This is a genomic window from Algoriphagus aquimarinus (assembly GCF_900112005.1).
GTDB classification, from domain to species: Bacteria; Bacteroidota; Bacteroidia; order Cytophagales; family Cyclobacteriaceae; genus Algoriphagus; species Algoriphagus aquimarinus.
The window spans coordinates 115,343-173,013 of sequence record NZ_FOKK01000010.1; the positions used below are offsets into that span (position 1 = coordinate 115,343).

A 57,671-nucleotide genomic window follows, 5' to 3' on the forward strand; every position below is an offset into this window, starting at 1 on the left:
ATCTCTGAACCTATCATGAAGCGATTCATTTCCCGTCATCGATTGGAAAAGAAAGACCCTAGCGCTGCGATGTCAGAAGCCGTCGAGCCAATTGTTTATTACCTTGATAGAGGAACTCCAGAACCTGTAGCTTCGGCTTTGATCGATGGAGGAAACTGGTGGAATCAGGCTTTTGAAGCGGCAGGATTTATTGATGCATTCAGAGTGGAACTAGCCCCAGAAGGCATGGATCTGATGGATGTACGGTACAATGTGATTCAGTGGGTTCACCGCTCTACACGAGGCTGGTCATACGGCGCAAGTGTCCGTGACCCACGAACTGGCGAGATTTTGAAAGGTCATGTTTCTCTCGGTTCTCTACGTGTGAGACAGGATTATTTGATTGCTCAGGGACTTTTACAGCCATTTGAGGACGGCGCTCCAGCTAATCCTGAAATGCTTGAAATGGCGGTTGCGCGCCTAAAACAGTTATCGGCACATGAAATCGGTCACACGATCGGACTGGCCCACAGCTATGCTACTTCAGCCAACAATCGCTCATCGGTTATGGATTATCCTTACCCGCTCATTACAGAGAATGCAAATGGAGAACTTGATCTCAGCAATGCCTATGATGATAAAATCGGAGATTGGGACAAATGGGCTATCAAATATGGCTATGCAGTCATTCCAACAGGTGAAAATGAAGCTTCTTTCCTCAAGAAAACCTTAGAAGATACTTACGAAACCGGCCACCAATTTATCACAGATTCAGATTCACGAAACCCAAGTGGCGCACATCCAACATCTCACCTGTGGGACAATGGTGCCTCAGCATCAGATGAATTGACACGAATGTTGAAGCTTCGTGGGAATAGAATGAAATCATTTAATTTAAATGCAATAGAAACAGGCCAGCCACAAGCCCTGCTTGAGGAAGTATTTGTACCGCTTTACTTGATGCATAGATATCAAATAGAAGCTACCTCTAAGGTACTTGGTGGAGTAGATTATAGATACAAAATAAAAGGAGACAATCAGCCAAATCATGGCTGGGTTCACAATGATCAGCAGGAAGCTGCATTACAGGCTCTCTTGCAAACCATTTCACCAGAGCAATTGCATGTACCAGAGCACATTTTAAGATTGATACCTCCTAGACCATTTGGCTATGGTAGAAATAGAGAAACTTTCGTTTCGAGGGTAAGTCCGATATTTGATCCTATTGCCCCAGCGGAAACCATCGTGGATCTTACCTTCGATTTCATGCTTGATGGAGCCAGAGTAAGCCGAGTTTATTTACAGCATTTACAGCAAAGCACGCTTTTCGGATTAAACGATATGCTTGCAAGTGTGGAAAAACAGGTATTCAAGAACATAAAATCGGAGGACATTACCTTGGAAATAGCCCTGATGACTCAGTCAAAATATGTAGATCATATGATTGCTTTGGCTAAAAATGCAGATGTTTCAAATACAATCAGAGCCATAGCTAGAGGGAGATTGAGAAATATTTTAGGATTTAAACTTAACTCAACCTTAAGCAATGATGCCGCAAATCAACACACTAGTTACCTTAGTGATAAGATAAAAACCTTCTTAACTCTGCCTGAAGAACTAATCATCCAAGAAACTCTCAAATCGCCCGACGGCTCACCTATCGGTATGGAAAGCATGAGCTGTGACTTTGATTTCTAACTCTGCTTAAAAACATCCAAAATGCACTTCAGCTAGAGAGCTTGAAGTGCATTTTTTATTTAAAGCCCTAGAAAACAAAATTAACCAACACAAAAGCAAGATATCATCTTTGGAGCCACTACGCTTTACAGCGTAAATGGGTAAATTAGCAACTGAATTGACCAATGCAGGTCATTTGATGGAACCTTCCTGTAAAGCACCTGTTTAATTAGCCAAACGATTTAAGATTTTATGAATAACCCATTATTGGCAGATTTTGCCACCCCTTTCGATACAGCGCCTTTTGATCAAATCATACCAAGCCATTACCTTCCAGCTATAAAATCGGCCATCACAGAGGCCAAAGCTGATATTGCTACGATTAAAGCGGAGTCACTTCCTACTTTTGAGAATACGATTGAAGCCTTGGACGGAGCTGGTAAAAGACTTGGTATCATTGCAGGGATATTTTTCAATCTTAATTCAGCAGAAACTAATGAAGAGATCCAGTCTCTAGCTCGGGAGATCTCCCCTCTTTTGACTGAGCATGGCAATGACATACTTCTGGACCAAGCTCTATTCCAAAGAGTTTCTCAGGTTTTTGAGCAAAAAGACCAACTTAAACTAACTGCTGAGCAAACAACTTTATTAGAAAAAACCTACAAGTCTTTCGTAAGAAACGGAGCAAAACTGGAAGGCGACAAAGCGGATCAGCTCAGAAAAATTGATCAGGAATTAGCTCAAGTCTCTTTGAAATTTGGTGAGAACGTATTGGCTGAGACTAACAAGTATGTGCATTTCGTAGATCAGGAATCTGATCTAGAAGGACTTCCTGAGGGCATCAAAGAAGCGGCTGCACAAATCGCTGAAGAAAAAGAACAACCTGGAAAGTGGGCCTTTACGCTAGACTATCCAAGCTATATTCCCGCGATGACCTATGCAAAAAACAGGGCATTACGTGAGACACTTTTCATGGCTAGCGGCACCAAATGTGCGAAAGGCGATGAACTTGATAATCAGGAAATCATCAAGCAAATTCTAAAACTACGTCATGACCGTGCAGTACTTTTAGGCTACAAAAGCCACGCAGATTTTGTATTGGAAGAGCGAATGGCAAAAAGCCCAGATCAGGTGATCTCCTTTTTGGATTCTCTACTCGAGAAAGCAAAGCCAAAAGGAATGGCTGAAATGAAAGAATTAGAAGCATTTGCCAACCAACTAGATGGAATAGAAGGTTTGAAAAAATGGGATTTTGCCTATTATTCAGAACTTTTGAAAAAGGAAAAATATGCGCTTGACGATGAGCTGTTGAGACCCTATTTCCAATTGGAAAAAGTGATTGACGGAGTATTCCAAACTGCCGAAAAGCTCTTTGGAATCACCTTTTCTCCAGCTTCAGACATTCCTGTTTATCATAAAGATGTGACAGCCTACGAAGTCAAAGACAAAAACGGAAAGTACCTCTCTGTCTTCTATGCTGATTTTTTCCCACGTCCAGGTAAAAGAAATGGTGCTTGGATGACGAGCTATAAAGGTCAAAGCATCAAGGAGGATAAGGATATCCGCCCGCATGTTTCTATTGTGTGCAATTTCACCAAACCTACTAAGTCAAAGCCTAGTCTTTTGACCTTCAATGAAGTCACTACACTTTTCCATGAGTTTGGTCATGCGCTTCATGGTATGATGGCGAAAGGCACCTATGAGTCTCTTTCAGGCACAAGTGTATTTTGGGACTTTGTAGAACTGCCTTCACAGATTTTTGAAAACTGGTGTTATGAAAAAGAATGCTTGGATTTATTTGCAAAGCACTTTGAAACTGGAGAGAAAATTCCTGAAGAGCTGATTGAAAAGATCAAAAAGGCTTCAAATTTTCAGCAGGGTTACCAAACAGTAAGGCAAATTAGCTTTAGCCTTTTGGACATGGCGTATCACAGTCAAGACCCAAGTGCAATTTCGAGCATTTTCGAATTTGAAGAAGAAATAATGAAGCCTACCGATCTACTTCCTAAAGTACCGGGAACCTTGATGAGCACTTCGTTTTCGCACATTTTCCAAGGAGGTTATTCCTCTGGATATTACAGCTACAAATGGGCGGAAGTCTTGGATGCAGATGCCTTCGAACTTTTTCAGGAAAAAGGAGTTTTCGATAAAGCTACTGCTGAATCATTTGTGAAAAACATACTCTCTGCCGGTGGAAGTGAGCATCCAGAGAAGTTGTACAAGCGATTCAGAGGTAGGGATCCTAAGCAAGATGCCTTATTGAAGCGAGCTGGATTGATTACAGAATAATTTGCTTTCTTTACTTAAATCTGTCTTGTAGAGATGCATTTACATCCTAACATAACTCCTGAATGGAAAATCAAGGTTTGAAACTACCTGCCTATTTACAGGCTCTCGCAGTAATGATTTTCATTATTGTGTTAGTGTTTTTTCTAATTGTAGGAAAGAGCCTCCTTGTACCTCTATTCATGGGTGGGTTTTTCGCAATTTTGCTTACACCTCTATCCATGTGGCTGGAGTCAAAAAAAGTCCCACGTATACTCTCCTGCATCATTTCACTTCTTGTAATGACAGCTCTTGTAGGTGGAATTCTGACTTTTGTAATTGGAAACGTGGCGAATTTCACACAGGATTTCGATGATGTTTCTGGTAGACTAACTGAATATGCGGAAAACGTAGATCAGTGGTCAATGGATACCTTTTCCTACAATACTGCATTAAGTGAGAAGGCCAATACTGATTACCTAAAAAACCTGCTGACAGAAAATAGCTCGAGTATTGGAGACTTCGCGCTGAAAACTGTTGGCTCACTGACGGGATTGGTATTGATTCCTGTATTCATGTTTTTCTTTCTCCTGTATAGAAATCACCTTACCAATGTGATTATCCATATCTACAAGGACAAGGATCCTGAGCTAGTAAAAATACGAATAGTTAGTCTACGAAAGGTGATTCTTAACTATATCGTAGGCGTGGTGAAGGTGATGGGTATCCTCGCCATTATGAATATTACTGCATTCTCTTTACTTGGAATAAAACACGCGGTGTTTTTCGGTACACTTGGAGCAATGTTAAATATCATTCCTTATGTAGGCCCGTTTTTCGGAGCTATGCTACCAATGATCTATTCATTTCTTACCAAGGACAGCTTATTTTACCCTGCAGGTGTCCTTGTCAGTTATCAAATCATCCAGATGATTGAAGGAAACTTCCTGACTCCCAAAATCGTCGGTGGAAATGTGAACCTGAATGCATTTATTACATTTCTGGGTTTAATAGTCGGAGGGACTATCTGGGGAGTAGCAGGAATGATTTTAATCATTCCTATGATGGCAATTCTACGGGAAATATTTGATCTAAGTGATGCGACCAAGCCGTTTGCCTTGTTACTTGGAGAAGAAAAAGAAGAGGAAAAAATAATTGCAAAGACAGAAGAATCTGAAGAAGTAAATGAAAATGAGAACGATTAAAACACTTTTAGCACTAGTTATCATTGGGACAGCATTTGCCTGCGATTCAGATGAAAATAAGAAAGGGAGATTCCTTCTAAAAGGGAATGAAAAGATGGAGGAAAATGATCCCAAAAGCGCGATGGTATTCTATAGTGAGGCTCTCGAAATGGACTCCACTTACGCGGATGCCTACTACAATAAAGCGCTCGCTCACCTACAGTTAAATCAACTCATGGAGAGCATTCAGGATCTCAGTTTAGCGATCAAATACAATCCAGAGTATTACGATGCTATTTTCCAAAGAGGCCTAAGTTACCTTGACAACGGTGAGTTTTACAATGCCAGAGAAGATGCTCAAAAGCTAGTTCAACTCGAAGAGCAAAATTGGAAAAGTCACTTTCTGACAGGCTTGGTTGAGGAGAAATTAAAGAATTTCCCTGAAGCAATAACGGCTTTCAAAAAGGCTTCTGAGATTAACCCGGAAAACTCTGACTTGCTAGTAAACCAAGCTACCATACACTACTATCAGAAGGATTATGAAGCTGCGAAAAATATTTTAACTGAAGCCATGACTGTCAATCCTTTGGAGCCAAATCTTCACAACCTGCGCTCTATGATCTATTTTGATGAGCAAAACTATGCAGAAGCTTTAGACGCAGTGGAGAAGGCCATTTCATTAGACAAGAGTCAAGCTTACTACTACAACAATAAGGGCTTGTATCTGCTTTTTCTAGATCAAAAAGAAGAAGGCCTAGACCTAATCAATCAGAGTATTCAGATGAATGCGAACAATCCTTTTGCGCTAAGAAATAAGGGGATTTACTATGTAATGCAGGGAGACAAGATTTCTGCGCTGCAATATTTGGTAGAATTGGATCAGAACTATCCAGATATGGACTTGGTCAAAGAATACTTAGAGAAAGCTCAAGCACTCTGATTTCTATGTAAAATCACTTCGCGAATAATTTTCTGTAATTCCGTGGCATCAATTGGTTTCGCCACAAAACCGTCAAAGTCGCATTCCTCGATTCTATCTTTGATTTCAAGTTTTGCGGCTGCGGTAAGCGCTATTACAGGGGATTCTGAGATTTTCTTGATTGCCTTTGTGGCATCAAAACCATCCATTTCAGGCATTTGAATATCCATGAGGATACAATCAAATGTAGATCGCTTGGCAGCATCAACAGCCTCTATCCCATTCCTAACTCGTTCGTAAGTAAAACCCCATTTATTAATAATCTTACCTAAAACCAGGGCGTTCACATCGTTATCCTCTGCCATTAGCAGGTGTAATGATGCGCTATCTTTGGAATAACTGATACTAGGGGAAGACTTCTCTACTTGTTGCTCCGATACCTCGAATTCCAGGGTAAAAAAGAATTTGCTTCCTACATTTACTACGGATTGAAGAGAAATTTCTCCACCCATAAGATTCAAAAGCTTTCTTGTGATAGAAAGCCCTAAACCAGTTCCACCATACTTTGTGTTAAAGGTTGGTCTTACTTGATCAAAATCACCAAAAATCTTCTCTTGATGTTCAGGTGCGATACCGATACCATTGTCGCTTACCTCAAAATATACTTTGGCTTTATCATTACTACTTTCGAGCAAATTGACAATCACTTTTACCTCACCCTCATTAGTAAACTTAAGCGCATTTGTTATCAGATTGTTGAGAACTTGAGATAGGCGGGTTTTGTCACCACAAACGGTAACATCCAGCCCCTCCGAAATATTTATTTCAAGTCTATTTTTACTATCTCTGGCATGGAATGATAAGCCCTTTATGATCTGGCTTACAAAAGAACTTAAATGGAAAGGAGCCTTTTCTATAATCAATTTACCAGCCTCAATCTTTTGAAAATCTAACAAGTCATTGATCATAATGATCAAATTATCCACTGCAAAATTGATCGTATCCAACTCAGACTTCTGCTGAAGCTGAGGATGATCATGCATCAGAGAATAGGTCGAACCAGAAATAGCATTCAGTGGTGTACGAAGCTCATGACTAATCATGGAAAGAAAATCAGACTTAATTTGATTTGCCTTTTCTGCAGCCTTCTTTGATTCGTTCAGTTTGGCTTCAAATACTTTTTGCTGACTTATATCGGTCAAATAACCATACCAAACCATGTCTCCATTGGCAAGCGCCTCAGGTCTTGCTGCCCCAAGAATCCAACGATATTCATCAGAATTAGGGTCTGATTTTACTCGGAATTGACATTGCCAAGGTTCTACTTTCTTCGCTGAAGCGATAGAACTCATGATCACTTGCGGTAAGTCCATCGGATGAACTCGAGAAATTGCCATCGAAATATCTGTGAAATTCTCAATCTCCTCAGGCTTCAATCCTAATACTTGAGCGATGCCTTTAGACAGAAATGAGAAGCTCATTTTCCCCTCATTGTCCAGAACGAGCTGATAAAGACCACCCGGAACCTGCTCCGCAAGATTCATCAGGAAATTACTACTGTCTTCCAGGTCCTTCTCCAGAGTGACTTTCTCTGAGATATTTTGGAATGAAAGCATTACATAACGTAAGCCATCTATCAAAAGCTGCTTTGCAGCAATTTCCAACGATAATTGATTCCCAGACGGATTAGTTAGGGTAGCTGAAAATTGCTCAGTATAGTCACCAGAAATCGCAGTATTGATCCAGTTTCTCCATTGCTGAGGCTCATCAAATAAAACCTCCAGTTCTGCGAGATGGGATAATGTTGAATCATGCTGGTAACCCAAGAGGTTAAATGCCTCAATATTTATATGGAATATTCCTCCATCTGGCTTCACTATCACTTGTGCAGTTGGAGATTCTACTACAAACTGCTCAAATTCCTTTTTGGTTGGAAGTCCTTGTGTTCTGACTTTAGTCCCTTTATAAAACAAAAAATGATTGGTTGAACTATCCTGAGGTAGTTCTATTAAAAAGTCAAACTCATCCCCTCCATAACTTAACTTCAACTCATCTTTGAAAATAAAGCTGCTGATGTCCAGCCCTAACCCAACTAGGCTTTTATCGACTAGCTTTTCGCCGATCTGCTCCTCGAAGGCTTTATTGGAATAGAAAATTGGATATGGAAAAGAATCATCTGCAAGGAACACCATCTCTGATGACTCGAAAATTAATTTCTTAAAAGTACTGTTGATTCCTCTCTCTTGCATCAAATTAGGGCTTGCATTGACTGGTCATTGATCTTGATAAAATCATAAATTCAAGGAAACAATCATATATAACACAAACATACACCAATTTGTATTTCGTAGCAATTATTGTGACTTATAAATACATTTATTTGATGAAAATTTTAAAATACACACAATAAGGAGGATCAAGGCATATCGATTTTTCTAAAAATATTACATTTTAATTCATTCCTCTGGACCTGGTATCTGTACCATGAAAGTATACCGAAGTCCTTAGCACCTAACTAGTGACTAGAGGAAAATATCCTCCATCTCTTCCTCTTTGCTCTCAGCCTAGTTTAAGTCCCCTAAAAGCCATTAGAATCTTGCGCTCTCCACGCTGTTTAAGCGAATAAGCAAAGAACCAAAAGCTATTTATAAAAAACCCAACTTTTAGCTATACAAGTAATGCGAAAATGACCAGCGTTTAGTACGACCCTCCTGCCCTTTTTGGTAGAAAAATGCATAAAAAAAACCGAGCATCACAGCCCGGTTTTACTTTATAGATCTTGAAATTAAAAGCTTATAAAAAACAACTCGATTATTTGCCAACGACCTTAATCAACATTCCCTTGTTCAATTGATCGTTCAAATGCATACCATTGAGAAGGGAGAGTTCTTCGAATCGCTCACTTGGCATACCAAAATGTTGAAATGCTGCTTGTAAACTCATCTGATTCGGAACAGTTTTGATTTTAATAATCTCGGGTTTACGATTAAGTTTTTCTGAATCACGTAATTCCTGAAAATCACGGATAGTACTTAAGAAAAGAGACTGATAGGAGTTAAACTTTGCGAGATCTGTAATCCCCATCAAGCTATATATATTCCCTTCAAACTGGATCAGAGATGACAGGACACGAATTGTACCTTGCTCCTGAACCTGATCGGCAACCATCACCAAAGCAGGAAGTCTATTTATAGTTTCTTTCTTAGACTCCACTATAGTCAACTTGTATTTTTCCAGAACTGCATTTGCTGCTTCTTCCAATGTTGCCCCTGGTGCCAAAGTGAGCATCATGATAGCATCTCCTGCCTTTGGTGCCATTTGAAACTGTTGAGGCGTATTTTGATGCCCCCAAGCTGAAGGAATAGGAAATTGGATCTTAAGCACCGGATGATAAAATGTGCTGTTCTCTACAAATCCTTGCTTTGGATCTTCACCTACTATCAAGCCGTCAATTTTTCTCAGATAACTATCTCGATTTACTTCGAATTCAGTCATTTTAGATTTTTGCTGCCAATCTAACGCTAAGTTTTCCACCGTAGCATTCCTTTCTTCGGGCGAAGGGTGAGTGGAGAGAAAAGGAGGGACTTCATCTCCTCCAGTATTTCCTTGCTGTCTTTCGAGCGTCTCGAAAAATCCAGCCATCTCAGTGGCATCATACCCGATTTGGGAAGAATATTCCACACCTAACTTATCAGATTGACGTTCTGCATCCCGTCCAAACTTCAATAATGCCAATTGCATTCCTTGGGACAACGGGTCTACAAACTGTCCCAATTCAGGAACTAAGATGATACCTGCCAAGAGTCCTATTTGACCGAATAGCTGATTCCTTTGCTGAATCACTGAGTGCCTAGCCGTAACGTGCCCAATCTCATGACCTAAGACTCCGGCAAACTCTGCTTCATTATTAAAGTGAGCCATAATACCCCGGGTAAAATACACAAAGCCACCTGGCACTGCAAAGGCGTTAATGACTGGTGAATCCACGATTTTGAACTCATAGGCTAATTTTGGCCGGTGTGATATTGCCGCCATTTCGTTTCCCTTAGCGGTGATAAACTCCTGAAGTTGTGCATCTTCATAGAGACCAAAAAAGGCGACGATTTCAGGATCTGACTGCTGCCCCATGGCAATTTCTTGAGCTTCAGACATCAAAACAATCTGCTTTTTTCCTGTGACAGGATTGATTGCACATGAGCTTATACTTAAGAGAATAACGACTGAACAAAGGCTAAGGTAATTATTGAAAGTTCTCATAGGATGATACGTTTGGCGGCTATATGTTAATGAGATATGGAAAATTTCATTCCAATTTATTTTGTAAAGGAAAATTGTCTTTAGATACGGGGAATTAATGCATGCTTTTTAAAAAATCAACTGTACAGTTAAGGTGAGAAGTTATATACTATTTTCTTTTAAGAGTCACTCAGGGAGATATTAAAAACAACACGTTCTAGCATTTACGAAACGTAATTGGAGTCACTCGCAGTGACAAAAGCAATCTTATTTCCTTTACATTTTTTTATCCCTTTTTGGCTAATCTCTCTGCGACTCTCCGCGTCAAACTATGTGCACACCGAAGTTAAAAAGTAAGCACAAAAAAAACCGAGCCTCTCAGCCCGGTTTTTACTTTTATATCTGTTTGGAATTAATCCACTAGAGCCACTGTAACAGCGTCCCCGTCTTTAGTCACTTTTGCAACTCCTTTTCCAGTCAAACCTTTCATCGCTACATCCCATTTCTTGCCGCTTAGTCCAGCTTTCCCTTTCAGGTCTGCCAAGGCAACAGGAGATTCAGCTTTTAGCAATTCGAAGATGCCTTTTTCTTCCTCAGTCATTTCCACCTGCTTTTTCTCAGGCCTCATCTGCGGGAAGAACAACACTTCTTGAATGGTGGTATTATTTGTAAGCAACATGGTCAGTCGGTCAATACCGATGCCCATACCTGATGTTGGCGGCATGCCGTATTCCAACGCGCGAAGAAAATCCTCATCCATCGCCATAGCTTCGTCATCTCCCCTAGCAGCCAGCTTCAACTGCTCTTCAAATCGCTCACGCTGATCAATCGGATCGTTCAACTCTGTGTATGCATTGGCGACTTCTTTACCATTCACAAACAATTCAAAACGCTCCACCAAACCCGGCTCAGTTCTGTGCTTTTTCGCCAACGGCGTCATCTCAATCGGATAATCCGTGATGTAAGTCGGCTGAATCAAGTTAGATTCTACCTTCTCACCGAATATTTCATCCACCAGTTTGCCTTTGCCCATGGTGGCGTCGGTAGCGATTCCCATCTCTGAGCAAACTTTACGAAGATCTTCCTCATCCATTTTGCTCACGTCGATGCCAGCATATTCCTTGATAGAATCGTACATGGTCAATCTTCTATAAGGCCCAGCAAATTCGATCTCATGCGCACCAACAGTGAGTTTGGTTTTGCCGTGAATCTTCTGAGTCACTTGCTCGATGAATTCCTCCACCATTCCCATCATCCAGATGTAGTCTTTGTAGGCTACGTAGATTTCCATGGAAGTGAATTCAGGATTATGTGTACGGTCCATGCCTTCATTTCTGAACATTTTCCCAAACTCATACACCCCATCAAATCCACCCACGATCAATCGCTTCAGGTATAACTCATTGGCAATCCTAAGGAAAAGTGGCATATCCAAGGTATTGTGATGCGTATCGAATGGACGCGCAGCAGCCCCACCGTGAACAGCTTGGAGGATTGGCGTCTCTACTTCCAGCCATCCGTGATCGTCAAAGTATCGACGCATCTCCGTAATGATTTTGGATCGTATAATAAAGGTCTTCTTTACTTCAGGATTAACGGTCAAATCCACGTAGCGCTGACGATAGCGCATTTCAGGGTCTGTAAACCCATCGTGTACATTGCCATCCTCATCTCTTTTCACCACTGGTAGCGGCTTCACTGATTTAGAGAGCACTTTCAACTCTGTCACATGCAAGGAAATCTCACCTGTCTGAGTAGTGAATATATAGCCTTTCAAGCCTAAGAAATCTCCGATTCCAAGAAGCTTTTTGAATACTGTATTATATAAAACCTTGTCTTCGCCTTCGCAAATATCATCGCGACGCACATAGAATTGCAGACGGCCAGTAGCATCCTGGATCTCTCCAAAAGAAGCAGACCCCATAATTCTACGACTCATCAGACGACCAGCGATCGAAATGCTCTTGTAGTCATTCTTTCGGTTTTCATAGTTTCTATGAATATCCTCAGATGTGACATTGATCGGGAATGCCTCAGCTGGATAAGGGTTAATCCCCAGCTTCATCAATTCTTCCCGGTCTTTCCTACGTTCAATTTCCTGTTCGCTTAAAAGTTGCATTGTATTGATTTGATATTTGTTATTTTTTTATTGTTGGATGTCAGGTGACTGATGTCCGGTGTATCCCGCAACTTCGCAACTTTACCATCTTTCAACTTATTACCTCACACTTTTCACTTTATCCTCCTAACATCGGTCACCCAACATCGGACATCAAGCATTTATTTATTCTTCCTTCTTGCAATTTCCTTCTTAATCATCGAAAACTCCCGACTGCTTTGCCCAGCTATACTGGAATTCTCAGAAGCTCTGCGCATCAAGTAAGGCATCACCTTTTCCACTGGGCCATAAGGCAAATATTTCAACACTTTATATCCAGCATCTGCCAGATTAAAAGAGATATTATCACTCATTCCATAGAGCTGCGCAAAGTAAACAAGTTCGGAATCCTTTGCTATACCTTGCTTCTCCATAAGATCCACAACAAGATAATTACTTTCTTCATTGTGCGAACCTGAGACTAAGTAAACTCCATTCTCTATGCAAAACTGCACACCGGAATTGTAATCGGTATCTGTGGCTGCTTTGTTTGGCTGAATAGGACTTGGATAGCCCATTTCTTCCGCACGATCAGCCTCTTTCTCCATATACGCACCACGAACCAATTTCGCTCCTAAGAGAAAGCCTCGTTCATGAGATAGCTTATGGGCAGCTTTCAGTCTACCTAGCATATCATGCCTATACATCTGATAGGTATTGTACACGATACAAGAATCCCGGTTGTATTTCTCCATGGCTTCGTAGGCCAAAGTGTCAATCACATCCTGAAACCATGATTCTTCCGCATCTACCAATATTTTAATACCCTTCTGAAAAGCCGCCTGACAAAGTTGATCAAAACGATTTTTCATTCGCTCAAAAGACAAACTTTCTTCCTTTGAAAGAACCTCTCCCGCCTGCACTTTTACCATAATATGGTAATCTCCAAGGCCCGTTACTTTGAAAACAGCGAAGGGCAAAGAAGCTTGTTTCTCTGCTTTCTCAATAGTTTTCAGGATTTCAGCACATGTCTGATCATAGCTGGCTTCATCCCCTTTTCCTTCTACAGAATAATCAAGGGTGGACTTCACACCATATTTTGCTAAGTCCTGAGCAGCTGAAGTACTTTCAGTAATAGTCTCTCCACCGCAGAAATGTCCAAACATGGTTTGTTTCATAATACCCTTAATAGGCAAATGAAGAGCAAAACCTATTTTGGTCATTGCAATCCCCAGATCGGAGACAAACTTGTTATTCAACATGGCAAAAACTCGGTACATTTTCCTAAGTTCTGCATCACTTTTTGAGGCAAAGGCAACCTTTAGATTCTCAAAAGAAATATTGGGTCTGGAGGGCATAGTCCTGAAATAAAGCTGCAAAGATATTAAAAAAACTCCTTTCGCTTTCCTTTTGTTCGGATAATTGACTCGAGCATTAGTAGCTTAAAAAAGAAATAAAGACAGAAGTCTATTGACTGAAGACCAGTGTCGTTTTGGATATCAAACACTCGCTTATTACTGAACAGGAAGTCAAAATCATATTTCCTGGGTAATTCTTTTCACCAGATTTTATACCATACAAGTCAATACTCAAAACAACATCCTTTCTCATTACCCGCCTCAGCCCTTTTTAAATTATTATTAAAAAAATATTTGAAGCCATTTTGAAACGTATTTAAATGAAAATCAAAATATAATTCTGAATGCAGCTAATTTTTTCTCCAGATTTACGAATTTTCAATGAATTGCCTGAATTGGTGATGATTAAATAATGTAATGGATGTAAAATTAATTTTGTTTTTAAAAATGACCACTTTACATTTGGCACATGATTAACACAGCAGCGACATATTTTAGCTTCTTTTACTTTTACTTTCGAAGACAAAATCGAATCGGAGTTGTGTATTGCCTAGCCAAAAACTAAAAAGAAAATATAACACATAAAGCCCGATTCGAAAGAGTCGGGCTTTTTTTATTTAAAGCTCAGTAATTATGAAAGAACACAAGCAAATTAAAGACTGGGGTCTAGGACTCACAGGACCAACCATCATCGCAGGACCTTGCTCTGCAGAGTCGCCAGAGCAGATCGAGCAGATCTGTATCGAGATGAAGGAAAACAACGTCATCCCTTCTATGTTCCGTGCCGGAATCTGGAAGCCAAGAACGAGACCAGGAAGCTTCGAAGGTATAGGAGAAGAAGGATTGAAGTGGATGGAGATTGTTCGTCATCACTTGAACATCCCTATCACGGTAGAAGTAGGAAATGCAGCTCACGCTGAAATTGCTCTTAGAAACAACGTGGACGTGGTTTGGGTAGGCGCAAGAACTACTGTAAACCCTTTCGCTGTGCAAGAAATTGCTGATGCATTGAAAGGTACTGACATCCCAGTAATGGTGAAAAACCCAATGAATCCAGATCTTGATCTTTGGATGGGAGCTTTGGAAAGATTCCACGCAGTTGGCTTGACTAAATTGGCAGCTATTCACAGAGGTTTCTCTGATGCTTACGATAAGAGATATAGAAACAAGCCAAACTGGTCAATGCCAATGCATTTGAAGCGCGTATGGACTGGAATGGAAGTAATCAATGACCCCTCTCACATCGTAGGTAAGAGAGACGGAATCCTTGAGATCTCTCAGAAAGCGATGAACTTCGGTCTTGATGGTCTAATGATCGAAACTCATCACGATCCTGACAATGCATGGTCTGATGCTAAGCAGCAGGTAACTCCAGCTCGTTTGAAAGAAATTCTTTCTGCAATAGACTTCAAGAAGCCAGTAGAATCTGAGCAGCCAAGTGAGCGTTTGAATGATTTGAGAAGAGCTGTAGATCACTTGGATGATCAATTACTTGATATTCTTCAGGAAAGATTCGCGGTGATCGACCAGATCGGTTCTCACAAAAGAGAGCATCACTTATCTGTATTTCAATCTGATCGTTGGAAAGATGTAATGGAAAGCCGTACTCAAAAGGGTGTTGCAAAGAATCTTAGCGAGAAATTCATGAAGGAGTTACTTTATTGTATCCATGAGGAGTCAGTAAAGCGTCAAGAGAAGCAGCTGAGAGAAGCTGATTCTGTAAAAAAGTAAATATATAATCACTGAGCTTATTCAAGTCTGAGGGGAAGGTTTCCTCTCCCCTTAGACTTTTTTATTCTAATTTTAGGCTCAGTAAATCCTACTCTTGTGAAGCCTATTATCTTTTCTGAAAATGCATCTGCAGATTTAACCGCTGTGCTCGGCGAGTTGAAATTCTCTAGTCTTTTTATTCTGACAGATGAAAACACAAAAACCCATTGCCTCCCGAGAATTGAAGAATTACTCCCTTCCAACAGCACTTTTCTTACCATAGAACCTGGCGAAAAGAATAAAACCATCGCTACCTGCATGCAAATTTGGGCTGCGATGACGGAAGCTCAGCTAGACAGAAAAGCGCTTTTCTTGAATATAGGAGGCGGAGTACTCGGAGATATGGGTGGTTTTTGTGCCAGCATTTACAAAAGAGGGATACGCTTTATTAATATGCCTACTACCCTGCTTTCACAAGTGGATGCAAGTGTAGGCGGGAAACTAGGCGTGGATTTCGAAGGTCTGAAAAACCACCTTGGCGTATTCAATGAACCAGAAACCGTTATAGTGGCTTCTGAGTTTTTGCAAACACTCCCACAGCAGGAAATACGATCAGGATATGCAGAGATCATCAAGCATGGGTTGATTAAGGACAAGACTTATTTTGAAAGCCTGGATTTTGACAATTGGCAGAACTCTTATTGGTCGCCACTTATTCATCATTCGGTAAGCATCAAAAAAGAAGTAGTCACCGAAGACCCGAAAGAAGCTGGATTGAGAAAAATTCTAAACTTCGGACATACCATTGGCCATGCATTTGAAACATACTTTTTGGATGGCTTAAGACATTTATTACATGGAGAAGCCATCGCAGTCGGAATGATTTGTGAAGCCTGGCTCTCACACCAGAAATTAACACTTTCGACAGCTGAACTTGAAACTATTCAAAGCGCACTTTTGAAAGTATATGGCAAAATAGAAATCTTAGATTCTGACCTTCCGGCAGTGCTGGATTTTTGCCTGCAAGACAAGAAAAACGAAGGCAAAGAACTGATGTTTTCCTTACTAAACGAGATCGGAGATTGCACGTACAATATCCCGATCACCCGCGAAGAAATTCGCAACTCCATTGCCTATTACCAAAACCTTACACATTCCTAATTTCCCAGACTTTGAAAACCGAAACCATGGAAGTTCTTCACCTGGCTCAGAAATCCGACTTTTCCTCCACACATATCCCTCTTCCTTCTTCCAAAAGTGAATCCAATCGAGTGTTGATTATCGATGCACTGACGGAAGGAAAAAATCAAATCAGCAATCTGGCCGAGGCTCGTGATACGCAGACGATGATCAGCTTGCTGAAAAAGAACCCGCCTCTTTATGATGTGTTGGACGCAGGCACGACTATGCGCTTTTTGACTGCTTACGCATCAATCACCAATCAAAACAAAGTAATGACTGGAACGGCACGTATGTGCGAGCGACCAATCGGGATTTTGGTGGATGCACTGAGAACTGTGGGCGCAGAAATCCATTACTTGGGCGTAGAGGGCTATCCTCCTATGGCTATTCATGGACTTTCTGAGCAGAAAAGCGATAAAGTGAAAATACGTGGAGACGTATCCAGTCAATACATTTCTGCCATGCTGATGATCGCTCCTTTGTTGCCAAAAGGTTTAGAAATAGAATTGGAAGGCAAAGTTGGATCAAGATCTTACATAGAAATGACTTTGGATACTATGTCTCAGTTTGGCATCAAATACACCTGGGAGGAAAACAAAATCAAAGTTGCAACCCAAGCTTATCAGCCAACAACTTTCGCTGTAGAAAGCGATTGGTCTGGTGCTGGATACTGGTTCAGCTTGCTGGCTTGTGCAGATTCTGGAGAGTTATTTTTGGCAGGATTAAAAGAAAACAGTCTTCAAGGTGATGCAAAAGTGGTGGATATCATGGCGCAACTTGGAGTAAAGAGCACGTTCCAGAATGGTGGTGTTTTATTGCAAAAGCAGGAAGTGACCGGACTGGAAACTTGGGACTTTACTCATTGCCCAGACTTAGCTCAAACTATCGCAGTAACCTGTGCTATTTTGGGACAGAATGCGACGTTCACAGGTTTAGAAAGCTTGAAAATCAAGGAAACGGATAGAATCTACGCCTTGCAGCAGGAATTGGCCAAGTTCAACGCTGACCTGAAAGAAATCGAACCTGAAGTGTATCAGGTGATCCCATCGGTGACTATGCCAGCGGATGTGAAGATTCACACCTATGATGATCACAGGATGGCGATGGCCTTTATGCCATTACTTACCAAAACCAGAGTGAGCATAGAAGATCCTTCCGTGGTGGATAAATCTTACCCAAGCTTCTGGAAGCATTGCCAATTGGCGGGTATTTCTGTTCTGAACCAAGCTTAGAAATGACACAGCTCAAAATTGCAATCCAAGGAGTTCCTGGATCATTTCACCATCAAGTAGCACTTCGCAACTTTGGAGAAGATATAGAAATCCTTGATTTTGACACCTTCCCTTCTGTTGCTAAATCTGTCGTAACTGGTGAGGCTGACTTCGGCATTATGGCAATCGAAAACTCCATTGCAGGAGCTATTTTCCCCAATTACGATCTGATAGATCGCTTTGAATTGAGCATTCGAGATGAGTATTATCTTCCTATAGGACATCAATTCATGGCTCTTCCCGGTCAAACTATTGAAGATATTACCGAGGTTCGCTCTCATCCAATGGCACTTTTGCAGTGCAAGGCTTTTTTTGCGCAGCACCCTCATATCAGACTCAAAGAGGATACGGATACAGCATCTGTAGCACGCGATATTGCCGCTGGAAATCTGAAAGGCGTGGCTGCAATTGCATCTAGCATCGCTGCCGGGATCTATGGAATGGAAATTATTGCTTCGGATATTCAAACGATAAAAAACAATTTTACTCGTTTTATTATTCTACAGAAAGAACCTTTGAAGCCATCTACGAGTGTAAATAAAGCTTCTACCAAAGTCACAATTCAAAATCAAAAAGGAGGCCTTGCAAAGCTCCTGACTTTGATCGCTGACAATGAAATAGACCTGAGCAAAATTCAGTCGATTCCTGTGATCGAAAAACCTTGGGAATATGCATTTTTCATAGACTTGGTTTTTGAAAATTACACAGTTTACAAGAACACAATCGAAGAAATCCAACTTAATTTTGGAGACGTTAAAATCATCGGTGAATATTTGAGTAGAAAATAATGAAACCGACATGATTATAAAAATCAGTAAGCAAGCATTGGAAATGATTTTTATAATCATCACAGGTTCCGTGTGGCCATTAAAAAACAATAGAATTATCACATGAAAGGTTTCGCAGATAGAATTTCGACCGTTGAGGAATATTACTTTTCAGCAAAACTCCGTGAAGTCAATCAACTGATTGCTGACGGGAAACCTATTATCAATCTAGGAATTGGTAGCCCAGATCTAGCTCCTGACAGGAAGGTCACAGAGGCACTGAAAAACACCGCCGACAATCAACAATCACATGGATACCAGACTTACATCGGTATCCCGGAATTGCGTGCGTCAATCGCTCATTATTATGCTGAGTCTTATGGCGTGCGATTAAATCCAGCTAAGGAAATTCTTCCTATGATGGGTTCAAAAGAGGCCATCATGCACTTGAGCATGACATTTTTGAATCCTGGCGATCAAGTACTGATCCCGGATCCTGGCTATCCAACTTATGCTTCGGTCACCAAATTAGTTGGTGCAGAAGCTATTTATTACTCTTTGGATCTAGCGAAAAAAGGCAGACCTAACTTGGAGGAATTGGAGAATTCTGATCTGAGTAAAGTGAAAATCATGTGGATCAATTATCCGCACATGCCTACTGGAGCTCCAGGAAGCAGAGAGATTTTGACAGAACTGGTGGCTTTTGCCAAAAAGCATGACATCGTGCTACTTCACGACAATCCATACAGCCATATTCTGACGAAAGAACCTATCAGTATTTTATCCATTCCTGGTGCAAATGAAGTGGCGATGGAGTTGAATTCACTCAGCAAAACCTTCAATATGCCCGGCTGGAGAGTTGGGATGCTGCTAGGGAGAGCGGACTGGATTTCGGAAGTATTGAAAGTCAAAAGCAATATGGATTCCGGGATGTTCCTAGGAATTCAAAAAGGCGCAATTGCCGCGTTGAACCTTGGTGAGTCTTGGTTTTCTGACTTGGAGCATGTCTATCAAAGTCGCAGAAAATTGGTTTGGAAACTTGCTGACAAATTAAATCTAAGCTATTCTACCACTGATTCCGGTCTTTTTGTTTGGTGCAAAGTGCCAGAAGGAAAAACTGCCGATCAGTTAGTAGATGAACTACTTTACGATAAAAACATATTCATCACACCTGGGAAAATCTTCGGATCGCAGGGAGAAGGATATGTCAGATTTTCACTTTGTATGCCCGAATTCAAGATTTTGGAGGCAATTAATCGAATTAAAATTTAAGCTAGTATGCAAAAGTTACACATTATCGGTTTAGGACTTCTTGGAGGTTCTTTTGCTTTGGCAGCCAAAAATAAATTTGAGAATCTGGTCATCACTGGCTATGATTCCAGCGAGAAAAACCTGCAGGATGCACTTAATCTTGGGATCATCCAGGAAGCTAAAGAAGCTCCAGATGCAGATACAGATATCGTGATTTTGGCTACTCCGGCAGATACGCTGAGCAGTTTGCTTCTGGCAACTCTTGATCAAATTGGAGAAAACACCTTGGTTTTTGATGTAGGTTCTACCAAAGCAAAACTATGTGAGCTTGTCGCTGATCATCCAAAGAGAAAACAATACCTAGCAGCTCACCCTATTGCAGGTACTGAGTATTCGGGACCAAATGCTGCCTTTGCCGGATTGCTGGACAGAAAAGTAACTATCATCTGTGAACTTGAAAAAACAGATTTACAACTCAAAGAAAAGGCTTACGAGCTTTTTGATGCGCTAAATCTGAAACTGAGATTTATGGATGCAGAAGAGCATGACCGTCACTTGGCGTTCGTTTCTCACCTATCTCACATCTCTTCCTTTATGCTGGGTAAAACTGTCTTGCAGAAAATGGAAGATGAGAAAAACATCTTCGACATGGCTGGTTCAGGCTTCTCCTCTACTGTGCGACTCGCTAAATCAAGTCCCGCAATGTGGGCTCCTATATTCACTGAAAATAAGGACAATATTTTGTCTGCCTTGGACGGTTATATTTCGAATCTGTCTGCTTTCCGTGAAAAAATTGCCGCAAGCGATGGACAAGCATTATCAGATGATATGACGGAAATCAATAAGATCAGAGATATTCTGGATTTGGAAAAATAAACTGATTTCGGATATCAGATATATGATTTCGGTTTTATAGGAGCGCCATTTGTAGAAATACAGGTGGCGTTTTTTTTCCATTCACCTGAGAAAAAACTTTATTTGATTTTTTTCGCTCATTGCAATTTAAAAATCCAATGCAGGTGAACCCTTGAATTCCAATAAATCGTTAATTTGAGAGAAATGTCAGAAAAAATGGATCTAAAAACTGTCAAGCTAGAGGTCATTCAAAAAATCATGAATGTCTCGACTGAGTCCTTGCTGGAAAAAATTGACAATTTACTCGAAGAAGAATTAATTGTTGGATATACTGCGAAAGGCTATCCTCTTACCAAGAAAGATTACAACCTCAGATTAGAAGAAGCGGAGCGCCAAATAGCTTCTGGAGAGTTTATTTCCCAAGAAGATTTAGAAAAAGAAACTGAGAATTGGTAATGCCAACTCTTAGAATCATTTGGTCTATCCAAGCCAAAAAATCTCTCAAAGAAATTTTTTGGCTATTATAAAGACAAATCTCCACAAGGCGCAAAGAATGTCAAAGAAGATCTCCTGAATGCACCAAAGAAGATCATTTTTGCAAGACAATATCAGAGAGACGACATTAATCCAAAATATTTTAGAATCATCGTTCGAGATTATAAAATCCTGTATCTGGAGGATGGTAATCGTATATTAATTATTGATATTTTTCCGACTAGACAATCACCAGAAATACTGGCATCGAAATAAAAAATAACCTCTGAAAAAGAAAACTGAGGCAAGTATTCATTCTCTTTTCAGTTTCCAGAATATCACCATTCAAAAACCCTTATTTTCATCCCATACAAACCTAAACCCAACACCTATGAAGTACTTTTTAAGTATTACACTCCTCCTTATTTCCCTAACAGGATTTTCTCAATCCAGTGATCACTGGACTACAGTAGAAACAACCAACGAACCTCTAGCTCGGCATGAAAACTCATTCGTGGAATGCGATGGAAAGTTCTATCTCCTTGGAGGACGGGGCGTCAAACCAATCGAAGAATACAATCCCAAAACCAATACCTGGAAAACTCTGGCGATGGCGCCAATGGAATTTTCTCATTTTCAAGCCATCTCTTTCAATCATGAAATCTACGTAATCGGAGCACTGACTGGAGGATATCCACACGAAACCCCCATTGCAAATTTCCTGATTTTCAATCCTAAGACCAATACCTGGAGAGAAGGTGCGGAAATCCCGGAAGATAGAAGAAGAGGTTCCGCTGGAGTATTCACACGTGGAAACAAAATCTACCTTGTTTGTGGGATTGTCGATGGACATTATGCGGACTTCGTCCCTTGGTTTGATGAATATGACACGAAAACTGGCAAATGGACAGTTCTCCCAGATGCGCCAAGACCTAGAGATCACTTCGGTGCCGTACTAGTCGAAGACAAAGCTTATGTGGCTGGAGGTAGAACTTCCCACGCTGAGATAGGAAAAGTAATGGATTTAGTGATTCCTGAAGTGGACTTCTTTGATTTCAAAACCAATACCTGGAGCACTGTAAAAGCAGGCTTACCAACTCCAAGAGGCGGAACATCTTCTATTGCAAAGGGGCCATTCTTAGTGGTAATAGATGGAGAAAGTACAGTTCAGGAAGATTCCCATGCCGAAGTGGAAGTCCTCGACACAAGAACTGGCAAATGGTCAACCTTGCCAAGTTTGAACCAAGGACGTCACGGAACTGGAGTTGTTTATTACAAAGGAAAAATCTATGTAGCAGCAGGAAGTGCTAAGCGCGGTGGTGGGCCGGAACTCAATGACATGGAAGTTTTAGAGTGGAAGTAAGAATTTAGGATTTTTGATATCGGATTGGTTATTTGAAAATTGATTATTGAAAATTGGCAATTGATCATTTTACCTTTGTTTCCTTAATTTCTCTTAACTGAAATCTGCTTCCTCAATTCTGGCGTTCATTTTGAATAGATACTAAGGAAACTAACTTTATACATATGAAAAACTACTTAACTATACTATTTGCCTTTTTGCTTGCAGCCCCAGTTTTTGCTCAAGACAACATGACAGTTCCTTTGATCGAAGTAGAAGGATTTAGCGAGCGAAAAATCGCTCCTGATGAGGCTACATTTCAAATCAATTTGGAAGAAAAAGCAATGAAAGTAACCGATGCAGTGAAAGTGCTGAACAAAAAAACTCAACTGCTTGCGGATGCATTGAAGAAAGCTAAAATCAAGGACTATAAATTGATCGCAGATAATTACTCTGTGGACGTCAATAGAATTTACCGAACTGGTGTTTCTAGGGATTCAGGTTATGTTGCTCGCCAATCACTACGAGTGGTTACCAGCAGTAAAAATGAGGACTTGCAGAAAATCGTAGAAGCAATTCAAGGTGCTGGAGATATGAGTTACAATCTGAATTTCCAGATTTCTGAAGCTACACAAAAGTCTCTTGAAGACGCATTGCTTACCGAAGCGCTGAAGAATGCCGAAAGTAGAGCACAACTAATTGCGCAAACTTTGGGTATCAGAACCATTAAAGTTCATAGAGTTTCCTTGGAATCTCAGCCAGTTACCTATGCTTACGCAAAAATGGAAATGATGCGAACAAGTGCAGATTCTGCCCCAGCGCCACCTTTGCTTAATCCTGATGAACAAAGTATTCAGAAGCGAGTTTATGTGAAATACACTTATTAAAACAAGGCCGCGAAAGCGGCCTTCTTCATGACTTTTTTAACTCAACCATTCATTTAACTCATCATACAATATTCTAATGAAAGATTTCGAAATCCGGAATAAACCCCGCGTTCATGCCACCATAGAAGCAAAGTGTCAGGAAATAGGTTTTACTATGCCTTCTGATCTTTACATAGGAACTCTTCTAAAAACCCTTGTTTCCAGTAAGCCATTTGGGAATTTCCTCGAACTTGGGACAGGAATTGGTCTTTCTCTATCCTGGATGGTGGATGGTTTGGATGATTGCGGACACATCATTTCTATCGACAATGACCCGAAGTTAACCTCCATAGTCAATCAGCTTTTTAGCTTGGATTCACGAGTTGAAATACTTTGCCAAGACGGGGCTGAGTGGATTAAGAACTATGAAGGAGACAAATTCGATTTGATTTTTGCCGATGCTTGGCCAGGAAAATACAGCGATTTGGATGAAACTCTTGCCTTGCTGAAAGTTGGCGGAATGTATGTCATCGATGATATGGATCCACAACCAAATTGGCCAGAAGGTCATGCTGAAAAAGCTGAGAAATTGGTAGAGGAATTAGAGAAAAGATCCGACTTCAATATGACAAAGATGAATTGGTCAACAGGTGTGATATTGATGACTAAAATTCAGTAGCAACTCCTCAAATTCAAATCTTTCCATTTTGTATTTAAAGGTTAAGCTCAGCGTATTTCAAGTTTTTGAAATATGCTGAGCTTTTTTACAACACCATTAAATAGATAAAAAAGGTGATTACCCCTATCGCTAGACCTATTATAAAAACCGTGTAGGCATGTGCCAGTAAGGTGTATTTTCTATTCAAAACCTTCCCTTGATAGTAAAGGGAAATAGCCATCTGTTCCTGCACTTGCTTCTTTGACGGTAAAATTTGGTCGAGCTGCTCCAAATAATCAGTTAAGGAATAATTCGAGCTAACGCCGAAGAACATCATACTCGACTTTTCCTCATCATTGTGCCCATTTTTTTTACCCAACACCTTCGGTCTTGCTGCCTGTACAGCCAGTATAGTTGATGTAAGGCAAGTAGTCAGCAATATTATAATTGGCACAAGAGTAATAGTCTTCTGATAATCCAATTGATGAGAAATAGAACCATATCCAATAATTGCAACTACTGATGAGATCACTAGCGCATTAATACTGATGACGATATTGGCTTTATTATCCGCAATTTGAAGCAGGTTACAATTATTCATAAAAGTCACCCGAAAAAATGTCTGTTGTGCCCGCTCGGTTTTATCTTTCTTAGGCTCTAAAAATTCCTCCATTTTAAAAACTTTTGTGAACACTTAATTTACACAATAATTCTTCAGGAAACCCTAAGTAACTGAGAGAGTTTCAATTAGCCATTCCTTACCAAAACCATAACAAAAAGGAAATCATAGAAACCTTATACCAAATGGAAAAAGTCGCTATACTTAAACCATAAAAAACCGTGTAATGAACGATTCGAGAAGAGAATTTTTAAAGAAAGCCGCCTTAGTAACAGGCGGAGCAAGTATCTGGAGCTCCATGCCAATGGCAGTGCAGCGTGCCATGGCTATTCCAGCAGCGCCAGGAACTACTTTTTATGATGCAGAACATGTAGTCATGCTAATGCAGGAAAACAGATCCTTTGATCACTGCTTTGGTACGATGAAAGGTGTTCGCGGATTTAATGACCCAAGAGCAATCTCTCTTCCTGATCTAAATCCAGTTTGGTTACAGCCTGACAAGGATGGAAATCGCTTTGCTCCATTCCGCTTTGATATCAAGGACACCAAAGCCACCTGGATGAGTGGCACTCCACATTCATGGGAGAACCAAGTGGATGCCCGAAACGAAGGCAAATACAACAATTGGATTGAGGCAAAAAGACCGGGAAAACAATATTATGACATCCCGCTAACCATGGGCTACTATAGCCGTGAAGATTTGCCTTTTTACTATGCGCTGGCCGATGCATTCACGGTTTGTGATCAGCACTTTTGCGCAGCGCTATGCGGCACTACGACCAATAGGAGTTATTTCTGGACGGGGAAAACTCATGGAGCTGACGGGGAAAAAGCCAAAGTTCGAAACGGGGAATTGACCTATGGGAAAGAAGGAAATTGGAAAACCTTCCCTGAGCGATTGGAGGACAATGATATTTCTTGGAGAGTTTACCAAAACGAATTGAGTATAACGACGGAACTGGATGGAGAAGACGAATCGCTTTTGGCAAACTTCACAGACAACAACCTTGAATGGTTTTCACAATTTGGAGCAGGTTTTCATCCAGCACATTACCTTTTTCTCCAAGGAAGAGAAAAAGCCCTCCCCGCTGAAATCGCAGACCTCAAGGTAACACTGGCAAGTAACCCAGCCAATTTGGAAGAGCTTCAAAAGGAATTGAAGGAAAAAGAAGAAGGCTTGGTTTATCTTGATTCCTATTTGAAAAAGTGGAATGCAGCCGAATTCGATAAGCTTTCCGATCGCTCTAAAAACCTACACAAAAAGGCATTTCAGACAAATACTGACGACCCTGACTATCATAAAACGGAAAAACTTTCTTACCAGGAGAATGGAGAAGATCGCGAGACGCTGATCCCAAAGGGCGATATTCTGCATCAATTCCGAAAGGATGTAAAAGAAGGAACGCTCCCTACAGTTTCATGGATGGTAGCTCCGCAAAAATTCTCGGATCACCCGAGCGCGCCTTGGTATGGTACATGGTATGCTTCGGAAATCATGAACATCCTCACCGAAGATCCTGAGGTTTGGAAGAAGACGATATTCATTATCAATTACGATGAAAATGATGGCTATTTCGACCACATCCCTCCTTTCGTGCCGCCTCATCCTACTAAGCCAAATGGAAAAATGTCTGATGGTCTTTCCAGTGCTGGCGAGTATGTCACTGTAGAAGAAGAGATCAAAGCCGGGTTTAAACGAGAAGATTCTAGAACCAGCCCCGTTGGCTTGGGATATAGAGTTCCACTTATCATCGCTTCCCCTTGGTCACGTGGTGGCTGGGTCAATTCTGAAGTATGTGACATCACCTCTACTATTCAGTTTCTAGAGAAGTTCCTTTCTAAAAAGAGCGGGAAAGACATCGAGGAATCCAACATCAGTTCTTGGAGACGTACAGTTAGTGGAGATTTGACTTCAGTTTTCAGACCATACAATGGTGAGAAAATAACCCATGCAGAACCTGTAAATCAGGAGGAATTTGTAAAGCAGATTTACAATGCAAAATTCAAGAATGTTCCGACTAACTTCAAAAAGCTAAGCGCAGAAGAGGCTCGAAAAGAAGCGCAGAATCAAGCTAATTCTGCTGTTTTCGCTGCTCAGGAACCTGGAACTAAGCCTTCAAATGGCTTGAAATATGACCTTCATGCTGATGGGCAACTCAGTAAAGACGGAAAGAATTTTGTAATCAAGTTCACTGCGGCTCAGGAGGTTTTCGGAAAAGATGCTTTGGGCTCAGGGTTCAATGTTTACGCTCCCGGCAGGTACAAAAATCAAGAGACAAATACATTCGAGGAAGTTAAAACATGGACTTTTGCAGTGAAGTCAGGCGATAGCATCTCTTATGAATGGCCTATTTCCGAATTCGAAAATGGACTTTATCATTTAAGAGTATATGGGCCCAATGGTTTCTACAGGGAATTCAAGGGTTCAACTCCTTCGCAGAAAGTAGAAATGAGTGCAAAACCTATTTTCAAAAACAACAAAGCTACCGAGGAACTTGAACTCATTATCAAAAACACTTCATCATCAAATCTAACTTTGCAGGCAAGCGATGATGTGTACCTGAAGCTCAATAAGGAAATAAAAATAGCTGCTGGTGCGGAAGAAAGCCTTAAAATAGACACGAAAAAGCATAAAGGCTGGTATGAGGTCACACTTGCAGATAAAGCTCAGGATCTGAAAATCACCTATGCCGGCAGGTTGGAAACAGGCAAAGACAGCATTTCAGATCCTCAGATGGGAAAGGTGGTTTAAGCTTGGAAGTGGGATTTGCTCTTAGCTACACTGACCTAATAGCATAAAGATTACCACAAATACCAAGATAGTCCCTAGGCATCCTCCGCCTAGTTTGTAGGCTCCATAGCCTGCGATTAGTCCTTTGAAAAGATTGTTCATGTCGGGGAAATTTATGATTTAAAATGATTGCTATGGCGACAATTCACAAGTTGTGCCATAGCAATTATTTTTTGGAATCTTATGGAATCCGAAATGATCACACGGTTTTAAACCTCTTTTCTATACCCGACGGAAGACCGAAGACGGGAGACGGAAGAGACCCAAATCATAGTGTTAAGCTTGTTTTTTTTATGCTTATATCTTCTTACTTGAAAAATGGTTTTTGGATAAAAACTGATTTTCAATTCGATGTACACTACCATCTCGAGAGAAATAATAGTTCCCTACTTTAACACTGAGTAAAAAATATCCCGTTTTGAGATTAAAATCACTTCCCCAATTGAGAAAATCTAAAATTTCATAGGATTCGGTAAACACTACTATTGAGGCAAACTTCCCTCTTCCGTCTTCCGTCTTCGGTCTTCGGTCTCCCTGCTTCGGTCTTCCTGCCCTTAGATCAAAACACCAGCAATCCGTGCTCTCTCAAAATCTCCCAGACTTCAGATTCCAGCATCTCTTCGAAATCACCGAATTGCGACTCGTAACTTTCACGAATAGGTTTCAGCGTATTGAGCTTTTGCTCATAACCCACTGTATTCAGAAGTTCGGCAACCCACTGCCCCAAGTCAAGCGGAAGCTCCATGGCGAAGTCTTCCTTTTTCCCTGAAAAAATCAACTCCGAAAGCTCATCTTCCTCGAAAATCTGCAACTCAGGCTGAGCGCCTATCCATAAAATCCTGTTTCGATCTTTGTATTCAGGAGTCGGCTCATTGTTTATCTCGTTTGCTATGTAATTCTTGGAAATGGTAGTCTTGGGCACCTTGGCCTCAAACCAGTCCTGAAGCGGCACATCAAAGCAGACTCCATGCATGTAATTGAAAAGTGATTTGCGTAAGCCCTCACCGAAAATCTCATGATCAGCTCCAGTAGGATCCTCATGTGGCAGGTCATTATTGGCAAAAGTGCCTGCAGTAGGCATGAGATTGATTGCTCCAAAGGACTTAGGATCCAGCCCAACCGGACTATGCGCAGTCATGGCAAAGCGATGCCAAAAACCGGATTGTATCACTCCAGCCTGAATCAGTTGTCTGACCATTTCCAGTGAATCGATGGTTTCCTGAGCCGTTTGGGTAGGAAAACCATACATCAGATACGCATGAACCATGATTCCCGCTTGGGTGAAATGGTTAGTCACCTGCGCAACTTGGGAAACCGTCACACCTTTCTTGATCATCTCTAACAAGCGATCTGAAGCAACCTCAAGTCCTCCTGAAACGGCAATACAGCCAGAGGCTCTGAAGAGTCGACAAAGATCAGCAGTGAAATTGCTTTCGAAACGGATATTCGTCCACCAGACCACAGAAAGCTCCCTGCGAAGAATCTCTATTGCCAGATCCCGCATCAAAGCAGGTGGCGCGGCTTCATCGACAAAGTGAAAACCATTCTCGCCAGTTTGAGCGATGATCTCCTCGATGCGATCGCACAAGATGGAAGCAGTGATCGGCTCGTATCTACCGATGTAATCCAGCGACACGTCACAAAAGGTACATTTACCCCAGTAGCAGCCATGCGCCAGCGTCATCTTATTCCAGCGCCCATCCGACCAAAGTCTATGCATGGGATTGGCCACTTCGATCACCGAGAGGTAATCCCGAATCATCAAATCAGAGTAATCCGGCGTGCCCACTTCCCGCTGGGCAACATCCTTGGCAGCATTGCTATTGCAATACGTCACTTGGCCATCAATTCTGGTAAAGGTTCGCTTCAACTCAGCTACGGGTATCTCCCCATCCAGATGATCGAGCAACAAGCGAATCGGTGCTTCTCCATCATCCAGCACGATAAAATCTATGTAATCAAAAACTCTCGGTTCTTTCAGCGAGCGCAATTCTGTATTTGGATAACCTCCGCCCATCCAAAGCACCAATTCAGGATGGTGTTTTTTGAGGTATTGCCCGCATTTGAAAGCGCCATATAAGTTGCCTGGAAAAGGCACTGAAAAGGCTACAGAAGTCGGTTGGTACTGCTGAATCTTTTGCTCCAGCAAGTCACAAAGCAAGGTATCGATCAGACCAAAATCCTGATCCAACGCCTCATGCATCTCGTCAAAAGAATTGGCTGACATGCCCAATCGCTCGGCATAGCGGCTAAAGCCAAAATGTGGATCAATCTGCTCTGAGATCAAATCGCCTATATCCTCTAGGTAAAGCGTGGCAAAATACCGGGCTTTATCACGAATACCTAGCGTACCAAAAGCCCATTCCAGATCATCCAATTGCTCGAAGCGACTTGCTTCAGGAAGGTAATCTCCCTCAGCAATTCGATAAGCCAGCGTAGGATTTCTATCCTGTAGAAAAGCAATCACAGGATCTATCGTCTGCAGGTAATTAGCCTTCAGGCGCACGATTCTCGCCACATTATCAGATAGCTCTGGCTCATTGGCTTCTATCTCCTGGAAGATTTTCTTCAGTCCTGCCTTAGAAAAAAGCTGCAAAATCACTTCAATTCCCAAATCCACCTGATTGGATGCAACACCAATCTGATTGAGGTATCCTTTCAGATAGGCCGTAGCGGGATATGGCGTGTTTAACTGAGTAAAAGGCGGGGTGATGAAGAGAACTTTTGAGGCCAAAACGATAAGTGGGTGATTTGTGGCTGCAAGTACGGAATAATAGGAGGAAATAGGAAGTGGGAAGTTGGAGGTTTGGAGGTGGGAAGTGGGAAGGTTCGAAAGTTGGAAAGTTGGAAAGTTGGAAGGTTTAAAAGTTACGGTAGACTCTTGTGGCTAATATCTTATGTCTAACGTCTAGAGTCTAGTGTCCAAAGAATTACATGAGTGAATTTAATTACTTCATGCAAATCAGTAAATTACAAGGCAACCCACAAAACCAAAACCATGAACGAACTTAAAAAAGAAGACATCAATCAGGAGGTTTTCGACCTCTATGATGCCTATGCGCACAATAAACTGGAGCGCAGACAATTCATCGAAAAACTATCCGCTTATGCCGTAGGTGGCGTAACCGTCGCTGCACTCATGAGTGCGATGATGCCAAATTACTTGGACACACGGACGATCAAGTCAGATGATCCACGTCTTGCTTCGGACTACATCATGTATGATTCTCCAAAAGGCGGAGGAAAAATCAAAGGCCTGCTTTCCACTCCAACAGGAACTTCTGGAAAAGTGCCTGGAGTAGTTGTAGTCCATGAAAATCGCGGACTGAATCCATATATCGAAGATGTGGGAAGAAGAACTGCTGTAGCTGGATTTATCTCCTTGGCGCCGGATGCACTCACTCCCCTTGGAGGATATCCAGGCAATGACGACGAAGGACGTGAAATGCAAAGCAAAAGAAATAGAGACGAAATGCTGGAAGATTTCATTGCTGCTTACGAGTATTTGAAAGCACATCCAGATTGCAATGGAAAGGTCGGCGTGGTAGGATTCTGCTTTGGTGGATGGATATCCAATATGATGGCCGTACGCATACCTACCTTGAATGCTTCAGTTCCCTTCTATGGAGGTCAGCCAACAGCGGAAGAAACCGCGAAAATCAAATCACCTCTTATGCTTCAATTTGGAGAACTTGATGAGCGAGTAAATGCCGGTTGGCCGGATTATGAAAAAGCACTAGACGCGAACAATGTTGAAAATCAAGCATTCTTCTATCCAGGAGCAAATCACGGTTTTCATAACAATACTACGCCTCGATACGATGAAGCGGCGGCAACTTTAGCTTGGGATAGGACGATTGGATTCTTTAAGGAGAAGTTGGGGTAAGGAACTCTATTTAGATATATAAAGGAGTGCTGAGAGGCACTCCTTTTTTTGATCTGTTAATAATCTTCTACTCATTAGTGAGAAGAAAATAGATATTTTGACTAGTTGAGAATCATATTAAGAAAGAAAAATGGGCAGGGAACAAATATCGTATTATAGATTGGCCGTTTTTCAATCTTTTGATATCTTTAACTAGTTTATAAATTGTATTTGATTTTTTGACAAGACATTTAATATGGTATTAGTGAGTAAAAATGTGATACTCTTGTTGTTACTCTTTAGCCAATTTAGCTTGCTATATGGGCAAGATTCGGCCTTTAAGGGCAAAATTATTGATAGTCAAACAACCCTTCCTGTTCCTTTTGCGAGTATTAAAATAAAAGCCAAGATGTTAGGAGTTGTTTCTAACGTAAATGGTGATTTTCAAATCCCGCGGGAATACAGCGAGGAGGCCGACTCTCTCATCATTTCATGCATAGGTTATACCACTAAAATTGTAGCATTTAGAGACCTTCAAGACACTGTCCTCAACTTAATAAAAATATACCCTTCCGTTAGCGCCTTGGATGAGGTAGTGGTAACCCCTAAAAAAAGGAAGGAATTGTCAGCTTCAAGAGTGTTGAATCTAGCCATCAATAACCTCAAGGTTAATTATCCACAAGAGCCATTTTCATATATTGGGTATTACAGGGACTACCAATTACTGGATACTAATTACCTCAATTTAAATGAAGCAATTGTTGAAGTATATGACCGAGGGTTTTCTAGCTATGATCTTAATGAGACATTAATTGAGCTTTATGAATTCAGGCAAAATACTGATTTCCCAATAGACACCGCCACCACTAAACCTTATGACAACAAGCCTGCAAAATATGGAAGAGGCGAGAATAAATATATTCCGAATGCAGTACTCTCGCCTATAGGCGGTAGCGAACTTAGTATTCTTAGGCTCCACGACGCAATTAGAAACAACGACCGCTTTTCCTTTTCTTTTGTGGATGTCTTTGTCGAGGATTTCGAAAATAACCATTTTCTTAAAATGGAAGAGGAAGTTTATCTTGACAAGACACCTCTATATTGTATCTCATTCAGATCGAGATTTGATGCTGGGGGGCCGCGTAATTTTTCTGAAGGAAAGCTATTTATTGAGAAAGACAACTTTGCTATTCACAAAATAGAATACTCCACTTTCAATAAAACCATGAAGGAGACCCAGTTAATGTATAATATCCAAACGGAATATTCCCGCGTAGGCCAATACATGTACCTGAACTACATCTCTTTTAATAATGGATTCAAAACCCAGAACGATACAGACTTTAAAGTGATTGAAATCACCTACAGCAAAGAAAAGAAAGCTTTCATACTGGATCTCAATAGTGTCCCAGAAAAAACCTCAGTTAGTGACACGAGCAATTACAACTTCATACTGGACGGCAAAAGACTTGGAATCCATCAAGTCCTTCTGACTGGAGAGAGGCAGGTTACATTGATGCTGCAGGAATCAGCAGCAGAAATAGTTGCGGAGTATTCTGACGAAATGAGCTCTAAATTAAACATGAATACACAGAACATCAGGGATGTAAAAAACAGAGAACTGGATAAAGAAAATAATACAACAGTGTTCCAATTCCGTGAACTGTTTGTTCAAAAAATATTTCCCTCGAAGCACGCTCCTATAGATGGCGAATTCATTGACAAAACAGTTCCGTTGACCAAAGAGGTAATAAGTAAAAAATTAACTGAAAAAGAAGATTATTGGATGAATTCTCCCTTAAGAAGAAAACAATAGTTTTTAAGCGCTTCTTAGTTTAAATTAATTGTATTAGCCTTATAGCCTTCGGATTAAATCCTTGTCCATCAGCTTTTCCAGCACTCTTTCAAGACCAACCATTTGACTAGGTGTAGTTTGTAACTACACCTTTTTATTTTTATAGAATTTGAAATTCTTCAACAGTTCAACCCCTTCAGGGTTGGCATTTATTGGTTTTACGACCCTTAATCCACGGGTTTCACCCCCGGTTATTGAAAGGTTTGACCACTTCGTGGTCATCGGATAATAATGTAAATGACTTTCATAAAAATGATCCTGAAAGAATCAAACTTCTCAATAGCCATGGATGAAACCCTCTGATCATTCCCAATTACCTTCGATCGAGCGTCAGTTGTGTTCTGAAGACAATTAATTAACTTCGGAAGAGGGCTTTGAGATTCTACGAATCCATACTAATAGCGTCCTCCGCGGTAAAACAACAACCTTAAAAAAATGAACTCATTACCATCGCTAGGAAGTCTCTTTGCTGTCTTATTACTCACTGCTTCATGCACCAATCCACCCAAAGATTGGTCGCAGGAAACTGAAATCACCAAGTGGCCTGATGGTAAGAATGGTGCAATTTCCATCACCTATGATGATGGGATCATTAACCAGTTCACCATCGCAAAGCCTATAATGGATAGCTTAAACCTTCCTGCTACCTTTTTCATCATCACAGGAAAAGTGGAAGGATCTGGAAAAGGAAAATTCATAGGTAGAGATTCCAAAACCATCATCGCTGAAACGGCAACCATCAAAACTGATTCTACTAATTTCTTCGAAAGAGCTTCCTTAATTGCTTTCACAGGAACCACCGAAGCAGAGGAATATCATGCGAATGTAGGGTCATTTTTTGAAGCTGGAAAAATCCCTGAAGCCTATCAACTGCTGGATGAAGGATATCAAAAAGTCAGAAACGCTAGCATGAAAAATACTAACGATGTTGTTTTTCACAACAACCCAGTGGACACTACTACTTGGGAGCAATATAAATCTTACGAAAATCAGGGCCACGAAATCTCCTCCCATACGGTCACTCACCCTAAGCTTGCTGTGCTGGATGAAGCAAACATGCGCTATGAATTGGAGCAAAGTAAAGCTGACTTGGCGAAGTTCATGGGAGATAAGGCCACATTTTCCGCAGAAGGTCCTTATGGAACAGAGAATGAACGCGTGATGGAATACGCATACAAAATCTACCCTGCCTTAAGAAACCGAATGCCGGAAGACTGGCTGGATGAAATCAATCGAGGCAGCAAAAAGCAACCTGGAACGACTGATAAGGAATATGTCCAATGGCAAAGAGGTGCAATCAGCAGTACAGGTATTGATCAGATGAAAGCTTGGACTGACACGGTGAATGCACATGACAACATTTGGCTGGTGCTGGTCATTCATGGCGTAGAGGATTACGGATGGGAACCGCTGAAGACAGAGGAGCTAAAACAATACTTTGGGGATGTAAAAGCAAACGAGGATGCTGTTTGGGTGGCCACATTTGGTGATGTGACCAAATACCTTCGGGAAAGAAAAGCTACTACGATCAATTCCGAACTAGAGGGAAATGAAATTAGAATCACCTTCAATTCAGAGTTAGATTCCAACATATATGACATTCCCCTGACCCTCAAAACCTATCTGCCAGATGGCTGGAAAGGCGCAAATTTGATCCAAAAGGAAGGAAATAGGCTGCTTGAAGTGATGGCAGATGCAGGAGGGAATTATGTTCAGTATTCTGTTTCTCCATCCGAATTTAGCTATAAGCTGGTCAAAGGGAATTAAATCGAGGGTAATATCTGGATGATTGTTGGAGACCAAATTCACCAGGCGTTCCGATGGAACGCTGATAACAAATCTCATTTTATATACCTACAGACGAAATGTCCCGATGGGACAAAACGGTCTTCGCCTTCTTTAATCTTTCAATCATAAGACAACTTACATTTCTGCGCTCTCTGCGAAAAACTCCGTGTACTCTGTGGTGAACACCCAACTCGGCTTAGTAATTGCTAACTTTAAGCTTCACACCTTACATTTTTATATATGCAAGAAAAGAAATTCAACATAGCCGTATTGATCGACGGAGACAATGCTCAGGCAAGATTACTTAAAGAAATCCTGGAGGAAGTTTCCAAATACGGAAAAGCAACCATCCGAAGAATTTATGGAGACTGGACCACTCCACATATGAACAGCTGGAAGGAAATGATCAACCTACATTCCTTCAGCCCAATCCAAAAATTCTCCTACACTACTGGAAAGAACTCCACCGACAGTTCCATGATCATCGACGCGATGGATATACTCCACAGCACTAGTGTAGATGGTTTTTGTATCGTTTCCTCAGATTCTGATTACACAGGTTTGGCAAAAAGAATCCGTGAAGAAGGTCTGTTCGTGATGGGAATTGGACGAAGAATTACGCCCAAAGCTTTTGTGCAGTCCTGTGAGATTTTCACTTATGCAGAAAACCTTTCTCCTCAAGCCAAAGAAGAAAACAGCAAACCTGAATCGAAGAAAACTGAGAAAAGTCAGGTGAGTACTACGCGTAAAAATGTGGTGGTAGAAGAAGAGGTCAAGAAGGAAAATCCAGTAAAAGAAACTCAGGAACTAGATTTAAAGATCATTGACAAAGCCTTTGAAATCTCATCAGACGAAGAGGAAGAAATTCACATCGCAAAAATCGGGGCTTCACTTCGAAAGATAGATCCAAGCTTTGACCCAAGATCTTACGGTTTTAGAAACCTGACAGAGCTTTTTAGAAGTTTGAAAAAGTACGAAGTAATGAAAAATGAAGTCAATGGCTTGAATTATCCGTTGGTGAAGTTGAAGTAGGAAATTCAGCTAGAAGACCGAAGACGGGAGACCGAAGCACCTTCAATTTTAGCGTTCACCATTTTCTATATTGCTTTTACTTATTATTCGCTCAAAAAACACTCAAACATATAGTATTTGGCTAAATGTTATGATGGAGGTTACTTCGGTCTTCTGTCTCCTGTCTTCCAGCTTGCTAATCAAAGAAAATGAGGTTACTGGCATCTATTAAGCTTATCATATAAAAAGCACATGGGACTTAAAATAATCATCACAGGTACAACAGGAATGGTGGGCGAAGGCGTGATGCAGCGCTGTCTGGACAATCCAGACGTAGAAAAAGTATTGTCGATCAGCAGAAAGCCGAACGGTCATTCCCATCCGAAGCTCGGAGAGATTATTCATTCAGATTTCACCGATCTTGCTGCTATAGAAAGTCAGCTGACAGGCTATGATGCCTGTTTTTTCTGTGCAGGAATTTCGTCCATGGGAATCAGCAAGGAGCAGTACGAGAAAATAACCTATGATTTGACGCTAAGTTTTGCTGCTACTTTGGCGAAGCTAAATCCCGAAATGACCTTCACCTACCTTTCCGGACAAGGAACGGATGGTACTGAAAAGGGCAGATCCCATTGGGCTAGAGTGAAGGGAAAAACGGAGAATGACCTTCGGAAACTTCCATTTAAAGCTGTATTCGCTTACCGACCAGGGATGATGAAGCCTATGGAAGGTGCTTTGCATGTGCTATCCTATTATAAATACGGTGCTTGGATGTATCCAATTGGCAGAATGATCTATCCGAATGCATTCAACACACTTGCCGAAGTCGGCGATTCGATGATGTACGTCAGCTCAAATGCGTATAAGAAGTTTATTTTGGAGGGTAAGGAAATTACGGAAACTGCAAATCTTTTGAGATAAAGAAATTTTCAGCGAACATAGCACTAACCTTATTTTTTACTTATCTGGAAGGAGGATGTCCGATGTGGTCTCCATACTTGCGTTAACTACTCACTCTTTCACTTTTATCCCTACCTAATCTAGCATAAATTGAAAAGCTAAACTTTATCATGCGGCTACATTGGGCACTGGCCATCGGGCACCCGACATCATTCTATTTCCTTCAGTTTAAATACCTCAAAGCTCATAAGATCTTCCTCATTAGCAGGATTATCAGGATGGCTAATGGAGATAAATAATCCATCCTTGCTCACAAATGAATTCCCTGGATAATAGGTGTTTTCAGGCATGAGGGTTTCACCCAGTACATTCAAGTCCTTATCCAAGATCATCACTGCAAAGCTTCGCGGAAATCTTCTCAGTTGATCGATTTCCTCTTCACTTTTCACTTCTACTTTAGGAAAAACAAATCGATAAAACACTCCTCGGTATTCATCATACAAAATGCGCTCGTAGCGATCTGAGGCATACACATATTTCATTGTATTAAAACGATCAGTCGCCTCATTAAAACTTGGAAAGCCTTGGTCTACATACTGGCTTTTATTAGCGACAGTCTTTAGCAAATTTCCATCTAAGTCAGTAACATATAAATTATGATCAGCCACAAGGGAGTACACCAAATGCTCACCATCAGAAGCCATGCTAAATTCCAGAAGCTTTGATCCAGAGGCATTATAGCCTGCAGGCCAAGTCATAGGAAGTAAATTCACTTCTGAATTCTCAAGATCAATAGTATAGCTGAATGACTTAGAAGCTAGGGTGTCATCTGGAATGGTTCTCAGATCTCCTTCAAACTTTGTGTTTACCAATAGCTTGTTTCCGCTTAGAATAGGCGTGTAATTGAAGTGCGCATTATGTACAAAAGCCGCCAAGTAACTCAGCGGAGGCTCATACTTATAATTTGCTTTGATTTTCCCAGTTGTATCGGTAAGCTGAAGATTGCGCATTGGGTACCCAAAAAGAAAAATACTGTCCATGCTTTGCACATGGATTCCCGAGATATATTCAACGCCCTCTGGTCCTTCCAGATCGAAAACCATCCTCTTTTCCATTTTTTTGGATTCAAGATCATACAGCTGAATTTCGTTATTCGTGTGATTCACATTAAAAAGCCAGCTCCCATTTTCATCCTGAAAAGGAACTAACCCAACACTTACATTAGAAGTCTGACTATCGATCTGCAGTGAAACCAGTTGTCCGTCAGAAACCAATTCTTGTGGAGTAGTGATGTTATCTGAATCTGATCCGCAGCTTTGCAAAAAACTCAGACCTCCAGAAAGCATGAATAAAATGACGTCGTTTTTTCTCATGCACTTAATTTAGAAGTTTCAGTTTATAATAGATCACAAAATCATCTTCAGTCTGAAAAAAATCCGTATGCTTCAAGGCTAGAATCTCATCGTCTTCCGTAATGATCGTGGTAAAAATCAAGCCTTTTGGAACTGGGATGTCTTTCTGAAGCAACTTAAATTCCCCATCAAAAACCGCAACATAATAGTTTTTAAGCTTTTCCAATTCCAAGCGCCCATCCGGCTCATCGCGATCAATCTCACGAGTCAACTCTTCTGAAATCCCCTTCGTGTAGATTACGATCGTTTTATCGGTTGATTTATAGATTTCTCGGATTGTACCTGGGAAATTATTCTTGGTGATCTCGGCATATTCTTGCTCTTGTTCGAAAGCAACTCCTATGGCTTTGACCCCATCGCTTACTTCGAGACTCACTTCTCTTTGGAAATTGACCTCTCCCGCATCTTCCTTGTAAACCCAGAATTTCATCTCGTTTCTGAAATACAAAAGCCATTCTTTTCCAGATTGAATGACCGTTGGAAACATCCAATAATAGAAGTTTCCATCACTATACATTGAGTTTGGAGGGAAGGGCATCGTCTCCCTCGTTGCATTTGAGACTGTATCGATTACTTCTAAAATTGATTTGGAATAGACCCCTTCAAAAAGTGATTTATAGCCAGCGTCCCAATCCATTTCTCCTTGTTCGGGGCGGATAAATGCCATCTCCTTTCCCAAAGAAAAGATAGGATCACCCTTCAATCCATTCAAATAGTAATACTCATAGGGCAGCTTATATTCCCAGATTCTATTTCCTTCAAAATCATATCTAAAAAACCCTTGGTTCGCCACATTCAGCTCAACCTTGCCATTTCTCAATGCGATGGGATTGACCCAGCCATTCATGGACTCAGGACCTTCTAATGGAAAAGCAAAGTTTGAGGCTATTCTACCATCCTCGTTAATAATCAAAACCCTTTTTTCTCTGCTTATCCAAGCCAAGAAACTTCGACTGACTGAATCATAATCCATGATCCGCAAATTCCCCAAGTAATCTATTCTCATAGAATCGACTATTTCCAAACTAAAGTCAGCAGCATTTTCAGAAATATTCTGATCCTTTTCACTACAAGAAAAGAGAACATTCAAGGCAAACAGAGCAATCAATAGTCTATTCATGCAGCAGTTTCAGTTTATAATAAATCACGAATTCCTCTTCCACACCAAAGTAGTCTTGATCTTTCAACGCTAGGATTTCACCATTTTCCGTGATAACTCTACTAAAAACCAAACCCTCAGGTACCGGGATGTCATTTTTCAAAAGTTTGTAATTCTCATCAAAAACAGCTGCATAAGTCTCATTTACCAATTCTATACTTGGGTCTTTCTGACTAAGTAGTACTCTTTCCTCTGGGATTCCTTTCGAATAAATAAGTATAGTTTGTCCCTTATATCTATAAAACTGCTCGATCTTACCTGGACGTTGATCGCCCATCGAATATTCCGCCGCCGCTGAAAAAGGCACTCCTAATGGCAGAACTACATCATTCACGACCATATCCACCGTCTTCTCCAATACTATATCCGCTCCCTCCTCTCTATACACAAAGAATTTTAGCTCATTTGTAAAATATAAATACCAAAGATCATCTTGCTTTAGGACTGTAGGAAAGGGTAGGAAATAATAGTTTCCGTCTGCATAAATAGAGGTTTTAGGGAAATTCATAGTTTGGGAAATACTCCCAGACAAACTATCATAAAGTTCCACTATGGGCAATTCATACATATATTTTACTAGCCCACCCATTGTCCCGCCTTTTAGACTATCAGATCGCTCCGGTCTGAGATAAGCTAACTGATTATTTACTTGATAAAATGTTGGATGAATTCTATTATTTACAAATATGTAGGAGTATGGAAGTGGTAGATTTGATTCAATAATTCCATCATGGGTGAGAAAATGAAAACCATTCCTTGAATCTAAAATCTGTATTGCACCATTTCTATAGGAAATCGAAAAAACACCTACAATTGAATTGGGGCCTTCATTTGGTATCACAAAATTAGAAGTCACTTGGCCATTTTGATCCATAATTACTATCTCTTGATCTACCCTAGTAAGGCCAATATATTCCTGGGAAATAGAATCATAATCCTGAATCCATAAACTTCCCAAGTAATCTATTCTCATAGAATCGACGATCTCAAGATGAAAATCAGCAGATTTACTTAAGCTATCAGTACCTTTTTCACCGCAAGAAAAATAACAGAGAGCTATAGCTAAAGGGAGTAAAAATCTTTTCATCCCTCAATATAAATAGCTTAAACTAACCCTGAAAGTTAAATATCCTTTACTCAGTTCTTCGAAATTATATTGAAGACAAAGGCTCTATACTTCAGCAAGGCAACGAAAATCGCTCCTCCAAATGCATTGCCAAGCAAAGCGGTGCTTTGAAACGAAACATAATCCCAAAGCGAAATATCAGGAGAACTTAACATCCCAGAGAAAATTTCTACACTCCCGATAATACTGTGATGTAGACCTGTAAAGGCCATCACCGCCGTGATCATGAAGATCATCACAATTCTACTGATCGTATCCCTTGAAGACGCAAGTAGCCAGGAGAGCAAGCCCATGAGCCATCCAGCCACGATCGCACTTACGAAGATCACAGGTGGACTGGCATGAAGCACATGTTTTGCAATAGTCACGACTACCTCTCGATTAAAAATCCCTAGGTGAGGGCCGAGCCAAAGCAATATTCCTGCAATCACATAGCCTCCTACAAGATTTCCGGAGATCACGATCCCCCATAACTTAAGCATACTCCCTACTGTTCGCTTCTTATTCAAAACAGGAAGTGTCAACAATGCTGTCTGCTCAGTAAATAAGATGCTCTGCCCCAACACTACTAAGATGAATCCCAGCGGATAAACCAATGAAACGATTCGAATGATAGAGCTATCATCTACTTTGCCAATCAAAAAAAAGTAAAGAGAACAAAGCATCAAGTAGCTAAAACCTATCTCCAGCCCCGCTGTCAGCGAGCTCGTAAAAATACTTTGATAGCTTTTATCGTAAGTTTCCAGCGCATCTATAATCTGATTGCGTAGAATTTCCCCATGCGTTTTGGCGGTGTCTTTCCCCTTAGAGTTGGACTTACTAAGTTCTTTATCAATGTCCCGCTGTTTTTCAGCCTCTATCTGCTCCTCAGTTTTCTCTCTTTTCCAAGCCATTCATTTGGTGATTATCTATTTCACTAGCGCGCAATTTAAGTTAATCAGAATGGTTTTAGAACAAAATAATGAAGTCTACCAAAACGATTCTTGTAGCGTAGTGATTCAACAACTAAAAAAATTACTCAGATGTTCTGCATGCAGTCAGAATATTGAAGTCAAAGCGTCTTTCATCTTTCAAGACATCAAAAAAGCCCTTCAGGTAATTATTCATAAATTTAATCTCGTAACCTGGCACCAAGTGCTCAAGTTGTTTTATTTCCCCGTAAAGTATTTCCTCCTTAGCCAAAAACTCATCTCTGATAGTTTTCATCAGCGATTCATCTCTGCAAAATCCTCTGTATAACCTCTCGCTAACTGTTTCGATATCTACCAGATTACTGACCTGAGCATACGGCGGCATGACCATCCCAGTCATATCAAAATCATAGGCTAGAGGGATCACAGTTTTTGAGTTCAACTTCAATATTTTCATATTATGTTGATAGAGACTGGACCAGTCCGTATTACCAATCATGTATTGAAACAAATCATGTCGAACTGAAGAAGTGTCTTCCATGATTGCCCCTATTATCCTTTTGTTTTCCAAAATCTCCCCATCAAATCGATCTGCAACTTTATCATCATCTTCAATCAAGAACCCAAGAAGTTGCTCTGACTGCCCCTTCTTATCGTCCTCATTTTCAAAGGTGATACGGATCATTCGGGTATGAAATGTGTATTCACTCACTTGCTCGTATAGCTGATAGCACAAAAATTCCTTCACTACATACGAGTCTGCGTTGTTAGCTTTGGAGCACGGAAAAACTATTTTCAGATTCCTGCTCCCATCAAAAAGATTATCCTTTCCCTCTTTCTTTTTGAGCCGCATCCGAATCGGTGGATAGTAGCAATTTTCCTTACGGAAATTCCCTCTTACTCGCAGTCCTACATCCAAAGTATCCAGGATACCTTCAGGGTTTTTGAAAATCAGAAAGGAGTCGAGGTAGGTCGAATCGTTGGTCTCAGTCCGCAGCTGTTTTACAGAAAATTTCATGCTGACTTCCAAAATTTCTCCGGAATCAAAAAGACGCTCTTCATCCTGCGAAAAGGCAGAAAAGGATAAAAAAACAATACAGCAAAGCAGGTATAAGAACTTATTCATATTCCTAAAATTTAAACTTAAAAAAATCCAACTAAACTTATCCGATAAGATTATTCCAATCGAATTAGTCTAATCTAACTATTCTAGGTTATAAATTTTTAGGAATGAATTATTAAAATTTCAATTAGAAAATAAGTTAATCTATTGATCTATAGCTCAGTTAGCAAGATATTTTTGAACTCTACCTCAGCACCTTCTGCCTGCAAAGCTATTTTTCCACGAGTAGCAGTAGCATTAAATCCATCATTGACCAGATCTCCATTCAACCAAACGGTAACCTTATCCGCATCGCAGACGATCTTGATGTGATTCCATTCGCCAAGTGGCTTTTCTGAATCATCCGTCAGATTCTTAATTCTTCTCTCCTTCTTTCCATTCACACCCCAATTCTCTTTTGGGCCACGTCTAGCTTCCATATCCTCTACTTCGATATTCTGCTGAATACACCAAAAATCGCCCGCATTACTATGCATCAATTGTACTTCTATAGACTTGGGAAACATGTCATACAGTGCTCTTGGAGTAGAGGCATGCACTAGGATTCCGCAATTCCCAGGCTTTCCTGCAAATCTATAATCGAGCTCCAGTGTGTAATTGTCGTATTCAGCTTCCGAGATTAAGTGGCCTTGAGGCGTACCCAAACTCACCAGAAGTCCATCACGAATGATGAATGGAATGCGTAAGGAACTGTCAGCTTCTAGGTCGGGAACGTCCATATACCAGCCAGCAAGGCTTTTGCCATCGAAGAGATTTTTGGTTTGGCTTTGGGCAAAAAATGTAACTAGGACAAAAAGTAATAGTAAGGTAATTCTTCTCATGATTTTGGGATAAAGTTAAGGTAGCCTTAAGCTAAAAAGAATCTATGCATCCTTCACTCTTCTTCATCTACATTTTGTAGGTAATTAAAAAAAACTTCTTGAATCTATCTAGCTCAAAGTCTTAAGATCGGTATTTCTAGCAATTTTATCTGAAAATTACAATTATTGATTACGCGAAATATTAATTGAATCAAGAAAAGAATGATGACACGTGAATCAGAGCGAACTCAGCTCCATTAGTTGAACTATCCTACTTACGTTTTTGACCTGTCGCAAAAATTCGATTCACATTAAATCCCAACCTAAATCCATCTCCAATCGTACCATTGCCACCAGCCAATAGGTATTGCTCATTTAATGCTTGAGAAGTCACAAAATACATTTGAAAGACATGTCCTCCGGCTTCTATATCCCAACCGATACCAAAATTATCACGTAAGTCAGTGTTAAGGTTTGGAATGTATTGTAGGGAAAGTGAAGAACGATCGGTAACCTTAAATTTACCGCTAAATCCTAGCGCCAAGTACAAATTCTCAGTTCCTTCAATCTGATAAACAGGTCTTATATCCGTAAAATAGGCCATCATTGGCGTCACCTGAATGCTGATTTTAGGAGAAAACTTGCGTGCAAGCATTACTTGTCCGAAGTAACTCATTCGCTCACTAAAAGTCGGTGCTGGCTCAGGCAAAAACTTATAATTAGAACTATTCACTCCCGCTCCTCCTGCCAAACTCAAGGAAAATAACTTGCTCCCATTCTGTGTTTGCTGAAAAACATGATAGCGACCAAAGACATTGTATAGTTTATCCTGACTAGTCCGCGAAGCTGCTATGGAGAGTTTATCACTCAAGGCAAACTCAAAACTGAACTGAATATTTGCACCATTATCCAACCCAAAGAGGTTTTCTATTCCTCCATCCAAAGGACCAAACGTGTGCATAATCGCAAAATGTAAGGATTTCTTATCCAATGGCTCTACGGTCAACAAGTTTATATGCCTTGGAGCATGGAAAATTAATTCCACTGGTTGATTTTCATTAACCAGTTTTCTTTCCAATTGTGCGAAAAGTGAAAAAGGAATCATCAAAAAAAGGATAAGGAGTAGAATTCGATTCATAACTTTTTAGATTTTAAAGTTGCCTTGATTGTAACAGATTGATTTTCCGCTAGCTCATAAAAAACGAGCTTTGGAAGAGGGATATTAAAATCCGAAAGCAGCACTTCAAATACTGCATCTAGTTCTAATTCACCTTTCAAGTTTTTAGTAAGTGTCCCTTTTACTTCGATTTCTTTTTCAACACCGTGAATTTTAAACTTCCCGATTGCGCGAACTGAAGTTTCACTCCCCGGATTAAGAGTTGGAATTGAACTCATCTGGCCGGTAAATTCAGCAAAAGGATATTTCTCAGTCTCCAAATAATTATCCCGCATGTGCTTATCCCGCAATCCTATTCCAGTTTCTACTGTATTGAGGTCTACATAGAAATCCAGCAAATTATTTGACAGGTCAATCAATCCATAAAGCTTATATGACACTCCATTGAACTCACTCAAAGGTGCTTTTGAGAGAAAATTTACATTACCAGATTCCGTTAAGAAAGTCTGCGCTATGGTGACATTTGAGACAAAAAAGAAGAAAAGGACTAGCCTTTTCATGACTTAGTCACGGTCAGATCTGTTCCATTTAATGTAGTGCCATAAGTTTTTAAAGGACGAATAGCTGGACCTTGCAATACATTTCCAGAAGTATCAAACTCCGAACCATGGCAGGTGCATGTAAATTTGCTATTTGTGAAGGTCCAGTTACGATCACAGGCCGAATGGGTACATATGGAAGTTAGGGCTCGGTATGATCCGCCTACATTCACGACTAATAATTGTGCATTAATGATCAAAAGCCATCCTCCATTAGTAGCCAATGCTACCTGCTCTTTTAAATCAATTTTAATAGCATTTCCAGCAACAGATATTCCACTAGTGCTTGTTGGTGGAGGAGTTGTCGTAGTTCTGGGGTTCTGATCCTCAGAATCAGAACAACTAGTAAAAAATGAGAGCCCAAATGCTGCCATTACTGCAGTCATACCAGCACTCTCTATGAATTCTCTTCGGGAATTGCTTAAGCTTCCTGATTTAGATTTGATCTGTTCCATGGTTCTAGTTTGTACCTATATACGAGGCTAGAACTCACTTTGGATGTAGATGTTATTAGGTAAAACAGTCAATTGATATGGTTCATAAATATTACTTCTCCCTCGCTTCCCAGATTCTCATAAAAAGCATGTGCGCCATTCTTCGAGCATGTTCCTTGGCGTAACTGGCATTTTCTCCTTCGAAGTATCTGTCCAACGTCTGAAACCAGAGTTCCAGCCAATTCCCAAAATGTGCTTGTTCTATGCTATTATTGACTTCAGCATCTACTTGTCTGTGCACTTTCACTGGGTTGAATTTCCCGGCACCAGGCCCAGTTTGTAGCAAAATCATCTCCCAGAAATCACTTAGGTGAATCAAGTGCGTATCCCAGTCTTTGACCACTCCATTGAAAATCGGGCCCAGGATTTCATGCTTACGAACTTGATCATAAAATCTCCTCACCAAAAAATCAACTTCTTTCCTCGACTTTATATCAATCTTATCCATGGTACTTATTTTAAAATAGGTGCTAGCACTTCCAGTTTACCATCAATATTCTCCGGAACTGGAAGACCAAGTATCTTACATATTAATGGATACACGTGGATATTCTGAAAAGTTTCAATTTCCAACCCAGACTTAAACGCAGGCCCGTTGGCATAGAAAATCGCATGCATATCCTGGTAAGCTGGACTGAAACCATGCTCTCCAAACTTATCCGTATCCAATCTATCCATGTTGGCATTCATTCGAGTAAGAGTAGTCTCCCAAGCCAAGTAATAATAACGGTCAGGAATAATCAGAATATCACCAATCCTATCCTGATACATCAAATCCTGATAGTTTTCCTTGTCATCGACATCGGTGATATGAATCGGCAAATCCGACTTCTTTAAGGTTTTAATCACCTGCTCTTTATCGGTAGGATTTTCCAAGTACAAATGAGCCAAAGCGCCGCTATTTACGATTCTTGCAGGAATCCCCGCTGTCAATTCACTCAAATTAAGGTATTGATCGGGTTGTATATCCATCATCCCATGATCAGAGACCACAATCACATTGATATTCAAGTCGTAGCTTTTCAGCCCTTCGAAAAGTGCACCCAACTCATGATCAAGTTTAGTCAAGGTTGCTGACAGCTTTTCATCATTAGTAGGCCCATATCGATGACCAGTATCATCCATGTCAGAAAAATACAAGGTAATAAGACGAGGGCGCTCAGCTTCTGACAATTCTAACCATTTGAACACTTCGGTGATTCTGGTCATGTTACTCACTTTCCCATCGTAAGGATGATAAAAGCTAGGTCGAACACCTTGAATATCTGCTTCTGAACCGACAAAAAAGTAGCTCGCCGCGACCATGTTGTTTTGCTCTGCTAGTACCCAAAGTGGCGTACCTCCGTACCAGCTGCCATCCTGTACCAATTCTTTTTTGCTGATCCCATAAGTCAGATCTTTCTTAGGATCATAAAACGAATTATCCACCAAACCATGATGCTCAGGTTTTAGTCCTGTAGCGATAGTGTAGTGATTTGGGAAAGTCTTACTAGGAAAAGAAGGCATCATGCTTTCAGCAGCCACTCCCGCAGTGATAAATCGGGTAAGATTCTCAGGCTGAAATCGCTCCACATAATCATACCTGAATCCGTCCAGAGAAATTAGGATCACAATGGGTTCTTTCTTTTCCTGCGGAAAAGCAATTATGGGAAATGCTAATACTACGAGTAGCAGAAAATAGAATCTTTTCATGGCGATAAGCTTTCAGCAAAAATACCAGCTACAATCATCGCAAGCAATCCAATCCTCACTAATAACGAAATGGTAAAATCCACATGACTGGAGTATTACTATTTCTGAAAATAAGCATGATCCTCCAGCCAGTCCTTTAATCGATCCGGCCAGTGATTTATACTTACAAATTCGGAGCGTAAACCCATATTGAATGCATGTTCATCCTTGGAGTATAAATGCATTTCCACATCAGCTCCAGCTTTACGGTAGGCTAACATGATATCCACAATCGTACTGGAGCAGCATTCATCCTTATTCGCTGCTAGCAAAAAAGCTGGAGGAGCATCACTTGATACTGTTTCTGGAGTTCCTAATGGACCTGGATAAATCTGAATCTGAAAATTAGGCTGAGCAGCAAATCGCTCAATAAGATCTGCGGAATTTTCATTCCCAGGATTAGTATCATAAGCCACCCAATTGACCACCTCTCCTCCTGCGGAGAAGCCCATTATCCCGATTCGATCGGAGTCTATATCCCATTTCTCGGCATTTGAGCGTACTAACCTCATTGCACGGATCACGTCCTGAGTCGGATGCTCTTCAGTGTAAGGAGATCCTTCCTCCCTGAAAAGCCTGTATTTCAAAACGCCCACTGTCACCCCAAGATCGTTGAGGAATTTGGCAGGTGCAACCCCTTCTCCATTATATCCCAAATTTCTAAAGCCTCCCCCTGGACAAACCAGAATAAAGCTTCCATTTGGTTTCTCAGGTTTAAAAAGTGTGATACTAGGATTATGGATATTTCTCACCCACCAATCTTGAGCGAGTTCTGGTTCATCTTTTCTTGATTCAAAACCGGGGGCACCATTTTCCCACAGAAAAATTGTCTCAGAATTATATTGAGCAAACACTAGGCTGGGCAGAAACACTACAAAGCAAAAAACAAATTTTAAACTGGACATTTTAGGTTGATTAGGCAGGTAGAGTTGAAATGCTAAAAAGAGCAACTACAACCTACCAATTTTCTGGGTAATCCAGCGTAATGTTTGCCTACAACTCCCCACAATCGGGAATATTTTTCCTGACGGGAATATCAAAAAATGCTCTATTAAGCTCAGAAGTGATATGGTACATGAATTGAACTTAGATGTCCTATCAAACAAACAATGATATGAAAACTACCAACAAACTTTTAATGGCTGCCCTAATCGCCTCGACTACTTTGGGAGCTGTAAGTTGTAAATCAAGTAATGCAGTGAAAGGCGGAGCAATCGGCGGAGCAGCAGGTGGAGTCCTTGGTGGCGTAATCGCCGGAAAAGGCAATACTGCTGTAGGAGTACTAATAGGATCAGCTATCGGCGGGTCTGCAGGTGCAATCATAGGTAATCAAATGGACAAGGCGGCTGATGAACTTCAGCGTGACCTTGAGGGAGCAACTGTAGAACGAGTTGGTGAAGGCATCAAAATCACATTTGATTCAGGCCTGATGTTTCCAGTAGACAAATCTGAATTGAGCGCTGTTTCTAAACAAAATCTAATAGAACTCGCAGAGACTTTGAAAAAATATGAAGAGACCAATATTTTGGTAGAAGGGCACACTGATAATACAGGTGCAGAAGATTACAATATGAATCTTTCGCGCAAGCGAGCTTATTCTGTTGAAGACTTTTTGACAGCGAATGGAATTGCGAAAAGCAGAATGGAAATCACGGCTTATGGTGAGATGCAGCCAACTGCTTCCAATGATACAGAAGCTGGACGTCAGCAAAATAGAAGAGTGGAAGTAGCTATCTATGCCAATAAGAAAATGCAAAAAATGGCTGAACGAGGTGAGCTGGGACAAGAGTAATCTATCCAGCAATCCCTATTTATATCCCTAAGGCGACCTATTTGGTCGCCTTTTTTTCTAACTTTTCCTATTGATTACTGATCAATTATAGTACGTCACATTTCTACGTGCTACACTGCTTTTCAAAAAGCAATCTTCATCAAAAAGTCAGTCTGAAGCTCGTCGCCAAAAGGAAAAGGGTGTGAGCTAAATATGCTTAAGCCATGCTTTTCGTAGAATTTGATCGCTCGCTTATTCTTCTCCCATACGCCCAACCAGAGGTATTTTTTTCTATTCAGCTTCGCAAAATTTATGGTATGATTCAGTAAAACCTTGCCTAGGCCCATGCCAATATATTTTTCTAATAGATAAAGTCGGGCTACTTCCAAACTTGAATTGTCATGAAGATCAGTCTGAGCGGGGACAAAGTTCACTTTGGCATAACCCGCAAGATCTCCATCCACCTCCAAAAGAAAGAAAACGGACGCTGGATTTTCCAGTTCCTCGGTGAATTGTTCTTCAGTAAATGCCTCTTCGAGATAAGCATTCACATTTTCGGTTTTATTTCCTTCGGTAAATGCTTGGACAAAGGAGGTCCTAGCCATTTCCACCAAAGAATTCAGGTCAGCATAATTGGCTTTTCTGATCAAATAGGGCATGCGGTAATATTAGATTTTCGAAATTTTCCTTTTTAGGAGCTTTTCAATTTGCGCACAAAGATAAATTGATTTAGTCTTCTTTAAATTGAAATCAACTCTTTTCCTCAAAGAAATAAAGTACTAGAACCTCTAAATAAGGGAGAATGAAGAGCTTAACGCTTAGATATTCACATGAATTAATCCGTTAACCCCTTTCCACTGAGAATTTGCGGAATGCATTTCTCCACTCTCGACTCACGTGTTTTGGCTTGCTTGGCTGCAGAAAAATGCAAAAGATAGCCTCGCTGACGTCCAGGAGTCAATGCTTCAAAAGCAGCTTTCAAAGCGGGACTTTCATCTAACTTCTCTTGAAATTCCTCTGGAATCTCATATTCCTTGGTCTTTTTCAATTCTACTTTCAATCCAGCTTTTTCTACTTCAATAGCTTCAAAAACATATTCCTTTAATGCAGCCTTCAATTCTACGATCTCCTGAAGATTGATAAATCGAATCTGTCGTGCAGACTGTACGTTTTCCGTTTGTTGAATGAGAAGATCATGTGCGTCACTAAGCAAAGCTCCCTTATGAAACAAAAGAGCGCAGTATTCTTTGAATCCATGAATCAATACCACATTGCTTCCCTTTTGCGTATAGCATGGCACCCCCCATTTCAATTCCTCAGTCAATCCGCAGTCAAGAATCAGTGTCCTCAACTGTCTATATTCCTCTTGCCATTGGGATGGTTTATCGAAAAAAAAGTCAACTCTAGGATTCATTTTTAAATCATTTACTTTTCAAAAATTCTAATTTCCATTACAAGCCCAGCGTTGGAAGATGTTTCACTTGGTGATAGGTCAAAGCTACTTTGATACATTGTTTTAATTCAGCTTCGGGAATTTCTTCGTCAAGTCGAAAAACGACCGCTCGGTTGCCTTCGTAGTCAAAGGTATCATCAAAAATAAAACGAAAAGTAGGGACAAGCTTACTGGTACACTTAAAATATATCGCATACTGATCTGGACTCTTTTCCTTCCAGTCCATACGTAGGGTACTCCCCTTTTTGGCCAGATAGCTTGGCTCACCCCACTTGAGCGTCTCTTCTAAGCTAGGCAAATTCAATTCCTCAGCTGATTCCAGAACTAACCTACGTAGGTTTAACATTTTATCCCGAACCGAGTCAGGATATCTTGAAAAAACAGATTCAACTTCTGGGTTTGTTTTCAATTCCATATATCTACGCGTTTATTTGAGACATATTTTACGCAGGCCTTCTTGAAAATTTCCTAAATATTCTCTTCCACTAAAGTGCAAAATTCACCAATCTCAAATACAATTGGACGAGTTTACGTTTCCTCCTTTAAAGTTACAACTCAAAAACATCCTTAATTCTAGCAATTCTAAAGCCTTTACTAAGTACCAATTTTGACTCTGCACTGGTCGGGTCTATTACTGGATTCGTATGATTGAAATGAATGAAGATCACTTTAGCTTTATCTGCTGAAGACAAGCCGTCAAACTTGGCCATACTTTCCAAGATAAATGGATGTGGGATTTCTGCCATGTCTCGATTATTCAATTCCTTCCCGCTAAAAAATGTTGCGTCTACAAATGCATAATCGACGGTTTTGATTTCTTCGAATATATCCCGTTCCCACTTTTCCCATTTGTCTATATCAGGAATAAACAGGGCAGTTTTTGTAGGCCCTTCTATCTTATAGCCGACTGTTTCAGAATATTCGTCACGGTGTGGAACTTGCAATGGAGTCACTTTTAATTCCTTCGAAAGGGCTATTGGACTTCCGTTTTCCAGTGGAATCAACTCTATATTTGCATTGCTAACCAATTGACTCCAAGGCCCATTAGTCTGGAGGAATTCTTTCATTTTAGGCATCGCAAACACAGAAATTCCTTTCGCATCCCGAGCTTCTTTTCCCAAGTACATCAAACCCGCATAATGCCCAATATGAGCATGAGTCAAAAAGACACCATCAGGCATCTCCCCCTCACTTTCTTCTCCAAAATTCTTTAGTGCTTTGACTTGTCTGCTGATGTCTGGGGTTGCTTCGAAAAGGTACTTTTTCTTGGTTTCCACGTCGTACAAACCCAGAGAAACTACCTGCCTGTCTTTGTCTGGGTTATCAAAAAGTGATTTACAGCATTCCTTATCACACCCAATATGTGGGGAACCGCCGTCTTGAATCGTACCAAGAACAACTATAGCTGTGGCATTTGGAGAAACCACTGGACTTATAGTGAAAGATTCATCATTCGATGACTTACTATCGCAGCCAAATATTAGCGCTGATAAAAGAATTAAAGCAAAAAAACTCTTCTCCATGAGTCATTAAGTGTGTTGGGAATTAACTATCGATTAATGATCAAGATAAGCATGATATCTGAAATCAATCAGCACATAGCAGCAAGGTTTATTCAAGTCAGTTAGTTAATTCCAAATGCAAAATCGGATATGGCTTGCCTGTTCCGTCTATTTCAGATCTGCTAATTACTTCGAATCCATTTTTCAGATAAAATTCCAGAGCCTTAGCATTTTGCTCATTTACATCCACTTTGGTGACATTCTGATTGACTAGGGCATGATTTAGTAAGGTTTTTCCTATTCCCTTTCCTGCATGAGCTGGATGGACGAATAACATTTCTAAATTCCCTTCCGCCACACCAGAAAAACCAATTATTTGAGTTTCGGAGTCTCTCACGCAGCTCAACTCCACTGCTTTCAAATACTCATTTAGAATCAGTGGCTTGAAGTAAATAATATCCTCCTCTTGTAAAAACTCATGCGTAGCTCTTACTGAAGTTTCCCAAAGCTCAACAACTTCAGGATATTCGGTCTGGTGAATTGTATCAATTTGATAGGTCATAGATATTGGGATTGTACTTCTCCATATAGATCTCTGGGTTGGGGAGTTTAGTAAAACCATATTTTTCATATAGCCATTCCGCAGTACTTGTCAGCAATATCCAACGTCTCAAATTTTGAAGGTCCTTGTGACTCATTATGGAATCCATTAACCATTTACTTAAGCCAAGTCCTCGAAATTCCTCCAGAATAAAGACATCTCCCAAATAGGCAATGGTAGAAAAATCAGAAATCACACGTGCATAACCTATTTGTTGGCTCTCCATGTAAACCCCAAAATTCAGAGAATTATCAATCGATTTATTCACAGTTTCAAACGATATCCCATTGCTCCAACCAGAATCCTTACATAAAAAATTATAAATAAGTTTTCTATCTAACTTATCTATTGAGGTAGAAATTACATACTCCTGATTTCTTGCTTCCATTTTTTCCATAAAAAAAATGAATTACTAAAAAGTAATTCTTAAATCATAATTAAGATCTTCTACTAAAGAATAGAATGATAGCTTTTTGAATTCATCTTAAAATACATGCATAATTCAGGAAATCTTCCATTTTTTGAGTGAAGAGATGACCGTCACACAAGCCAGTAATGTGAAAACAACTAAGGACTGAATAACTATAGATGATAAATTTAAAACTGGTAAAGAAATTTTTGGAAGTGCAAGTGAAATTTTGGGAATAAATACCTGAGGAAGCTGATCAAATAAAGGCAATGCATTGTCTCCAGATGGCAAGAATAGTAATACAGATAGTACAATCGTTGCAATAGCACCTCCGATTATTTTCCATGCGAAAGAGGAGATTACTGGTTTATATATCGATGGTGATTTCTTGGGGCTAAGCCTTTCTAATATAGATTTATGAAAGCCTGCTGAAGGCTCGTCGGTTCCCAACTCAGACATAAACTGTTTAATATATGTGTCTTCCTTGCTTAGATTCTTCATAGCAGATGTATTAATTCACTTTTAGTGATTTTTTGCAACGATTCTAACAAACTCTTTCTCCCTCGGTGCAGAAGGATTTTAACATGTGAACTTTTCAAGTCCATAATCTCCTCAATTTCTTTTATACTTTGTTCTTCGAGATAAAATAACGTGAGTACAGCCGATTCCGCAGGCTTCATTGCATCTAGTCCTCGCTGAATAAGTTCTTTTCTTTCTATTAGCTGAAGTGCTTTTAACCCATCCAAATAATCTAATGAATCACTAGCCAGTTCTTCTACTTCATCCAGTTGGATTGTGAAGTTTTTCGATTTCCTTAATCTACCCAACGCCTCATTGTATACTATCTTATATAGCCAGGTAGTAAACTTTGATTTCCCCTCAAAGGTTTTTAAGGAATGGAAAGCTTTCATAAATGCATCTTGAGCAGCTTCTTCGGCTTCCTCTCTATTTTTGAGAATACGAAGCGCAAGTGTAAAAGCATACTTTTCATGCTTTTGAATCAATTGTCCAAAAGCATTCAAATTACCCTTAAGCGTTTTCTCTATATAATGGTGGTCTTCCTGGAATCGCATTTTCACATTGGATGCAAGTACCTGAAAAAAAGTTACAGTTTTTTTTCAACACACTTGTAACCTTTTGGCGAACTCACTACATCATAGAAGAAAAAACTAACATACCATGGCAGAAACCATCCTAATTACACTGATCATTTTCTCCAGTATTTTCGGAGTCATCTTTACCTTCCTGAGCACCCGAAACAAGGAAAGGCTCGCACTCATTGAAAATGGTGCTGACGCAAAACTCTTCAATTCTGGCAAAAAATACAGCTTTGGCCAATTTATTCTAAACCTCGCACTTCTGGCAATCGGTGTTGGAATTGGCGTATTGGTGGGAGCCATGTTTAATAATGGAGGGATGGACGAAGGAGTTGCCTTTACCTCATGTATATTTATTTTTGGAGGTATAGGCCTGATGGTTAGCTTTTTCCTAAACAGAAAACTTGACAAAGAAGATAACTAAACCAGTTTTAAACAGCTTCTAAAAGCCTTCCTTTTTCGGGGAAGGCTTTTTTGGTTTTAGTCAAAAGACCTTGCTCTCGAAATTCTGATTAATTTTGTCAAAAAATAAATCACCTTGGAGCATTCACAATTATTATCTGCTTTTAGAGAAAAGGGCATTTTACATCTAAAAGAAGGAAATGGAAAAGTAATCACATTCATGAAACCAGCCCTCTGGAAGACTGAAATGGGTGAAGATTGGACATTTTTACTTTTTGATTTATTCCAAATCCGTACGATTTGCGAACCTTTCGCGGAAGTTTCTCTGGATATCGTAGAGTATGCTAATAAGCCTACTATCTATCACAGTCCTGCAAATCGAATTATTAAGGACGGTCCTATCGTGGACGGAGTACTGAAATTCAGCTTGGTCATGGAGCCTAACTGGAACAAATTATTATTTCAGATCTCACAGCCAGTATTAGTTAAATTGGACACAAACGAAGCTACTACTCACCAGACACCTATCTTATTTCCACTTTTGAGTCCAAGTACCAAAGAGATGTTTTTGGGACCAGAGGGGGATGTCAAAATTATTAAAGGATGAATTTCAAATCGCATCTTGACGAATTCGAAGTCTTCGGCAAAGTCGCAAAAGCTGCAGCCAATTTAGGTTTAGAAACCTATGTAGTCGGCGGTTATGTGAGAGATTTGATTCTGAAAAGAGAGAAAAGTGGACATAAAGACATTGACTTCACCTGTGTAGGGAGTGGAATAGAGCTTGCAAAAGAAGTTGCTAAGCAATATGATACACACGTTCCTCTTTCTGTTTTCAAAAATTTCGGTACAGCTATGCTGAAACTGGAGGATTGGGAATTGGAATTTGTAGGAGCAAGAAAGGAATCATATAGAGCTGATTCTAGGAACCCAATTGTGGAGACAGGCACGCTTCAGGAAGATTTGGAACGCAGAGACTTTACGATCAATGCCATGGCGATTTCCTTGAACGCCAATGATTATGGGGAATTGCTTGACCCATTTGACGGCCTTGCTGATATCAAAAAGAAATTGATTCGCACCCCTCTTGAGCCAAGTATTACATTTTCAGATGATCCTCTGCGTATGCTTCGTGCAGTACGCTTTGCAGCTCAGCTTGATTTTGATATCGATGGAGACACTTTTCATGCGTTAAGTGAAAATGCGCATCGCTTGTCTATCATTTCGGGAGAGCGAATTGTCGTCGAATTAAATAAAATCATAGAGGTGAAAAAGCCTTCTTATGGCTTCAAATTGCTTTTTGCAGGGAAATTACTCCATGAGTTTTTCCCGGAAATGGTTGAGTTGCAAGGAGTAGACTCTGTGGATGATAAATCCCACAAGGACAACTTCTATCACACACTGCAAGTGCTTGACAACGTCTGCCTGATGAGTGACAACCTTTGGCTACGATGGGCGGCGATCTTACATGATATCGCTAAACCAGCTACCAAACGCTTTAATAAGAAAGTGGGCTGGACTTTCCATGGTCATGAAGATAAAGGCGCACGGATGACTCCCAATATTTTCCGAAGGATGAAACTCCCAATGGATGAGAGAATGAAGTACGTGCAAAAACTTGTAAAGCTTCACCTTCGTCCAATAGCGCTAGTAAAAGATGAGGTAACAGATTCAGCTATGAGACGACTGCTATTTGAGGCAGGAGACGATATTGATGATCTAATGAAACTTTGTCGTGCCGATGTGACGTCTAAGAACAATAAGAAAGTAAAGCGATACCTAGAAAATTTCGACAAAGTAGCTCAAAAGCTGATCGAAGTAGAAGAGAAAGATCAGGTCAGAAACTTCCAGCCGCCTATTTCTGGAGAAGAAATCATGAAAATTTTCGGGTTAGAGCCCTCAAAAATCGTCGGAGACATTAAAGAAGAAATTAAAGAAGCTATATTGGAGGGCAAAATTCATAACAATCCAGAACAGGCTCGTGAATTAATGTTAGAAATAGCCAAAGCAAAAGGCTTGACTCTAGCTAGCAATCCCCCAAAATCATAAACAATTAAAAATCACATCAAATGAAGCGCGTTTTATTCATGCTGCTTATGGCCTTTTGCGCCAGCACAACCATTGCACAAACTGCAGACTCTGTAGCCAGACTCGACCCAAAACTTAAGAAAACCTTAAACAATTCTGATCAGGCAGCTTATCAGCTAGCATTGCGCTACAATGACATTGCGGCTGCCAAAACTTTCCTGTACAATCTGATTATCAGAAATCCTGATGATTTACGCTACGTAGAATTATTGGGTACGGTGTATTATGAAGCTGGACAGGCGATGTCTGCAGCACTAGTTTCCATGGATGTCTTACAAATCAATGATAAAAGCGTAACATCTCTCGAGATTGCTGCATACTCATTGGAGCAGGTAGGTGCGTTAGAGAAATCTCTGCCTTATTTCGAAAGTTTATACCTACTCGGAGGTGATAATTTCAGCCTTTACAAATCAGCCTTTATTCAATACAGCTTGAAGAAATACCAAGAGGCTATGAATTCTGTGAACATGCTTGTAAAAAATGCTAAGCCAGACGAGAAGGTTGGATTCCCAAAATCCCAGACTGAAAATCAAGAAGTTTCTATGAAAGCGGCTGCATTGAACCTGAAAGGAATGATCTACTTGGATCAAGGTTCTAAAGTTGAAGCTAAAGCGGCTTTTGAAGAAGCTTTATCGCTTGATCCAGATTTTGGATTAGTTAAGGAAAATCTTGCTAAGACAAATTGATTAACTCATTCTAGTTACAGGAACCAAACATTCTGTTTGACATGCCCCCTTAGACAAAATCTATGGGGGCATTTCTATTAAGTATACAGACTAGTCTTGTTTTATTTAATAACTGATACGATTGTATTATTTATAAGCTAAAGAAGTAAGAACTGAGTAGAATTTAAGATCATCAGAAAACAAAAAAGGCAACCATTACGGTTGCCTTTTTTACTTATCAAGGATAAGAGATTAACCTCTCAACCAGTTGATGAATGTCTGATATCCAACTC

General features: G+C 40.4%; 52 protein-coding genes (2 of these 52 running past the window's edge). 25 read left to right on the forward strand and 27 right to left on the reverse strand.

The annotated features are described in order from the left end of the window. From BM291_RS14010 to BM291_RS14025, 4 genes are all read left to right on the forward strand, one after another. Nucleotides 1–1,677: the 3' portion of a zinc-dependent metalloprotease gene (locus BM291_RS14010; protein WP_092898483.1), read on the forward strand. 750 nt of this gene lie to the left of the window's left edge; the window shows 1,677 of its 2,427 coding nt (coding positions 751–2,427); the start codon falls outside the window, past its left edge; its stop codon occupies nucleotides 1,675–1,677. Between the two features lie 231 nt (nucleotides 1,678–1,908). Beyond that, complete coding sequence (locus BM291_RS14015) at nucleotides 1,909–3,945, forward strand: M3 family metallopeptidase (protein ID WP_092898485.1); 2,037 nt, start codon at nucleotides 1,909–1,911, stop codon at nucleotides 3,943–3,945. A 62-nt stretch (nucleotides 3,946–4,007) separates the two neighbouring features. Continuing rightward, entirely contained in the window at nucleotides 4,008–5,126 is a 1,119-nt protein-coding gene (locus tag BM291_RS14020; RefSeq protein WP_092898487.1) for an AI-2E family transporter, read from the forward strand. Beyond that, complete coding sequence (locus BM291_RS14025) at nucleotides 5,113–6,045, forward strand: tetratricopeptide repeat protein (RefSeq protein ID WP_245786882.1); 933 nt, start codon at nucleotides 5,113–5,115, stop codon at nucleotides 6,043–6,045. The genes BM291_RS14020 and BM291_RS14025 overlap by 14 nt, the downstream gene beginning before the upstream one ends. Here BM291_RS14025 and BM291_RS14030 read toward each other — a convergent pair. From BM291_RS14030 to BM291_RS14045, 4 genes are all read right to left on the reverse strand, one after another. Beyond that, entirely contained in the window at nucleotides 6,033–8,273 is a 2,241-nt protein-coding gene (locus tag BM291_RS14030; RefSeq protein ID WP_092898620.1) for an ATP-binding protein, read from the reverse strand. The genes BM291_RS14025 and BM291_RS14030 overlap by 13 nt on opposite strands. 562 nt (nucleotides 8,274–8,835) lie before the next feature. Further along, on the reverse strand, nucleotides 8,836–10,281 hold the full coding sequence (locus BM291_RS14035; RefSeq protein ID WP_092898491.1) for a M48 family metalloprotease: 1,446 nt from the start codon (nucleotides 10,279–10,281) through the stop codon (nucleotides 8,836–8,838). A 391-nt stretch (nucleotides 10,282–10,672) separates the two neighbouring features. Further along, nucleotides 10,673–12,379: a lysine--tRNA ligase gene (gene lysS / locus BM291_RS14040; RefSeq protein ID WP_092898493.1), complete on the reverse strand. Its 1,707-nt coding sequence runs from the start codon at nucleotides 12,377–12,379 to the stop codon at nucleotides 10,673–10,675. A gap of 161 nt (nucleotides 12,380–12,540) precedes the next feature. Beyond that, entirely contained in the window at nucleotides 12,541–13,716 is a 1,176-nt protein-coding gene (locus tag BM291_RS14045; RefSeq protein ID WP_092898495.1) for a proline dehydrogenase family protein, read from the reverse strand. Nucleotides 13,717–14,349: 633 nt separating this feature from the next. Between BM291_RS14045 and BM291_RS14050 the strand changes: the two genes are divergently transcribed. The 10 genes from BM291_RS14050 (at nucleotide 14,350) to BM291_RS14095 (ending at nucleotide 24,113) form a co-directional block, all read left to right on the forward strand. Continuing rightward, nucleotides 14,350–15,447: a chorismate mutase gene (locus tag BM291_RS14050; RefSeq protein ID WP_092898497.1), complete on the forward strand. Its 1,098-nt coding sequence runs from the start codon at nucleotides 14,350–14,352 to the stop codon at nucleotides 15,445–15,447. 96 nt (nucleotides 15,448–15,543) lie between these two features. After that, on the forward strand, nucleotides 15,544–16,587 hold the full coding sequence (gene aroB, locus BM291_RS14055; RefSeq protein ID WP_092898499.1) for a 3-dehydroquinate synthase: 1,044 nt from the start codon (nucleotides 15,544–15,546) through the stop codon (nucleotides 16,585–16,587). A 26-nt stretch (nucleotides 16,588–16,613) separates the two neighbouring features. Beyond that, entirely contained in the window at nucleotides 16,614–17,840 is a 1,227-nt protein-coding gene (locus tag BM291_RS14060; protein WP_092898501.1) for a 3-phosphoshikimate 1-carboxyvinyltransferase, read from the forward strand. A gap of 2 nt (nucleotides 17,841–17,842) precedes the next feature. Beyond that, a complete protein-coding gene (locus BM291_RS14065; RefSeq protein WP_092898503.1) occupies nucleotides 17,843–18,667 on the forward strand; it encodes a prephenate dehydratase in 825 nt (274 codons plus the stop codon). Between the two features lie 102 nt (nucleotides 18,668–18,769). After that, nucleotides 18,770–19,918: a pyridoxal phosphate-dependent aminotransferase gene (locus BM291_RS14070; protein WP_092898505.1), complete on the forward strand. Its 1,149-nt coding sequence runs from the start codon at nucleotides 18,770–18,772 to the stop codon at nucleotides 19,916–19,918. A gap of 6 nt (nucleotides 19,919–19,924) precedes the next feature. After that, nucleotides 19,925–20,773, forward strand: a complete 849-nt coding sequence (locus tag BM291_RS14075) for a prephenate dehydrogenase (protein WP_092898507.1) — start codon at nucleotides 19,925–19,927, stop codon at nucleotides 20,771–20,773. 183 nt (nucleotides 20,774–20,956) lie between these two features. Beyond that, nucleotides 20,957–21,208: a hypothetical protein gene (locus BM291_RS14080; protein WP_245786883.1), complete on the forward strand. Its 252-nt coding sequence runs from the start codon at nucleotides 20,957–20,959 to the stop codon at nucleotides 21,206–21,208. Nucleotides 21,209–21,617: 409 nt separating this feature from the next. Further along, complete coding sequence (locus BM291_RS14085) at nucleotides 21,618–22,589, forward strand: Kelch repeat-containing protein (protein WP_092898509.1); 972 nt, start codon at nucleotides 21,618–21,620, stop codon at nucleotides 22,587–22,589. 164 nt (nucleotides 22,590–22,753) lie between these two features. Further along, nucleotides 22,754–23,455, forward strand: a complete 702-nt coding sequence (locus tag BM291_RS14090) for an SIMPL domain-containing protein (protein WP_092898511.1) — start codon at nucleotides 22,754–22,756, stop codon at nucleotides 23,453–23,455. Nucleotides 23,456–23,531: 76 nt separating this feature from the next. Continuing rightward, nucleotides 23,532–24,113, forward strand: coding sequence for an O-methyltransferase (locus tag BM291_RS14095; RefSeq protein WP_092898513.1), 582 nt, complete (start codon nucleotides 23,532–23,534; stop codon nucleotides 24,111–24,113). A gap of 85 nt (nucleotides 24,114–24,198) precedes the next feature. Here BM291_RS14095 and BM291_RS14100 read toward each other — a convergent pair whose 3' ends face one another. Beyond that, nucleotides 24,199–24,765 carry a Pycsar system effector family protein gene (locus BM291_RS14100; protein WP_092898515.1) on the reverse strand — a complete coding sequence of 189 codons (567 nt, stop codon included), beginning with the start codon at nucleotides 24,763–24,765 and terminating at the stop codon, nucleotides 24,199–24,201. Nucleotides 24,766–24,937: 172 nt separating this feature from the next. Here BM291_RS14100 and BM291_RS14105 point away from each other — a divergent pair, with 172 nt between their 5' ends. Further along, nucleotides 24,938–27,463 carry a phosphocholine-specific phospholipase C gene (locus BM291_RS14105; protein WP_092898517.1) on the forward strand — a complete coding sequence of 842 codons (2,526 nt, stop codon included), beginning with the start codon at nucleotides 24,938–24,940 and terminating at the stop codon, nucleotides 27,461–27,463. Between the two features lie 598 nt (nucleotides 27,464–28,061). On the opposite strand, the gene BM291_RS14110 is transcribed toward BM291_RS14105, so the two are convergent. Next, nucleotides 28,062–30,236, reverse strand: a complete 2,175-nt coding sequence (locus tag BM291_RS14110) for a B12-binding domain-containing radical SAM protein (RefSeq protein ID WP_092898519.1) — start codon at nucleotides 30,234–30,236, stop codon at nucleotides 28,062–28,064. 264 nt (nucleotides 30,237–30,500) lie between these two features. Between BM291_RS14110 and BM291_RS14115 the strand changes: the two genes are divergently transcribed. The 5 genes from BM291_RS14115 to BM291_RS14135 all read left to right on the forward strand — a co-directional run bounded on the left by BM291_RS14115 (nucleotide 30,501) and on the right by BM291_RS14135 (nucleotide 36,942). Beyond that, nucleotides 30,501–31,388, forward strand: a complete 888-nt coding sequence (locus BM291_RS14115) for a dienelactone hydrolase family protein (protein ID WP_092898521.1) — start codon at nucleotides 30,501–30,503, stop codon at nucleotides 31,386–31,388. 235 nt (nucleotides 31,389–31,623) lie between these two features. Then, complete coding sequence (locus BM291_RS14120; RefSeq protein WP_092898523.1) at nucleotides 31,624–33,183, forward strand: carboxypeptidase-like regulatory domain-containing protein; 1,560 nt, start codon at nucleotides 31,624–31,626, stop codon at nucleotides 33,181–33,183. Nucleotides 33,184–33,657: 474 nt separating this feature from the next. Further along, the gene (locus tag BM291_RS14125) at nucleotides 33,658–34,989 is read left to right on the forward strand and encodes a polysaccharide deacetylase family protein (protein ID WP_092898525.1); all 1,332 of its coding nucleotides are present in this window, start codon (nucleotides 33,658–33,660) and stop codon (nucleotides 34,987–34,989) included. Between the two features lie 261 nt (nucleotides 34,990–35,250). Continuing rightward, a complete protein-coding gene (locus tag BM291_RS14130; protein ID WP_092898527.1) occupies nucleotides 35,251–36,042 on the forward strand; it encodes an NYN domain-containing protein in 792 nt (263 codons plus the stop codon). Between the two features lie 231 nt (nucleotides 36,043–36,273). After that, on the forward strand, nucleotides 36,274–36,942 hold the full coding sequence (locus BM291_RS14135) for an NAD-dependent epimerase/dehydratase family protein (protein WP_092898529.1): 669 nt from the start codon (nucleotides 36,274–36,276) through the stop codon (nucleotides 36,940–36,942). Nucleotides 36,943–37,130: 188 nt separating this feature from the next. Here the strand turns inward: BM291_RS14135 and BM291_RS14140 are convergent, their stop codons facing one another. From BM291_RS14140 to BM291_RS14195, 12 genes are all read right to left on the reverse strand, one after another. Beyond that, nucleotides 37,131–38,294, reverse strand: coding sequence for a DUF4221 family protein (locus BM291_RS14140; RefSeq protein WP_092898531.1), 1,164 nt, complete (start codon nucleotides 38,292–38,294; stop codon nucleotides 37,131–37,133). A 4-nt stretch (nucleotides 38,295–38,298) separates the two neighbouring features. Next, the gene (locus tag BM291_RS14145; RefSeq protein WP_092898533.1) at nucleotides 38,299–39,453 is read right to left on the reverse strand and encodes a hypothetical protein; all 1,155 of its coding nucleotides are present in this window, start codon (nucleotides 39,451–39,453) and stop codon (nucleotides 38,299–38,301) included. Continuing rightward, on the reverse strand, nucleotides 39,446–40,579 hold the full coding sequence (locus tag BM291_RS14150; RefSeq protein ID WP_092898535.1) for a hypothetical protein: 1,134 nt from the start codon (nucleotides 40,577–40,579) through the stop codon (nucleotides 39,446–39,448). The genes BM291_RS14145 and BM291_RS14150 overlap by 8 nt, the downstream gene beginning before the upstream one ends. A gap of 50 nt (nucleotides 40,580–40,629) precedes the next feature. After that, on the reverse strand, nucleotides 40,630–41,511 hold the full coding sequence (locus BM291_RS14155) for a formate/nitrite transporter family protein (protein ID WP_092898537.1): 882 nt from the start codon (nucleotides 41,509–41,511) through the stop codon (nucleotides 40,630–40,632). A 121-nt stretch (nucleotides 41,512–41,632) separates the two neighbouring features. Beyond that, the gene (locus tag BM291_RS14160; RefSeq protein ID WP_092898539.1) at nucleotides 41,633–42,655 is read right to left on the reverse strand and encodes a hypothetical protein; all 1,023 of its coding nucleotides are present in this window, start codon (nucleotides 42,653–42,655) and stop codon (nucleotides 41,633–41,635) included. A 149-nt stretch (nucleotides 42,656–42,804) separates the two neighbouring features. Beyond that, nucleotides 42,805–43,473, reverse strand: a complete 669-nt coding sequence (locus BM291_RS14165; protein WP_092898541.1) for a 3-keto-disaccharide hydrolase — start codon at nucleotides 43,471–43,473, stop codon at nucleotides 42,805–42,807. Between the two features lie 250 nt (nucleotides 43,474–43,723). Continuing rightward, a complete protein-coding gene (locus tag BM291_RS14170) occupies nucleotides 43,724–44,590 on the reverse strand; it encodes a DUF5777 family beta-barrel protein (RefSeq protein ID WP_092898543.1) in 867 nt (288 codons plus the stop codon). Next, nucleotides 44,587–45,129 (reverse strand): YceI family protein, encoded by a 543-nt coding sequence (locus BM291_RS14175; protein WP_092898545.1) that lies wholly within the window; start codon nucleotides 45,127–45,129, stop codon nucleotides 44,587–44,589. Before BM291_RS14175 ends, BM291_RS14170 begins: the two co-directional genes overlap by 4 nt. Next, a complete protein-coding gene (locus BM291_RS14180; RefSeq protein ID WP_092898547.1) occupies nucleotides 45,126–45,623 on the reverse strand; it encodes a QcrA and Rieske domain-containing protein in 498 nt (165 codons plus the stop codon). The genes BM291_RS14175 and BM291_RS14180 overlap by 4 nt, the downstream gene beginning before the upstream one ends. Nucleotides 45,624–45,714: 91 nt before the next feature. Next, on the reverse strand, nucleotides 45,715–46,110 hold the full coding sequence (locus tag BM291_RS14185; protein ID WP_092898549.1) for a group III truncated hemoglobin: 396 nt from the start codon (nucleotides 46,108–46,110) through the stop codon (nucleotides 45,715–45,717). 5 nt (nucleotides 46,111–46,115) lie between these two features. After that, nucleotides 46,116–47,354: an alkaline phosphatase family protein gene (locus tag BM291_RS14190; RefSeq protein ID WP_092898551.1), complete on the reverse strand. Its 1,239-nt coding sequence runs from the start codon at nucleotides 47,352–47,354 to the stop codon at nucleotides 46,116–46,118. Nucleotides 47,355–47,452: 98 nt separating this feature from the next. Then, nucleotides 47,453–48,298, reverse strand: a complete 846-nt coding sequence (locus BM291_RS14195) for an alpha/beta hydrolase (protein ID WP_092898553.1) — start codon at nucleotides 48,296–48,298, stop codon at nucleotides 47,453–47,455. Between the two features lie 209 nt (nucleotides 48,299–48,507). On the opposite strand from BM291_RS14195, the gene BM291_RS14200 reads away from it, so the two are divergent. Beyond that, entirely contained in the window at nucleotides 48,508–49,185 is a 678-nt protein-coding gene (locus BM291_RS14200) for a YiaD family glycine zipper/OmpA-like lipoprotein (RefSeq protein ID WP_092898624.1), read from the forward strand. A 122-nt stretch (nucleotides 49,186–49,307) separates the two neighbouring features. Here BM291_RS14200 and BM291_RS14205 read toward each other — a convergent pair whose 3' ends face one another. From BM291_RS14205 to BM291_RS14240, 8 genes are all read right to left on the reverse strand, one after another. Beyond that, the gene (locus BM291_RS14205) at nucleotides 49,308–49,823 is read right to left on the reverse strand and encodes a GNAT family N-acetyltransferase (RefSeq protein WP_092898555.1); all 516 of its coding nucleotides are present in this window, start codon (nucleotides 49,821–49,823) and stop codon (nucleotides 49,308–49,310) included. A gap of 176 nt (nucleotides 49,824–49,999) precedes the next feature. Then, nucleotides 50,000–50,578: a YdeI/OmpD-associated family protein gene (locus tag BM291_RS14210; protein WP_092898557.1), complete on the reverse strand. Its 579-nt coding sequence runs from the start codon at nucleotides 50,576–50,578 to the stop codon at nucleotides 50,000–50,002. A gap of 37 nt (nucleotides 50,579–50,615) precedes the next feature. Further along, complete coding sequence (locus BM291_RS14215; RefSeq protein WP_092898559.1) at nucleotides 50,616–51,032, reverse strand: DUF1801 domain-containing protein; 417 nt, start codon at nucleotides 51,030–51,032, stop codon at nucleotides 50,616–50,618. Between the two features lie 133 nt (nucleotides 51,033–51,165). Further along, nucleotides 51,166–52,140, reverse strand: a complete 975-nt coding sequence (locus BM291_RS14220; protein WP_092898561.1) for an MBL fold metallo-hydrolase — start codon at nucleotides 52,138–52,140, stop codon at nucleotides 51,166–51,168. Nucleotides 52,141–52,237: 97 nt separating this feature from the next. Beyond that, nucleotides 52,238–52,681, reverse strand: a complete 444-nt coding sequence (locus tag BM291_RS14225; protein WP_092898563.1) for a GNAT family N-acetyltransferase — start codon at nucleotides 52,679–52,681, stop codon at nucleotides 52,238–52,240. Further along, nucleotides 52,665–53,117, reverse strand: a complete 453-nt coding sequence (locus BM291_RS14230; RefSeq protein WP_092898565.1) for a GNAT family N-acetyltransferase — start codon at nucleotides 53,115–53,117, stop codon at nucleotides 52,665–52,667. The genes BM291_RS14225 and BM291_RS14230 overlap by 17 nt, the downstream gene beginning before the upstream one ends. Before the next feature lie 105 nt (nucleotides 53,118–53,222). After that, the gene (locus BM291_RS14235) at nucleotides 53,223–53,630 is read right to left on the reverse strand and encodes a hypothetical protein (protein WP_092898567.1); all 408 of its coding nucleotides are present in this window, start codon (nucleotides 53,628–53,630) and stop codon (nucleotides 53,223–53,225) included. Beyond that, nucleotides 53,627–54,202, reverse strand: coding sequence for an RNA polymerase sigma factor (locus tag BM291_RS14240; protein WP_092898569.1), 576 nt, complete (start codon nucleotides 54,200–54,202; stop codon nucleotides 53,627–53,629). Before BM291_RS14240 ends, BM291_RS14235 begins: the two co-directional genes overlap by 4 nt. A gap of 106 nt (nucleotides 54,203–54,308) precedes the next feature. Here BM291_RS14240 and BM291_RS14245 point away from each other — a divergent pair, with 106 nt between their 5' ends. The 4 genes from BM291_RS14245 (at nucleotide 54,309) to BM291_RS14260 (ending at nucleotide 57,399) form a co-directional block, all read left to right on the forward strand. Beyond that, nucleotides 54,309–54,650, forward strand: a complete 342-nt coding sequence (locus BM291_RS14245; protein ID WP_092898571.1) for a DUF6249 domain-containing protein — start codon at nucleotides 54,309–54,311, stop codon at nucleotides 54,648–54,650. A gap of 114 nt (nucleotides 54,651–54,764) precedes the next feature. Continuing rightward, on the forward strand, nucleotides 54,765–55,235 hold the full coding sequence (locus BM291_RS14250) for a hypothetical protein (protein ID WP_092898573.1): 471 nt from the start codon (nucleotides 54,765–54,767) through the stop codon (nucleotides 55,233–55,235). Further along, nucleotides 55,232–56,674: a CCA tRNA nucleotidyltransferase gene (locus BM291_RS14255; protein WP_092898575.1), complete on the forward strand. Its 1,443-nt coding sequence runs from the start codon at nucleotides 55,232–55,234 to the stop codon at nucleotides 56,672–56,674. The genes BM291_RS14250 and BM291_RS14255 overlap by 4 nt, the downstream gene beginning before the upstream one ends. 20 nt (nucleotides 56,675–56,694) lie before the next feature. After that, nucleotides 56,695–57,399, forward strand: coding sequence for a tetratricopeptide repeat protein (locus tag BM291_RS14260; protein ID WP_092898577.1), 705 nt, complete (start codon nucleotides 56,695–56,697; stop codon nucleotides 57,397–57,399). 231 nt (nucleotides 57,400–57,630) lie between these two features. Here the strand turns inward: BM291_RS14260 and BM291_RS14265 are convergent, their stop codons facing one another. Further along, a protein-coding gene (locus BM291_RS14265) for a hypothetical protein (protein WP_092898579.1) crosses the window boundary here: on the reverse strand, nucleotides 57,631–57,671 show its end. Its footprint extends 364 nt past the window's final position; 41 of the gene's 405 nt are visible here — the last part of the coding sequence; its start codon lies off the right edge, out of view; it ends in the stop codon at nucleotides 57,631–57,633.

Bases quoted from the DNA above. Each gene is read 5' to 3' on its own strand.
- BM291_RS14090 (WP_092898511.1), top strand. From the start codon at position 22,754: ATGAAAAACTACTTAACTATACTATTTGCCTTTTTGCTTGCAGCCCCA.
- BM291_RS14085 (WP_092898509.1), top strand. From the start codon at position 21,618: ATGAAGTACTTTTTAAGTATTACACTCCTCCTTATTTCCCTAACAGGA.
- BM291_RS14030 (WP_092898620.1), bottom strand. From the start codon at position 8,273: ATGCAAGAGAGAGGAATCAACAGTACTTTTAAGAAATTAATTTTCGAG.
- BM291_RS14115 (WP_092898521.1), top strand. From the start codon at position 30,501: ATGAACGAACTTAAAAAAGAAGACATCAATCAGGAGGTTTTCGACCTC.
- BM291_RS14205 (WP_092898555.1), bottom strand. From the start codon at position 49,823: ATGCCCTATTTGATCAGAAAAGCCAATTATGCTGACCTGAATTCTTTG.
- BM291_RS14035 (WP_092898491.1), bottom strand. From the start codon at position 10,281: ATGAGAACTTTCAATAATTACCTTAGCCTTTGTTCAGTCGTTATTCTC.
- BM291_RS14120 (WP_092898523.1), top strand. From the start codon at position 31,624: ATGGTATTAGTGAGTAAAAATGTGATACTCTTGTTGTTACTCTTTAGC.
- BM291_RS14155 (WP_092898537.1), bottom strand. From the start codon at position 41,511: ATGGCTTGGAAAAGAGAGAAAACTGAGGAGCAGATAGAGGCTGAAAAA.
- BM291_RS14170 (WP_092898543.1), bottom strand. From the start codon at position 44,590: ATGAATCGAATTCTACTCCTTATCCTTTTTTTGATGATTCCTTTTTCA.
- BM291_RS14060 (WP_092898501.1), top strand. From the start codon at position 16,614: ATGGAAGTTCTTCACCTGGCTCAGAAATCCGACTTTTCCTCCACACAT.
- BM291_RS14045 (WP_092898495.1), bottom strand. From the start codon at position 13,716: ATGCCCTCCAGACCCAATATTTCTTTTGAGAATCTAAAGGTTGCCTTT.
- BM291_RS14100 (WP_092898515.1), bottom strand. From the start codon at position 24,765: ATGGAGGAATTTTTAGAGCCTAAGAAAGATAAAACCGAGCGGGCACAA.
- lysS (WP_092898493.1), bottom strand. From the start codon at position 12,379: ATGCAACTTTTAAGCGAACAGGAAATTGAACGTAGGAAAGACCGGGAA.
- BM291_RS14200 (WP_092898624.1), top strand. From the start codon at position 48,508: ATGAAAACTACCAACAAACTTTTAATGGCTGCCCTAATCGCCTCGACT.
- BM291_RS14105 (WP_092898517.1), top strand. From the start codon at position 24,938: ATGAACGATTCGAGAAGAGAATTTTTAAAGAAAGCCGCCTTAGTAACA.
- BM291_RS14235 (WP_092898567.1), bottom strand. From the start codon at position 53,630: ATGAAGAATCTAAGCAAGGAAGACACATATATTAAACAGTTTATGTCT.
- BM291_RS14070 (WP_092898505.1), top strand. From the start codon at position 18,770: ATGAAAGGTTTCGCAGATAGAATTTCGACCGTTGAGGAATATTACTTT.
- BM291_RS14135 (WP_092898529.1), top strand. From the start codon at position 36,274: ATGGGACTTAAAATAATCATCACAGGTACAACAGGAATGGTGGGCGAA.
- BM291_RS14245 (WP_092898571.1), top strand. From the start codon at position 54,309: ATGGCAGAAACCATCCTAATTACACTGATCATTTTCTCCAGTATTTTC.
- BM291_RS14075 (WP_092898507.1), top strand. From the start codon at position 19,925: ATGCAAAAGTTACACATTATCGGTTTAGGACTTCTTGGAGGTTCTTTT.
- BM291_RS14175 (WP_092898545.1), bottom strand. From the start codon at position 45,129: ATGAAAAGGCTAGTCCTTTTCTTCTTTTTTGTCTCAAATGTCACCATA.
- BM291_RS14145 (WP_092898533.1), bottom strand. From the start codon at position 39,453: ATGAATAGACTATTGATTGCTCTGTTTGCCTTGAATGTTCTCTTTTCT.
- BM291_RS14130 (WP_092898527.1), top strand. From the start codon at position 35,251: ATGCAAGAAAAGAAATTCAACATAGCCGTATTGATCGACGGAGACAAT.
- BM291_RS14180 (WP_092898547.1), bottom strand. From the start codon at position 45,623: ATGGAACAGATCAAATCTAAATCAGGAAGCTTAAGCAATTCCCGAAGA.
- BM291_RS14140 (WP_092898531.1), bottom strand. From the start codon at position 38,294: ATGAGAAAAAACGACGTCATTTTATTCATGCTTTCTGGAGGTCTGAGT.
- BM291_RS14125 (WP_092898525.1), top strand. From the start codon at position 33,658: ATGAACTCATTACCATCGCTAGGAAGTCTCTTTGCTGTCTTATTACTC.
- BM291_RS14095 (WP_092898513.1), top strand. From the start codon at position 23,532: ATGAAAGATTTCGAAATCCGGAATAAACCCCGCGTTCATGCCACCATA.
- BM291_RS14240 (WP_092898569.1), bottom strand. From the start codon at position 54,202: ATGCGATTCCAGGAAGACCACCATTATATAGAGAAAACGCTTAAGGGT.
- BM291_RS14080 (WP_245786883.1), top strand. From the start codon at position 20,957: ATGTCAGAAAAAATGGATCTAAAAACTGTCAAGCTAGAGGTCATTCAA.
- BM291_RS14015 (WP_092898485.1), top strand. From the start codon at position 1,909: ATGAATAACCCATTATTGGCAGATTTTGCCACCCCTTTCGATACAGCG.
- BM291_RS14255 (WP_092898575.1), top strand. From the start codon at position 55,232: ATGAATTTCAAATCGCATCTTGACGAATTCGAAGTCTTCGGCAAAGTC.
- BM291_RS14225 (WP_092898563.1), bottom strand. From the start codon at position 52,681: ATGACCTATCAAATTGATACAATTCACCAGACCGAATATCCTGAAGTT.
- BM291_RS14190 (WP_092898551.1), bottom strand. From the start codon at position 47,354: ATGAAAAGATTCTATTTTCTGCTACTCGTAGTATTAGCATTTCCCATA.
- BM291_RS14260 (WP_092898577.1), top strand. From the start codon at position 56,695: ATGAAGCGCGTTTTATTCATGCTGCTTATGGCCTTTTGCGCCAGCACA.
- BM291_RS14230 (WP_092898565.1), bottom strand. From the start codon at position 53,117: ATGGAAAAAATGGAAGCAAGAAATCAGGAGTATGTAATTTCTACCTCA.
- BM291_RS14185 (WP_092898549.1), bottom strand. From the start codon at position 46,110: ATGGATAAGATTGATATAAAGTCGAGGAAAGAAGTTGATTTTTTGGTG.
- BM291_RS14050 (WP_092898497.1), top strand. From the start codon at position 14,350: ATGAAAGAACACAAGCAAATTAAAGACTGGGGTCTAGGACTCACAGGA.
- BM291_RS14150 (WP_092898535.1), bottom strand. From the start codon at position 40,579: ATGAAAAGATTTTTACTCCCTTTAGCTATAGCTCTCTGTTATTTTTCT.
- BM291_RS14065 (WP_092898503.1), top strand. From the start codon at position 17,843: ATGACACAGCTCAAAATTGCAATCCAAGGAGTTCCTGGATCATTTCAC.
- BM291_RS14025 (WP_245786882.1), top strand. From the start codon at position 5,113: ATGAGAACGATTAAAACACTTTTAGCACTAGTTATCATTGGGACAGCA.
- BM291_RS14210 (WP_092898557.1), bottom strand. From the start codon at position 50,578: ATGAATCCTAGAGTTGACTTTTTTTTCGATAAACCATCCCAATGGCAA.
- BM291_RS14195 (WP_092898553.1), bottom strand. From the start codon at position 48,298: ATGTCCAGTTTAAAATTTGTTTTTTGCTTTGTAGTGTTTCTGCCCAGC.
- BM291_RS14220 (WP_092898561.1), bottom strand. From the start codon at position 52,140: ATGGAGAAGAGTTTTTTTGCTTTAATTCTTTTATCAGCGCTAATATTT.
- BM291_RS14160 (WP_092898539.1), bottom strand. From the start codon at position 42,655: ATGAATAAGTTCTTATACCTGCTTTGCTGTATTGTTTTTTTATCCTTT.
- BM291_RS14215 (WP_092898559.1), bottom strand. From the start codon at position 51,032: ATGGAATTGAAAACAAACCCAGAAGTTGAATCTGTTTTTTCAAGATAT.
- BM291_RS14020 (WP_092898487.1), top strand. From the start codon at position 4,008: ATGGAAAATCAAGGTTTGAAACTACCTGCCTATTTACAGGCTCTCGCA.
- BM291_RS14165 (WP_092898541.1), bottom strand. From the start codon at position 43,473: ATGAGAAGAATTACCTTACTATTACTTTTTGTCCTAGTTACATTTTTT.